This window comes from Rothia sp. LK2588 (genome assembly GCF_040946465.1).
Taxonomy (GTDB): domain Bacteria; phylum Actinomycetota; class Actinomycetes; order Actinomycetales; family Micrococcaceae; genus Rothia.
The window spans coordinates 287807-345477 of sequence record NZ_JAYWLS010000003.1; the positions used below are offsets into that span (position 1 = coordinate 287807).

The 57671-nt window shown below is 63.6% G+C and carries 49 protein-coding genes, 2 tRNA genes and 1 other RNA gene (2 of these 52 running past the window's edge); 24 read left to right on the plus strand and 28 right to left on the minus strand.

All coding sequences use genetic code 11. The annotated features are described in order from the left end of the window. Positions 1-631, plus strand: partial view of a phosphoribosylformylglycinamidine synthase subunit PurL gene (purL, locus tag VVR12_RS08335; RefSeq protein WP_368550735.1) — the 3' end only. Its footprint begins 1688 nt before the window's first position; the window shows 631 of its 2319 coding nt (coding positions 1689-2319); the start codon falls outside the window, past its left edge; its stop codon occupies positions 629-631. A 91-nt stretch (positions 632-722) separates the two neighbouring features. Here the strand turns inward: purL and VVR12_RS08340 are convergent, their stop codons facing one another. The 9 genes from VVR12_RS08340 to VVR12_RS08380 all read right to left on the minus strand — a co-directional run bounded on the left by VVR12_RS08340 (position 723) and on the right by VVR12_RS08380 (position 10829). Next, positions 723-944 (minus strand): helix-turn-helix domain-containing protein, encoded by a 222-nt coding sequence (locus VVR12_RS08340; RefSeq protein WP_368550736.1) that lies wholly within the window; start codon positions 942-944, stop codon positions 723-725. 105 nt (positions 945-1049) lie between these two features. After that, positions 1050-1955 (minus strand): 3-methyladenine DNA glycosylase, encoded by a 906-nt coding sequence (locus tag VVR12_RS08345; RefSeq protein WP_368550737.1) that lies wholly within the window; start codon positions 1953-1955, stop codon positions 1050-1052. Between the two features lie 28 nt (positions 1956-1983). Beyond that, positions 1984-3282: an aspartate kinase gene (locus tag VVR12_RS08350; RefSeq protein ID WP_368550738.1), complete on the minus strand. Its 1299-nt coding sequence runs from the start codon at positions 3280-3282 to the stop codon at positions 1984-1986. Between the two features lie 473 nt (positions 3283-3755). Continuing rightward, positions 3756-4925 carry an MFS transporter gene (locus tag VVR12_RS08355; RefSeq protein WP_368550739.1) on the minus strand — a complete coding sequence of 390 codons (1170 nt, stop codon included), beginning with the start codon at positions 4923-4925 and terminating at the stop codon, positions 3756-3758. Between the two features lie 25 nt (positions 4926-4950). Further along, positions 4951-5484, minus strand: a complete 534-nt coding sequence (locus tag VVR12_RS08360; RefSeq protein ID WP_368550740.1) for a DUF2087 domain-containing protein — start codon at positions 5482-5484, stop codon at positions 4951-4953. A 478-nt stretch (positions 5485-5962) separates the two neighbouring features. Continuing rightward, positions 5963-7213 (minus strand): recombination mediator RecR, encoded by a 1251-nt coding sequence (recR, locus tag VVR12_RS08365; protein WP_368550741.1) that lies wholly within the window; start codon positions 7211-7213, stop codon positions 5963-5965. A 32-nt stretch (positions 7214-7245) separates the two neighbouring features. Beyond that, positions 7246-10302, minus strand: coding sequence for a DNA polymerase III subunit gamma and tau (locus tag VVR12_RS08370; protein ID WP_368550742.1), 3057 nt, complete (start codon positions 10300-10302; stop codon positions 7246-7248). A 131-nt stretch (positions 10303-10433) separates the two neighbouring features. Then, positions 10434-10530, minus strand: an RNA gene (gene ffs, locus VVR12_RS08375) — signal recognition particle sRNA small type. Between the two features lie 211 nt (positions 10531-10741). Then, positions 10742-10829 (minus strand) — tRNA-Ser (locus VVR12_RS08380). Between the two features lie 574 nt (positions 10830-11403). On the opposite strand from VVR12_RS08380, the gene VVR12_RS08385 reads away from it, so the two are divergent. After that, positions 11404-12963: a DUF1800 family protein gene (locus VVR12_RS08385; RefSeq protein ID WP_368550743.1), complete on the plus strand. Its 1560-nt coding sequence runs from the start codon at positions 11404-11406 to the stop codon at positions 12961-12963. 48 nt (positions 12964-13011) lie between these two features. Further along, positions 13012-14409, plus strand: coding sequence for a DUF1501 domain-containing protein (locus VVR12_RS08390; RefSeq protein ID WP_368550744.1), 1398 nt, complete (start codon positions 13012-13014; stop codon positions 14407-14409). A 13-nt stretch (positions 14410-14422) separates the two neighbouring features. Here VVR12_RS08390 and VVR12_RS08395 read toward each other — a convergent pair whose 3' ends face one another. Next, entirely contained in the window at positions 14423-15094 is a 672-nt protein-coding gene (locus tag VVR12_RS08395; RefSeq protein ID WP_368550745.1) for a TetR/AcrR family transcriptional regulator, read from the minus strand. Between the two features lie 190 nt (positions 15095-15284). Between VVR12_RS08395 and VVR12_RS08400 the strand changes: the two genes are divergently transcribed. The 8 genes from VVR12_RS08400 (at position 15285) to VVR12_RS08435 (ending at position 22351) form a co-directional block, all read left to right on the plus strand. After that, on the plus strand, positions 15285-16031 hold the full coding sequence (locus VVR12_RS08400; protein WP_368550746.1) for a queuosine precursor transporter: 747 nt from the start codon (positions 15285-15287) through the stop codon (positions 16029-16031). Between the two features lie 125 nt (positions 16032-16156). Continuing rightward, on the plus strand, positions 16157-17593 hold the full coding sequence (locus VVR12_RS08405) for an amino acid permease (RefSeq protein ID WP_368550747.1): 1437 nt from the start codon (positions 16157-16159) through the stop codon (positions 17591-17593). Between the two features lie 21 nt (positions 17594-17614). After that, on the plus strand, positions 17615-19051 hold the full coding sequence (locus tag VVR12_RS08410) for an amino acid permease (protein WP_368550748.1): 1437 nt from the start codon (positions 17615-17617) through the stop codon (positions 19049-19051). 378 nt (positions 19052-19429) lie between these two features. Further along, positions 19430-19897, plus strand: coding sequence for a hypothetical protein (locus VVR12_RS08415; protein WP_368550749.1), 468 nt, complete (start codon positions 19430-19432; stop codon positions 19895-19897). A gap of 130 nt (positions 19898-20027) precedes the next feature. Next, a complete protein-coding gene (locus tag VVR12_RS08420; protein WP_368550750.1) occupies positions 20028-20480 on the plus strand; it encodes a GTP-binding protein in 453 nt (150 codons plus the stop codon). A 58-nt stretch (positions 20481-20538) separates the two neighbouring features. Further along, positions 20539-20661: a type B 50S ribosomal protein L36 gene (ykgO, locus tag VVR12_RS08425; protein ID WP_368550751.1), complete on the plus strand. Its 123-nt coding sequence runs from the start codon at positions 20539-20541 to the stop codon at positions 20659-20661. A 106-nt stretch (positions 20662-20767) separates the two neighbouring features. After that, positions 20768-21253, plus strand: coding sequence for an acyl-CoA thioesterase (locus VVR12_RS08430; RefSeq protein ID WP_368550752.1), 486 nt, complete (start codon positions 20768-20770; stop codon positions 21251-21253). 24 nt (positions 21254-21277) lie between these two features. After that, on the plus strand, positions 21278-22351 hold the full coding sequence (locus VVR12_RS08435; RefSeq protein ID WP_368550753.1) for an FUSC family protein: 1074 nt from the start codon (positions 21278-21280) through the stop codon (positions 22349-22351). A 70-nt stretch (positions 22352-22421) separates the two neighbouring features. Here VVR12_RS08435 and VVR12_RS08440 read toward each other — a convergent pair whose 3' ends face one another. The 6 genes from VVR12_RS08440 to VVR12_RS08465 all read right to left on the minus strand — a co-directional run bounded on the left by VVR12_RS08440 (position 22422) and on the right by VVR12_RS08465 (position 29490). Next, on the minus strand, positions 22422-22925 hold the full coding sequence (locus VVR12_RS08440; protein WP_368550754.1) for an SRPBCC domain-containing protein: 504 nt from the start codon (positions 22923-22925) through the stop codon (positions 22422-22424). 26 nt (positions 22926-22951) lie between these two features. Further along, complete coding sequence (gene tgt, locus VVR12_RS08445; RefSeq protein WP_368550813.1) at positions 22952-24424, minus strand: tRNA guanosine(34) transglycosylase Tgt; 1473 nt, start codon at positions 24422-24424, stop codon at positions 22952-22954. A gap of 247 nt (positions 24425-24671) precedes the next feature. Then, complete coding sequence (locus VVR12_RS08450) at positions 24672-26153, minus strand: SulP family inorganic anion transporter (protein ID WP_368550755.1); 1482 nt, start codon at positions 26151-26153, stop codon at positions 24672-24674. Between the two features lie 16 nt (positions 26154-26169). Next, positions 26170-27432 carry a glycoside hydrolase family 76 protein gene (locus tag VVR12_RS08455; protein WP_368550756.1) on the minus strand — a complete coding sequence of 421 codons (1263 nt, stop codon included), beginning with the start codon at positions 27430-27432 and terminating at the stop codon, positions 26170-26172. A 49-nt stretch (positions 27433-27481) separates the two neighbouring features. After that, positions 27482-28588 carry a pseudouridine synthase gene (locus VVR12_RS08460; protein WP_368550757.1) on the minus strand — a complete coding sequence of 369 codons (1107 nt, stop codon included), beginning with the start codon at positions 28586-28588 and terminating at the stop codon, positions 27482-27484. Between the two features lie 14 nt (positions 28589-28602). Continuing rightward, positions 28603-29490, minus strand: coding sequence for a DNA-formamidopyrimidine glycosylase family protein (locus VVR12_RS08465; RefSeq protein WP_368550758.1), 888 nt, complete (start codon positions 29488-29490; stop codon positions 28603-28605). A 296-nt stretch (positions 29491-29786) separates the two neighbouring features. Between VVR12_RS08465 and VVR12_RS08470 the strand changes: the two genes are divergently transcribed. Further along, positions 29787-29945: a hypothetical protein gene (locus VVR12_RS08470; protein WP_368550759.1), complete on the plus strand. Its 159-nt coding sequence runs from the start codon at positions 29787-29789 to the stop codon at positions 29943-29945. Between the two features lie 191 nt (positions 29946-30136). Here VVR12_RS08470 and VVR12_RS08475 read toward each other — a convergent pair whose 3' ends face one another. The 4 genes from VVR12_RS08475 to VVR12_RS08490 form a co-directional block, all read right to left on the minus strand. Then, positions 30137-35725 (minus strand): DEAD/DEAH box helicase, encoded by a 5589-nt coding sequence (locus VVR12_RS08475; protein WP_368550760.1) that lies wholly within the window; start codon positions 35723-35725, stop codon positions 30137-30139. 81 nt (positions 35726-35806) lie between these two features. Continuing rightward, a complete protein-coding gene (locus VVR12_RS08480; RefSeq protein WP_368550761.1) occupies positions 35807-36640 on the minus strand; it encodes a DUF4232 domain-containing protein in 834 nt (277 codons plus the stop codon). A gap of 2 nt (positions 36641-36642) precedes the next feature. Next, a complete protein-coding gene (locus tag VVR12_RS08485; protein WP_368550762.1) occupies positions 36643-36963 on the minus strand; it encodes a 2Fe-2S iron-sulfur cluster-binding protein in 321 nt (106 codons plus the stop codon). A gap of 141 nt (positions 36964-37104) precedes the next feature. After that, positions 37105-37180: transfer RNA gene (locus tag VVR12_RS08490), tRNA-Arg, on the minus strand. A 410-nt stretch (positions 37181-37590) separates the two neighbouring features. Here VVR12_RS08490 and VVR12_RS08495 point away from each other — a divergent pair. Together VVR12_RS08495 and VVR12_RS08500 are read left to right on the plus strand one after the other, a co-directional pair. After that, positions 37591-39465 (plus strand): phosphoenolpyruvate carboxykinase (GTP), encoded by a 1875-nt coding sequence (locus tag VVR12_RS08495; protein WP_368550763.1) that lies wholly within the window; start codon positions 37591-37593, stop codon positions 39463-39465. A gap of 223 nt (positions 39466-39688) precedes the next feature. Further along, positions 39689-41167 carry a sugar ABC transporter ATP-binding protein gene (locus VVR12_RS08500; RefSeq protein ID WP_368550764.1) on the plus strand — a complete coding sequence of 493 codons (1479 nt, stop codon included), beginning with the start codon at positions 39689-39691 and terminating at the stop codon, positions 41165-41167. 148 nt (positions 41168-41315) lie between these two features. Here VVR12_RS08500 and VVR12_RS08505 read toward each other — a convergent pair whose 3' ends face one another. Next, the gene (locus tag VVR12_RS08505; protein WP_368550765.1) at positions 41316-41684 is read right to left on the minus strand and encodes a hypothetical protein; all 369 of its coding nucleotides are present in this window, start codon (positions 41682-41684) and stop codon (positions 41316-41318) included. Between the two features lie 321 nt (positions 41685-42005). Here VVR12_RS08505 and VVR12_RS08510 point away from each other — a divergent pair, with 321 nt between their 5' ends. The 3 genes from VVR12_RS08510 to VVR12_RS08520 all read left to right on the plus strand — a co-directional run bounded on the left by VVR12_RS08510 (position 42006) and on the right by VVR12_RS08520 (position 44800). After that, on the plus strand, positions 42006-42479 hold the full coding sequence (locus VVR12_RS08510) for an Rrf2 family transcriptional regulator (protein ID WP_368550766.1): 474 nt from the start codon (positions 42006-42008) through the stop codon (positions 42477-42479). Positions 42480-42588: 109 nt separating this feature from the next. Beyond that, positions 42589-43779 carry a globin domain-containing protein gene (locus VVR12_RS08515; protein WP_368550767.1) on the plus strand — a complete coding sequence of 397 codons (1191 nt, stop codon included), beginning with the start codon at positions 42589-42591 and terminating at the stop codon, positions 43777-43779. A gap of 226 nt (positions 43780-44005) precedes the next feature. Next, a complete protein-coding gene (locus tag VVR12_RS08520; RefSeq protein ID WP_368550768.1) occupies positions 44006-44800 on the plus strand; it encodes a sulfite exporter TauE/SafE family protein in 795 nt (264 codons plus the stop codon). Positions 44801-44912: 112 nt separating this feature from the next. Here the strand turns inward: VVR12_RS08520 and VVR12_RS08525 are convergent, their stop codons facing one another. Together VVR12_RS08525 and VVR12_RS08530 are read right to left on the minus strand one after the other, a co-directional pair. Beyond that, entirely contained in the window at positions 44913-46226 is a 1314-nt protein-coding gene (locus tag VVR12_RS08525; RefSeq protein WP_368550770.1) for an MFS transporter, read from the minus strand. Then, positions 46223-46879, minus strand: coding sequence for a flavin reductase family protein (locus VVR12_RS08530; RefSeq protein ID WP_368550771.1), 657 nt, complete (start codon positions 46877-46879; stop codon positions 46223-46225). The genes VVR12_RS08525 and VVR12_RS08530 overlap by 4 nt, the downstream gene beginning before the upstream one ends. Positions 46880-47004: 125 nt before the next feature. On the opposite strand from VVR12_RS08530, the gene VVR12_RS08535 reads away from it, so the two are divergent. Next, positions 47005-47667, plus strand: coding sequence for a GntR family transcriptional regulator (locus tag VVR12_RS08535; RefSeq protein ID WP_368550773.1), 663 nt, complete (start codon positions 47005-47007; stop codon positions 47665-47667). A gap of 104 nt (positions 47668-47771) precedes the next feature. Here VVR12_RS08535 and VVR12_RS08540 read toward each other — a convergent pair whose 3' ends face one another. Continuing rightward, on the minus strand, positions 47772-49175 hold the full coding sequence (locus VVR12_RS08540; RefSeq protein WP_368550774.1) for a phosphomannomutase/phosphoglucomutase: 1404 nt from the start codon (positions 49173-49175) through the stop codon (positions 47772-47774). A gap of 124 nt (positions 49176-49299) precedes the next feature. On the opposite strand from VVR12_RS08540, the gene manA reads away from it, so the two are divergent. Continuing rightward, positions 49300-50481 (plus strand): mannose-6-phosphate isomerase, class I, encoded by a 1182-nt coding sequence (manA, locus tag VVR12_RS08545; protein ID WP_368550776.1) that lies wholly within the window; start codon positions 49300-49302, stop codon positions 50479-50481. 65 nt (positions 50482-50546) lie between these two features. Here the strand turns inward: manA and VVR12_RS08550 are convergent, their stop codons facing one another. Further along, complete coding sequence (locus VVR12_RS08550) at positions 50547-50774, minus strand: sulfurtransferase TusA family protein (protein WP_368550778.1); 228 nt, start codon at positions 50772-50774, stop codon at positions 50547-50549. Between the two features lie 21 nt (positions 50775-50795). Beyond that, on the minus strand, positions 50796-51866 hold the full coding sequence (locus tag VVR12_RS08555; RefSeq protein WP_368550780.1) for a YeeE/YedE family protein: 1071 nt from the start codon (positions 51864-51866) through the stop codon (positions 50796-50798). Between the two features lie 187 nt (positions 51867-52053). On the opposite strand from VVR12_RS08555, the gene VVR12_RS08560 reads away from it, so the two are divergent. Then, complete coding sequence (locus VVR12_RS08560; RefSeq protein ID WP_368550782.1) at positions 52054-52323, plus strand: ACT domain-containing protein; 270 nt, start codon at positions 52054-52056, stop codon at positions 52321-52323. Positions 52324-52331: 8 nt separating this feature from the next. Further along, on the plus strand, positions 52332-53696 hold the full coding sequence (locus VVR12_RS08565; RefSeq protein ID WP_368550784.1) for a PFL family protein: 1365 nt from the start codon (positions 52332-52334) through the stop codon (positions 53694-53696). Positions 53697-53811: 115 nt separating this feature from the next. Here the strand turns inward: VVR12_RS08565 and VVR12_RS08570 are convergent, their stop codons facing one another. Then, on the minus strand, positions 53812-54531 hold the full coding sequence (locus VVR12_RS08570) for a YitT family protein (protein WP_368550785.1): 720 nt from the start codon (positions 54529-54531) through the stop codon (positions 53812-53814). A gap of 380 nt (positions 54532-54911) precedes the next feature. Between VVR12_RS08570 and nrdD (VVR12_RS08575) the strand changes: the two genes are divergently transcribed. From nrdD (VVR12_RS08575) to nrdG, 3 genes are read left to right on the plus strand one after another with little or no spacing between them, the layout of a single operon-like run. Beyond that, the gene (nrdD, locus tag VVR12_RS08575) at positions 54912-56390 is read left to right on the plus strand and encodes an anaerobic ribonucleoside-triphosphate reductase (RefSeq protein ID WP_368550786.1); all 1479 of its coding nucleotides are present in this window, start codon (positions 54912-54914) and stop codon (positions 56388-56390) included. Next, positions 56363-56863 carry an anaerobic ribonucleoside-triphosphate reductase gene (nrdD, locus tag VVR12_RS08580; protein WP_368550788.1) on the plus strand — a complete coding sequence of 167 codons (501 nt, stop codon included), beginning with the start codon at positions 56363-56365 and terminating at the stop codon, positions 56861-56863. Before nrdD (VVR12_RS08575) ends, nrdD (VVR12_RS08580) begins: the two co-directional genes overlap by 28 nt. Continuing rightward, positions 56847-57494, plus strand: a complete 648-nt coding sequence (gene nrdG, locus VVR12_RS08585) for an anaerobic ribonucleoside-triphosphate reductase activating protein (RefSeq protein WP_368550790.1) — start codon at positions 56847-56849, stop codon at positions 57492-57494. Before nrdD (VVR12_RS08580) ends, nrdG begins: the two co-directional genes overlap by 17 nt. Here nrdG and VVR12_RS08590 read toward each other — a convergent pair. Next, positions 57491-57671 carry the end of a DNA polymerase III subunit delta' gene (locus VVR12_RS08590; protein WP_368550792.1) on the minus strand. The gene runs 959 nt beyond the window's last position, so 181 of the gene's 1140 nt are visible here — the last part of the coding sequence; its start codon lies off the right edge, out of view; its stop codon occupies positions 57491-57493. The two genes, nrdG and VVR12_RS08590, sit on opposite strands and share 4 nt — an antisense overlap.

The window sequence follows — 57671 nt, forward strand, 5'->3', positions numbered from 1 at the left end:
CCAGACCTCCGGCAAGGCCATCAACCCCACCCCGGTGGTCGCGATGCTCGGCGTGATGGACGACGTCACCCGCCGCACCCCGTCCGGTTGGCAGCCGACCCACGATGGTCAGGCGATCTACCTGCTCGGCACCACCGCCGACGAGTTGGACGGCTCCGAGTGGGCCCGCTACAAGGGTCACCTGGGCGGCCAGCCGCCGAAGGTGGATCTGGCCAAGGAGAAGGAACTGGCCGACATCCTGGTCAACATGAGCCGCGACGGCATGATCGACGCCGCCCACGACGTCTCCGCCGGTGGTCTGGCGGCCGCTCTCGCCGAGGCCTGCCTGCGCTTCAACGTCGGCGCCCGCGTGGGACTGGGCGAGGTCGCCGAGCGTGACGGCCTGGACATCTTCACCCTGCTCTTCTCGGAGTCGCTGGGTCGCGTGGTCGTTTCGGTGCCGCGTTCCGAGGAGGTCCGCTTCAAAGACATGTGCACCGCCCGCAACTTCCCCTACGCCCGCATCGGCGTGGTAGACGCGGCTTCCGGTGCGTTGGATATCCAGGGCGAGGCGTCCATCACGCTGGACACCCTGCGCGAGTCGTGGTCGGGCAAACTGGCCGCTCACTTCGGTGAGGTGGCCCAGGGCTAGCCCTTCCCCCGCTGATCCGCGAGTTCCCGATTTTTGTGCGAAATCCCTGCTGTGCGCAGGGAAATCGTGCAGAAATCGGGAACTCGGGTTTTTAAGAGTTAAATCCCTCGTGGAAGTCGGTCATCAGCCCGCGCGAGGTGGCCTTGCGGTTCTCCAAGCTCTCCTTCAGCGCCATGACGGACGCCCGGGTGAAGACGAACGGGGAACCGGCGGTTTCCAGCCCGCCCTCCTCGGCCCAGGAAAGCACCGTGTAATCGGAGACGCCCAGAAAGGCGGCGACTTCTGCCAGGGGCATGGTGTTGTTGTCAGTCATTGAAGCTCCTTCATCCTTGGTCTGATCGTCGAGTTCCCGATTTTTGTGCGAAATCCCGGCTACGCGCACGGAAAACGTGCAGAAATCGGGAATTCGCGGATCTTGTTAGAGGCAAGCGAGCAGGCGGCGGCGTACCTCCACCGACCGCTCGGCGAACGCCCGCTGCTGCCGCACGAACTCGGCCTTACCCTCCGGGTTTTCCACCTTAACGGGTTCGAAACCCCAGTTCCGCAGGTCGTACGGGGCCGCCTTCATATCCAGCTGCCGTACCTCCCAGGCCAGCTCGAAGGCATCCATCACCAGCTCGGAGGGCACCAGCGGCAACAGCTTGTACGCCCACTTGTAGACGTCCATGTTGGCGTGCATGCACGAGGGTTGCTCGAGGTGTCGTTGCTCCTCACGCGTCGGTTGGATCTCGTTCAGCGGCGCGGCCTGCGGCATAAAAAATCGGAAGGCGTCGAAGTGCGAACAGCGGATGCGGTTGTTCTCCACCACCGCGTCGGTGCCCGCCGCGCCCAGGCGCAGATCCAGGTACTCGTGGCGGATGTTGTTTTCCTCCGACTTATACGCCATCGCCCACTCGTGCAGGCCAAAACAGCCGAAGAACCCCGGCTTCTCGGCGGTGTTCGAGAGGATCTCGCGGGTGAAGTTCACCGCGGTCTCGCGCTTCTCCAGAAACGCGGCGACGTCTACCACCGCGGACACCGCCCGCAGCTTCTCGTCGCCCGCCCGCTCGGCGGGGAGGCCGGCGCTCAACAACTCGGCCTCGGTCGCGGGCCGGTAGAACTTGCGTTCGACCACCTCGGGTGCGTTCAACAGAATCACGCCCGCCCCGGGGTGCCAGCGCTTAAACTGCCCCGGCTTGAGGGTGTAGTAGGTGAACAGGAAGTCCTCGACCGGGTGCTTCTCGCCCCGGTTCCGCCGCTGCACGAACGGGTCGGCGAAGCGCGCCGCCCGCCGCTCGTGGGCGGCGGCCAGCTCGCGCCACTGTTCTGCCTCTAAAACTCGCATCCCACCATTCTATGGGTGCGGCGCCGGGTTAGCGGCCGGTGCCGCCGTAGACGGTGGCCTCGCCCTCGGCGTCCAGGCCGAAAGCGGTGTGGATGGCGCGCACGGCTTCATCCAGCTTGTCCAGCTCGGTGATGACCGAGATGCGGATCTCCGAGGTGGAGATCATCTGCACGTTCACGCCTGCGGAGGAGAGCGCGTCGAAGAACTTGAACGAGATGCCCGGGTTAGCCTTCATGCCCGCACCGACCAGGGACAGTTTGCCGATCTCGTCGGTGAAGGTGATGTCGGTGAAGCCGAGTTCTTCCTTCGCCAGCGAGATGGTGGCGACGGCCTTGTCGGTCTGATCCTGCGGCAGGGTGAAGGTGATGTCGGTGACGCCGGTGCGGTCGGTCGGCACGTTCTGCACGATCATGTCGATGTTGATGTTGGCCTCGTTCAGCAGGCCGAAGAGCTTGGCGGCGGAACCGGGAACGTCGGTCACACCCACCACGGTGACCTTAGCCTGGCTACGATCGTGCGCAACACCAGAAATGAGCGGCTGTTCCAAGGGGATCTCCTTACCATAAGTGGGTTTGAATTCTTCGGGATCGCTGGGGATAACGATCGTACCTTCCAGCTGCGAGAAGGACGAACGAACGTGAAGCTTCAGGTTGAAGCGACGGGCGTACTCCACCGAGCGAAGGTGAAGAATCTTCGACCCGTTGGCTGCCATCTCCAGCATCTCTTCACTGGTGATGGTATCGAGCTTGTGGGCGCTGGGCACCACGCGCGGGTCCGCGGTGAACACGCCGTCGACGTCTGAGTAAATCTCACAGACGTCCGCATTGAGGGCGGCGGCCAGCGCAACTGCGGTGGTGTCGGAACCACCGCGGCCCAGGGTGGTGATGTCGTGGGTTTGCCGGTTCATGCCCTGGAATCCGGCGACGATCGCCACGCAGCCTTCGTCGAGGGCTTCGCGAATGCGCTTGGGATCGACCTCCACGAGGCGGGCGGAGCCGTGCACGCCGTCGGTGATCATGCCGGCCTGCGAACCGGTGAACGACTTGGCCTCAACGCCCTCTTGGTCGTTGATGGCCATCGCCAGCACGGCCATCGAGATGCGCTCGCCGGCAGTCAGGAGCATGTCTAGCTCGCGGGAGGGGCCAGCTTGGGTGGTGACCTCGGCGGCGAGATCCAGGAGGTCGTCGGTGGTGTCGCCCATCGCGGAAACCACCACGACCACGTCGTTGCCGGCCCGGCGAGTGTCCGCAACGCGACGGGCAACGCGCTTGATGCCTTCGGCATCGGCAACGGAAGACCCACCGAACTTCTGGACAATTAGGCTCATCGAACTACTCCAGTTCTAACATCGTGGACACCCGGGGCAGGGTTCCCCGGTGGTTTCATGGTACGCGAGGGGGCGGGGTCGGAGCGAAACGCGTTCCATTAAGTGGTAATGCTACGTAGGTTACGGGTTTTTACGGGTGGGCAGTTTGGGCGGGGGTCTGTTGTGTAACGTTCCGTGGGGTTGTGGTTGTTTTTTGTGGTGTTTCTTCCTGGGGGGGGTCTTCCCGCGGCGGCCGGCCCGACAGTGATTCTTCGGTTCTGACCGTGAATTTGCGAACCAGTGGCCGTTCTGACCGCGAATTGTTCGAAATGACCGCCACTTTGCGGTTATTTCGCAGCTTTCACGGTCAGGAGCATCGAGGGGCGACCGCGAAAGTCCCTCCGCGACCATACATTTCTGGTCGTTAAGGGACTTTCGCGGTCGCAAACCCCGGGCCCCCGTACCTTAGCGGTCGCAAACCCCTGGCACTGCGCTCACCGGCGCGACCAGTCGTTCAAAAGCCACCGAGTCCAGAACCACAGAGCTACAAGAACCGCACCACTTCCACCCAATACTCCAAGGGCGCGCGGATGATCAGCTCCCCAGAGCGCACCCGCTACGTACCCTGTCATCAGACTGAGGTTCACGATCCATCTGAAAGCCGCCCAGGCGCGTCCTTGTGCATGACCTGGAACCCCCTTCATGATGGTTGAACAGACGCTAGCGTTGAAACATCCGTTGGCCGTACTGCCCAACAAGAACATGGCGACCAGTAAGTAGAACCCCGGTATGAAGACGTTGGTAGCACCAATCACGAGACCCATCGTGAGCGAAGAAAAAGACATCACCTGCAGGGGCGCCAGCCTAAATCTCCGACACAAAAAACCGCCCACGATGATCCCGGTTGCCCAACAAGCTGAGGTGATGCCGAAGCGTAGCGGGTCAAGACCGATGATGTTGACCAGTACAAAAACATTGGAAATATCGTCGAGGGAGGTCCCCAGAACAGTACCTATCAAAAGGAAAATACCGGACCATCCAAAAACCTCTTTGCGGTTGAGAATGTGCAGACCGTCGAAGAAACCCTTCGGTGCGGGCGACATGTCTGGGGAGAGCGCTTGCGGAGTGGAGACCAAAAAACCGGCACCAGCGAATAACACCAGAGTTAAGGCGTTGAACGACAACAATAACGACAACGCGTTGGCACCGATGCCGAGGCCGCCCAAAGCAACCCCCGCAATATCGGCGATACCCGCAATGCCCGTCAAGGTCCCCGCAGCGCGCTCGGAGTCAGTCGCGTAGTGCGTTACCAATTTGCGACTGGTCGTGCCTAAGAGGGCTGACATGGTGCTCACCAGCGCCGAAGCCCCCACAATAACCGGCCAGGTGGGCGCTAAAGCCATTACTCCATATGCTATCGCGCTCACTAGTAAAGACGTCGGCCACCACCAGGCTCGCGCAGTATGGTCAACGAGATGGCCGCCGACTAATCCCAGCAGGATCCCAGGAAGCAAATTTGCCATCAAAACCGAGGAAAGCGCCAGCGAAGAACCCGTTTGTGCAGCTAACAGGGTAAATCCAATGGCCGCCACGGACTGACCCAATGCCGAGAGGAAAATCCCCGCGAAGAGCAAGCGCCGGCTAATGGTAGATGAAAGTTTCATGGGGAGACTCTCTCTACAAGCGGCACTATGCCAGATCAGCCTTGGACGGCGCCTGCCTTACCGGCGCGAAATCGACCGGGGCGGCGCGTCCAGCGAGGTAGTCGGGCAGCCAGAGTTCCTCCCATTCGGGGGCCTCATTGTGCAGGACGGTCCCGGCGCGGCTCTCGAGTTGCGTCGCCAGCCAATAGTTGCCGCGGGCGTCCCGCTCGAGGTACCCGTACTCGACCAGCTCGCGGCGCAGGAACGCGAAGTCGCTCCACAGCGCACCCAGGATCTCGTTGACCTCGGGCTCGGTATAGGTGCGCCCGGGGATGAAGAAATTGACCAAAAAGAGCAGGGCGTGGGCGCGCGAACGACGCTTAGCGGGCCAGGTCGTGAATCGGGCGCCGTCGGAGAATCGCTGAACCACGGTGCGGTGCTCGGCCAGCGCTGACTCGGTGCGGGCGGCGAACTCCGCTCGGCGCTCGGCGATGAGGTCGGCCCGGGCGGAGGTAAAGTTCTGACCAGTTTCGGCCATGCGGGCGCGGATGAGGGCCTTGAAATTGCTGTGGGCAGTCATAAGTACGTCGACTTTCTCGCATCCTAGCCTGCGGTTTCGAAGTCGGAAACTTACGTGGAGCCTGTGCCGGCCCGTGTACCCGAGAAGTCTGTTCCCTTCCCGCCTGGCCCGGTTGCTAGGACGCCGGGGTCGCGGTAGGCGGTGGGTGCGCCTTGGATGCCATGATAGCAGGCGGGGCACCGGGTTCCGAGGTTGCGACCGTCGAAGTCCCTCCGCGACCGTACGTTTCCGGTCATTGAGGGACTTCTGCGGTTGCAAGCGCGCTTGGCGCGGACTCACTTAGTCGCGAGCGGTCGCCCCTCGAGGCTCCTGACCGCGAAAACTGCGAAATGACCGCAAAGTGGCGGTCATTTCGAACAATTCGCGGTCGGAACCCTTCCGTTTCAAAATTTCGCGGTCATGACCGGCGGAAGCACGGGGCGTTCTCTCGCAGCGGTTGGGCGGGAGTAGTTTACCCGCAGCCTAGACCGTAGCGGAGTTAGGTCCAGGGGTTCACGTAGCGGCGGCCCGGGATCGGCGGGACGTCCGGCTTCGGGGTGCGCAGCGGCGTCTGACGTAGCTCCTCGAGGCGCTGTTCGTAGGACGCCCGCCGCTCCGCGCGCTCGCGATCGGCGGCTTCATCGGCGGTTTCGTCGGCACGTTCGGATTCGAGGGTTTCATCGGTGGAGAAGTCGCCAGGTTCATCAGCGGCATCGTCGGCGGATTCACCGGTTAACCCGGCGGCCTCGACCTCCTCGGCGAGTTGCTCGTCGGCGGGCTCACCGGTCACGGTGGTCTCGGCGTCGGCCTTGGCATCGGTCTCCACGGCGGGGGCCTCAGCATCTTCACCCGAACCCGATTCAGTCTCAGAACCGACACCGGCCTGCGCCTCCAGCGTTTGCTCGATCAGCGGCTCGTTCAGGGTACCTTGTTCGGCCTCACCCGAGCCCGCTACACCCGAGCCCTCGGCACCCGAGCCAGAACCGGCGTCCGGGCTGTCGTCCAGATCGTCGAACATCGAACCCGTCCAGCGCTTCTTTGACTCGGCCACCTGCGCCTCATGCCGTTGTTGCTCGGCGGCGCGGGCCGACTCGTCCGCCTCGACGGCCTCCTCGAAATCCTCCGCCGGGTTCGACTCAACCCCGCGGTTGCCCTCCGAAATCACGCGGCGGCCCTCCAGCGCGCGTCCTAGGGTGATCTCGTCGGCGTATTCGAGGTCGCCGCCCACGGGCAGGCCCGAGGCCAGGCGCGAGACGCGGATTCCCAGCGGCACCAGCAGACGCGAAATGTAGGTTGCGGTTGCCTCACCCTCCAGGTTGGGGTCCATAGCCAGGATGATCTCGTTGATGCGTTCATCCGAGAGACGAGCTACCAGCTCGCGGATGCGCAACTGTTCCGGGCCCATGCCGGCCAGCGGGTTAATGGCTCCACCCAACACGTGGTAGCGGCCGGTGAACGCGCGGGTACGCTCGACCGCCACGACGTCCTTGGACTCCTCAACCACACACAGCGCCGAGGGGTCGCGGCGGTCGTCGCGGCAGATCGCGCAGAGCTTGGTCTCCGAGACGTTGCCGCAGACCTCGCAGAAACTCACGGTTTTCTTCACCGTGGCGATCGCCGAGGTCAGCTTCTCCATCTCCATCGAGTCGGCGTTCAGGATGTAGAACGCGATGCGCTGCGCAGACTTCGGCCCCACGCCCGGCAAACGACCGAGCTCGTCGATGAGGTTCTGAACCGCGGCATCGTACATGCGTTCCTCCTAAAAGTTTCGGGTGCACGGGCCTACTGTCCGTGCAGTTTCTCCTCGATCACCACACCGCCGAGAATCTTCTCGACCGCTCGCTGACCGATCAGCACCGCCGACTCCAACGCCTCGTCGTCGTCTGAGGCGGTGAACTCCTCCGGGGCCTGTCCCGCGGCCGGGCCGCGCTGATTCTGCTGGACGGCACGCTGACCACCCTCGATCTGCGCGGCGAAGCGCTCGCGGAAACCGCGGCGACCTCCCGGACGCTGCCCTGCGTTTCGCTCGTGGGCAGGGTTGGTCTCACCGGGGTTCGTCCCGCCAGAAACCTCAGCTCTGCCGGACGCCCCCTCGTGGCCGGGCGCCCCAGAGCCGGGCTGCTCACCCTGGGGTTCGCCAGGGGCCAGCGGTGCCCGGCCGAGCGGGGGAGTGCCGCCGGCAAGTGGTGGAACCCCTTCGCTCATCTCGTTGTACTGGGCCCCGCCGTTCGGGGCCTGGCTAAAATCCTGTGAACGCTCCTCGGTGGCGGAACCGCGCGGGTTTCCGGGGTCGGCCTCTACCTCCCCGGCGCTAGGGTCGGGGTCGGGAATGTTGGAATGCTCGGGGTCCGCGGGCTCCACCGACCCGTCGGCGATCCCCGTGTTGGGCGTGTAGCCCTCGGGAACGTGAGCCGCCTCGTCCTGATCGGCGGGCTGGTCGTTTGGGGCGTGCGGCACGTCGGCGGAATCAGGGCCGTTGGGCTGATTCGGCTCACCCTCGTTCGGGGGCGAGGACTGGCCGGAGCGGTCGGCGTCGGTCTCTTTGGCGTCCTCTGCGTCCGGAGCGGCCGAGATGTCGGGGCGACGCCAGCGTCCGGAGGAAGGGTGGTTCTCCCGCGCGGCTTCTTCCTCCGGGCTGTGGTGCCCGGCCTCTCCCTCGATCACGCGCAACTGCGGCCCGGTCTCGGGGTTGGGGTCGTCGTAGGGAGGTTCGTCCTGCGGGGGTTCCTCGGGTAGCGGGGCGTCGTCATTGGGGATCGAGGCGACCTCCCAATCGGTGACCGGGTTGTTCCAGTCTTCGGTGCTCCACTGCGGGGCTTCGTTGGTGCGCGGCTGGCCGTGGGCGCGCCATGCCTCCTCACCTCCCCGCGGGCCCTCGGCGATCGGGGCCGAAGCGCCGCCCTGCTGGGGCCGCTGAGAGGACTGTTGAGGAGCCTGTTGCGACTGTTCCGAAGAGGTCGGCTGCGGTCGCGACGCCGGTTGCTGCTCGTGGGGCGGCGTCTGCTTCGGCGCTCCCTGCGGGCCGCGCGACGGGTTGCCGCTCTTATCGACCTCGGCGTGAATGTCCACCTCGAGCTGGAGCACCTCGTGCAATGCGGTCTTCAACTCGGCGATGTGATCCTTCACCCGGCGCAGGGTCGTGATGTCGGCGCGGATATACAGCGCACCTCCCTCAAACTTCGAGGGGGTACACCGCGCGAACCACGTGCGCGCCTGCGGCGACTGCACATGGCCCACGACCTCTTGCCACGCGTTAGCCACCATCTGCACGGTGTTGTTCCCGCGCGGTCGGTTGCCCTGGCCGCCTTGGTTGCCTGGGCTGCCCTGGGAACCCGACGGGCTCTGCACCGGCCCGCGCGACCCCGTCTCTTGCGCCGGGGTCTGAGTGGCACCGGCCTGCTGCTCCCGGCGCAGATTTGCCAGGGGAGCGGTTTGAGGTTGTGCGGGCTCCGGGGCCTGGCCCGGGTGCTGGGGTTGCACCGCGCGATCAGGTTGAGTGCGATCCGGCTGGGTGCGGTCTGTCTGCGCACGGTCCTGCTGAGGAGCCACGCGGTCCTGAGGTTGGCTCGGTCGGGGTCGCCGGGACGGCCGCTCACCGGCGTCCTGCCCGGAACCGGCGGCAGAACCCTGCCCGCCGCTCACACCCTGACCGGCACCGGCAGCCGCGGGGAAGTCCCCGTTGGCCACTCGGCGCTCGAGCCGATCCAGGCGCGCGCCGACCCCGCCGATCGTCTTTTCGGACGCCGGGAGCAGGATGCGTGCGCACAGCAACTCGAGGTGTAGTTGCGGGGACGTCGCCCCGCTCATCTCGTTGAGCGCCGAGTTCGTGGTATCGGCCGCGCGGGAGAGCTCGGCGTGACCGAACATCTCGGCCTGCTCACGCAAGCGGGTGAGCTGATCTTGGCTCATGCCACGCAGAATCGCCTGGGCGGAATCCGGCACGGCCTGCACGATGATGAGGTCACGGAAACGTTCGAGCAGATCTTCCACGAAACGGCGTGGATCTTGCCCGGTCTGCACCACCCGGTCTACCGCGGCGAAAACCTCTGCAGCATTGCCTGAGGCGAAGGCCGAGACGACCTCGTCGAGCAGTTCCCCGTGGGTGAACCCCAACAGGGCCACGGCGAGATCATAGGTAATCCCGCGGTCATCGGACCCGGCCATGAGCTGATCGAGGATCGACAGCGAATCACGCACCGACCCGCCGCCGGCACGAACCACCAGCGGCAGCACGCCGTCTTCAACCTGCACGCCCTCTTCGTCGCAGAGCTTTTGCAGGTAGGCGAGCAGAGTCTCGGGCGGAACCAGACGGAACGGGTAGTGGTGGGTACGCGAACGGATCGTGCCGAGCACCTTGTTCGGCTCGGTCGTGGCGAAGATGAACTTGATGTGTTCCGGGGGTTCTTCGACGATCTTCAGTAGCGCGTTGAAACCCTCACGGGTGACCATGTGCGCCTCGTCGATGATGAAGATTTTGTAGCGGTCACGCACCGGGGCGAAGGTGGCGCGTTCGCGCAGGTCGCGGGCGTGGTCCACACCGCCGTGGGACGCGGCGTCCATCTCGATGACGTCCAGCGAGCCGCCGCCGTCGCGGGAGAGCTCCCGGCAGGAATCACACTTTCCACAGGGGGTGGGGGTGGGGCCTTCCACACAGTTCAGGCAACGCGCCAGGATGCGCGCGGAGGTGGTCTTGCCGCAACCGCGCGGGCCGGAGAACAGATAGGCATGGTTGACGCGATCGTTGGCGAGCGCAGTCATCAGCGGCTCGGTCACGTGCTCCTGGCCGATGACGTCGGCGAAGGATTCCGGGCGATAGCGACGATAAAGTGCGGTACTCACAGCTCAACCCTATACGTTCGTGTGGTGGATAAAGAATCTGTGTTCAGTCTACTGAGGGGGACTGACAATATAAGCCGATTTTTCTGCTGGCGAGAGGTTTAACGGGGTGTGTGTTGGGGGAATTTTGGGCATGAAAAGACCCCTTACGCACCCGTCAGAGCCCAGATACCCTTGCTGCCTTCCGGCCCTGGGGGAGTTCTCCAAGATAACGCCACGTAAGGGGCTTCTAAGAGTGTACCCGATTCGTTCGGGATGTGAAAACTGGGGGGTGGGTGCCGGGGTCTCCTCGCCGAGAGGCCGGTTCACTGCTGAGAGGCCGTCCTGCATACGGCCTTTCGACGCTGGGGCGGCCTTTCGGCGAAATATAGGCGGAGAAAACGTAGCGATCCCAGGGCACACAAAAACCCCGCATCATCTGTGCAGATGATGCGGGGTTTGATGGCGGAGGATGGGGGATTTGAACCCCCGAGGGCGTGAACCCAACACGCGTTCCAGGCGTGCGCCATAGGCCGCTAGGCGAATCCTCCAGGCGTTGCTTAGCTACACATAGTGTAACTTCACGAAAGCGAACGGATAAAAGCTTACCGAAGCTCGGCCCGCTTTGCAATCTGAGAACCGCACCCGCCCGGGTTAGGTGCACCACATGCCGGACGTGGGGGCAGGCGTTGGGTATAAGGCGCGCTCCGACCAGGTGCACCACATGCCGGATGTGGGGGGGGTAGGTACGCCACACGTTGGGCCAGATCCACCCACCCTGGCTACTTCTCCCAGACACCTGTCGGCCGTCGACCACCCCGACGGTCAGAATTGTCCGCCAACCGGCCCCCATACCGGGCCATCCCGTACCCATATATGTAGTGTTTGCCCAGGTCACATTGGTTTTGTTGTAAATTGAAAGACGCGCAACTCGTGAGAGTAGCCGCAGGGAAATTACTCGCAAATACCCGCTCCGCGGATCATATGACGCCTGGCACCCGGTGGCGACTCGGTCTCAACGCACGTAGTTGCACAGACCCCGCATCCGAGGCTGAAGCGTCCTGCCCGCTACGCCCCTTTAGAGCCGAATACGCCTACTCCCTAGTGCAAAGGCACACAGCAAGCATGGAATTCGTCTCAACTTACCTCTCCGGCCAGCCCTTGATCACCAGCAAGGCCTGGTTCTACGCGCGCAAGGTCAACGTGGCGGCCACCGCAGACTGGGCCCGCTACATCGAAAAGGTCGGCGTCAACACCTGGCTCGACCAGCAGCTCAACCCCGAATACCTCGCCGAACCCAGCGCCTATGAGACCGAACGGAAGGCGTTGTTCCCGAGCATGTTCATCGACGCCCCCGGCAACAAGACCCGCGACCGGCACTTCTGGGACACCTTTCAGCCCGGCGCGAAGAATCACCCCTACGACGTGAGCGTCTACGTGCTCGAGGCGGCCCTGCATCGCCTCTGGCGCTCCAACAAGCAGCTTCAGGGCACCATGGCCCTGTTCTGGGCAGACATGCTGGCCGCCACCATCGAAAAGGCCCCCGACGGTTACCACGACTACGTCTGCCTGCTTTTCGAGGGCGCACTGGGCAAGTACAAAGACTTGCTCTGGTGCATTACCACCAGCCAAACCATGGCGCTGTTCCTCGACAACAACACGAACACCCGCTTCGCACTCAACGAGAACATGGGTCGCGAACTGATGGAATTGCACGGTTGGGGCCCCGAAAAGGGTTACACCGAGCAAGACGTCGTGAATGTCTCCAAGCTGCTGACCGGCCTGCGCGGCAACACCAACGAAGAGTTCGCCGAGGCCCGTCCTGACCTGCACTACTTCGGCCCGCTGACCGTGGCCGGCCGCACCTTCCGCAACGGCGGCTCCACCCCCACCGCGATGTACCGCACCGCCCGCGAACTCACCGATTACATCGCCGGCGACCGCCTCACCGGTCTGCGCATCGCACGCCGTTTGATCCAGTACTTCGTCGGCCGAGACCAAAGCTACGAAGAGCTGGCGCAGAAGCTCGCGACCGTCTACGTCAACAACGACACCGACGTGCGTCCCATGCTCAAGCAGCTCTTGACCTCGCCGGAGTTCCTGGCCTCTGGTGGTAAGACGGTTCGCCGCCCGTGGACGGTGCTGTGCTCCATCATGGCGGCCGGCAACGTGAAGATGCGCGGCTGGCACAACCTCTCCGATACCTCCACCATCGCCGCGCCGCTGTATCGCATGTACCTCACACTGAAGTACAACACCGGTGGCGTGCCCTTCGACGCCCCCGCCACCAACGGTTACTCGCTGGACGCCCACGACTGGATCAACTCGGTCAGCTACGCGGCGCCCTCGCAGTTCAACCGCTACGCCAACTACGTCGACACCTGGGACGGCAACGCGGCCGATAGCTTCTCGCGCTGGGCCGAACCGATCGTCTGGAGCAAGCGGGTGGGCATCACCCTCGGATCCACCTCGATCGTGGACGCCGCAGGCAAGATCTTCCGTTACCTCACCGGATACGAACCCAACAACGCCGAGATCATCAACGCCATCGCCGCCTACGCCACCGTGCGCGACGAGGCTACGGTCATGACGGCTCGTCCTGCACAGGGTGCCGTGCGCAACGAGGAGCAGGTGCGCCGCATGGTCGACGCCACCCTGACCTGCCCGCACTTCCTCATCAGCTAACCCACGACCCACTGGCTCCACGACGTAGATTCGCAAAAGGACTTCCCCATGAAACCCCTGAAAACTCTTTTCCTCAAGGACGACGCCCTGCACCAGGTGCACCACCACTCCGGCGACGACCGCCGCAACTTTCTGGTGGACACCGAAACCGGTGAGACCGTCAAGTCGATCGACCAGGCCAACCGCATCGCGCTCGACCGCATGATGCGCAAGGCCGGTTCTCGAGACGTCAAGCGCCGCACCCTGCTGGCTGGCGGCGCGGGTGTACTCTCGCTGAGCTCGCTCATGCTCACCGAGGCGGCCGCCCCGCGCTACGCCTACGGCGCCGAGCCTCTCGGCGACGGCACCGTGCTGGTGATGATCTACCTGCGCGGCGGTGCCGACGGCCTCTCCCTGGTCACCCCGTACAACGACGACTACTACAACTCTCACCGCAAGAGCACCCGCAAGACCCTGGGTATGACCGGGACTTACAAGCTCAACAGCACCTTCATGCTGGCCCCCGAGATGGCCGGGTTGAAGAGCGCCTGGGTGGCTGGTGACCTCTCGATCGTGCACTCGGTGGGCATCGACAACAACACCCGCTCGCACTTCACCAACTACGCCATGGCCGACCGCTCGGCGCCGGTGCAGTACAAGACCGGGTGGTTGGCCCGCCTGCTGGACGTCACGGCCGACAACCGCTCGCAGTTCCGCGCCTTCTCACACGCCTCCCGACTGGCCGGCGCCTTCTACGGTGCCGATCAGGATCTGCTGGCGATCAACAGCTTCGACGACTTCAAGATCCGCAGCAACGCGCTCGACACCGCCACAATCAACGGCGTGGCCAACCGCGTGGCGAAGGCGGTCGGCGGCGAGCTCGGCAACACCGCGCGTCATACCCTCAACGGGATGAGCGAGGTGCGCGCCCTCGCCGCCGCCGGTTACACCCCGGCCAACGGCGCCAACTACGGATCCTCGGAGCTGGGCCGGTCGATGCGGGACATCGCGCAGATCATCAAGGCCAACAAGGGTGTGCAGGTGGTCACGGTCGACCACGGCGACTGGGACACCCACCGCGGCCAGCGCGAACGACTCAACGGTCTGGCCCGCGAACTCGGCGATGCTTTGGGCGCGTTCTACCAAGACATGGGCCCGGTGCGCATGCAGAAGGTCGTGGTGATGACGGTCTCCGAGTTCGGCCGCACCACCATCGAGAACGCCTCCCACGGAACCGACCACGGCGCGGGCAACTTCTCGTTCATCCTCTCGGGCAAGGCGACCGGAAAGATCGCCGGCGGCGCATGGAGCGGCCTGAAGAACTCGCAAGACAAGGACAACGCGATCCACACCGACTACCGCTCGCTGGCGGCCGAGGTAATGTCTAAGGGCCTCGGTGTGGACGCCGCCCGCATCGCGCAGGTGCTCCCCGGCTTCACGCCGCAGCCGGTGGGCGTGCTGAACTAGGCGCTCGCCCGGGTTAGGACGCCGCGCTCAGGCGCACCGGGTTGCCTGCGGCGTCCACCCGTACGGGATTGCCGGCGGCATCGAAGCGGGCACCCAGCCCCAACTGAATGAAACGAATCGTGGCGTCGATCTGTGCCTGGCGGGCCTCGGCAGACTCGGTGGCACCGGTGCGGTCAGCCGAAGAATTCAGCGAACCGTGCACGAGGTGCGCCAGCTGTCGCAGGTCGGCGCGCGGGATGAACCCCTGGCTCATGGCCTCGGCGAGGATGTTCGCCAGCACCTTTTGAAGCTCTGCAACGTGCTGACCGAGCTTGGCGTACGACTCGGGGGAGAGCACCGAGCGCATGGCCGGGCCGGGCGGCATGTGATGCAAGGAGAGTCGCTCAATCTCTAGGCGGATGTAGATCCCCAGCTTCTCGATGGGGTTGTGAATGCCGGTCAATCCTTCCTCGAGGTCGCCGAGGAACTTGTCGGTTTCGTCCATCGCGTAGGCGATCAGTAGCTCGCCCATGTCTGCGAAGTAGTTGTAGACAGCGGTGCGGCCGATACCGGCGTTCTTCGCCACGTCTGTCATGGTCAGCCCGGGCAGGCCCTTGGTGTAGAGCAAGCGGCCGAAGGAATCGAGGATGGCGCGCTTGGTGTTTTCGCGTTGGGCGGCGTTGGTGGCTGCAGAGATACGTGGCATGGTGACAGTTTAGCCCAAGATGTCACCACCCGGTGACGGATTCTTAGAATCTGTCAGCGTATTCACAGTGAGTAACTCCACTCCTCACAGGGGGTTGCGGTCGGGCTGAGTAGCTACGATAGAATCATCCACGACCTGGGTGGCAGACGGGTCGCACGTGAAACCATACAGAAGCTTGAGAGGCTGAACTATGTCCGCTACCCACCGTCGCAACGCCGCCCCCGACGTCCACGTTCAGGACGACCGCCGCCCGTCCCCGGCCTTCGCCACCGCGCCGCGCACCTACTTCGACCTCATGCTCGGCGCCACCGCCGTGATCCTGATCCTCTCTAACATCGGCGCCTCCAAGGGCGTTGAGTTCGGCCCGATCATCACCGATGGCGGGTTCTTTCTCTTTCCGCTGGCCTACATCATCGGCGACGTCATGAGCGAGATCTACGGGTTCGCCAAGGCGCGTCGCGCGATCATCTTTTCGTTCTCGCTGGCGCTCTTCGCCGCCATCTGCTTCTGGATCATCATCAAGCTTCCCGCTGCCAGCTTCTACGAGGGGCAGGCCGCCCTCGAGGTAACCCTGTCTCCGGTGCCGCTGATCGTGGCCGGTTCGCTGCTGGGATTCATCACCGGTCAGCTGCTCAACGCCTGGGTGATGGTGTGGATGAAGCGCCGCACCGCCGGCAAGTTGCTGGTCGGCCGCCTGGTCGGTTCGACGCTGGTGGGCGAGCTCGCCGACACCCTCATCTTCTGCGCGATCGCCGCTCCCATCATCGGCATCGAAACCCTGGGGCAGTTCGCCAACTACGCGCTGGTCGGTTATTTCTACAAGTGCTTGGTTGAAGTGTTGCTGATGCCGATTACCGTGCCGGTCATCGGGTGGTTCAAGCGCCACGAGCCGACCTATCGAGCGGCGGTTGAGGGGGAGCGGTCGCCTGCGCGCTAGGTCCCCTCATGTGAGGTGTCTATCATGTGAGACGCACAATGAAAGTCGATCACCGCTAAAGTGATACTTTCTACTAGCGGTATATACAGTACCCCTCGTTTATCTCACACAAAGGCCATCATCCAATGAGCAGTACTAAGACCGAGTCGCAGGGCGGGCTCACCCGTTCCCTTTCGCACGGCCAGATGACCATGATTGCCCTCGGCCTGGCCGTGGGCACCGGTCTCTTTCTCGGATCCGGCGGCGCTATTCAGATCGCCGGTCCCGCCGTCATCGTCTCGTATGCCATCGGCTCGCTGATCGCCGCCATCATCGGTGCCTGCGCCGGCGAGATGGCGGTGCGCTACCCGGTGCGCGGCGGGTTCGGCACCATTGCCGGACGCTTCCTCGGCCCCTACGCTGGATACGTCACCCGCTGGGCCTACTGGGCTACCACGGTGCCGCTGGTCGGCGCCGAGCTGGTGGCCGTGGGGCAGTACATGAGCTTTTGGTACCCGCAGGTCCCGCTGTGGGTGTGGGTGGTCATTTCAGGTGCGCTGATCGTCGGCCTGAACCTGACCAGCGTGCGTTCCTTCGGTGCGCTGGAGTTCCTGCTCTCCTCGATCAAGGTCACTGCCGTGATGGTGTTCATCGTCATCGGCCTGCTCTTCGTCTTCTTCGGCCTGCCCGGCCAGCCCGCCACCGGGTTGTCTAACCTGACCAACGACGGCGGCTTCATGCCCAATGGCCCCTCCTCGATCTGGTTGGCCCTCGCCATCGTCATGTTCTCCTTCGGCGGTATCGAACTGATCTCGGTCTCGGCCGCAGAGGCGAAAGAACCGGTGCGCGCCGTCCGCTCGGCGGCCCGCGCGATGATGTACCGCCTGGCCACCTTCTACGTGGGTGCGATGTTCGTGATTATGTGCATGTTGCCCTGGAAGCAGGCCGCCACCCTCAAGGGCGAGATCGCCACTAGCCCCTTCGTGATGGTCTTTTCGGCCCTGAACGTTCCGGCGATCGCCGCGATCACCAACTTCGTGGTGCTCACCGCCGCTCTCTCGGGCGCCAATGCGGCCCTCTACGCCGCAACCCGTCAGATGCATGCGCTGGCGCACGACGGCATGGCCCCGCGCGTATTCTCGCGTACCGGCGGCAACGGCATTCCGGTGCTGGCCCTGGTGATCTCGATGGTCGGCTCGGTGGCCGCGGTGATCTTGGCGATCACCGGAGTTGGCCATATCTTCCAGTACATGATGGCCCTGGTGACCTTCAACGTGCTGGTGGTGTGGGCACTTATCATGATTTCTTACATGGCCTACAAGAAGCGTGAGGGCGACGCCTCTCCCTTCCGCGTGCTGGGCGGCCGCCTGACCGCGGGTCTCGGCCTGGCCGGTGTGGTGGCCACCTTCGCCGCGATGGTCGCGCTGGGCGAGATGACCGTGCCCCTGCTGGTGGGCATCCTCTTCTTCGCGGTGATCAGCGTGATCTACGTGGTTGCCGTCCGCAAGACTCAGATCATCGACGACGCCGCATTCGATGAGGCACGCACCCAAACCGCCGAGTTGCCGGCCGTCAACAAATAACGCAGAAAAGAGTTCACACACATGAGCGGATCTGTTTCTCAACCGGGGCCCCGCACCGAGCGGGGCCTTGCCCGTACCCTCACCCACGGTCAGATGACCATGATCGTGCTCGGCTCGGCGCTGGGCACCGGCCTGTTTCTGGGTTCGGGTCAGGCGATCGCGGTGGCCGGCCCCGCCGTGATTATTTCCTACGCACTGGGTTCCTTGCTGGCTGCGATCATCGGTGGCACCACCGGCGAGATGGCCGTGCGCTATCCGGTACGCGGCGGCTTCGGCACCATCGCCGCCCGCTACCTGGGGCCCTTCGCCGGGTTCCTGACCCGCTGGGCCTACTGGACGGCGACCGTCGTCATCACCGGCATCGAGCTGGTGGCCGTGGCCACCTACCTGAAGTTCTGGTGGCCGCAGCTGCCCCTGTGGCTGGGCATCGTGGTGTTCGGCGCGTTGATCATCGGGCTGAACATCAAGAGTGTGAAGTACTTCGGCGTGATCGAGTTCTTCCTCTCCTCGGTGAAGGTCATCGCGCTGTCCCTGTTTATTCTGGTGGCTCTGTGCCTGATCTTCTTCGGGCTGCCGAACCATCCGGCGGCGGGCGTGAGCGCGCTGACCGACAACGGCTTTATGCCCACCGGCATTACCGGCGCGTGGTTGTCGATGTCGATCGTGATGTTCTCCTTCGGCGGCATCGAGATGCTCTCGGTCTCCGCGGCGGAGGCGAAAGATCCCGCCCGCTCGGTGCGAACGTCCGCCAAGGCCATGATGTGGCGCCTAGGCACCTTCTACGTGCTGGCCATGTTCGTGATTCTCGCGCTCGTGCCGTGGCAACAGGCGAGCCAGCTGGGGGACTCTGTGGAGGCATCCCCGTTTGTGCTGGTCTTCGCGCAACTGGGTATTCCCGCGATCGCGACGATCACCAACCTGGTGGTGCTGGTGGCCGCGCTCTCGGCGGCGAACGCGAACCTGTACGCGGGTACCCGCCTGATGCACTCGCTGGCGATGGACTCGATGGCGCCTACTGCGATGAGTAGGACGTCGGCCAGCGGCATTCCGGTGCGCGCCATGTGGTTCTCGACCTCGGGCGTGGTGCTGGCGATCGTGTTGGCGACGCTGGCTCCGAAGTCGGCCTTCGGCACCATGATGACGCTGACGATGGTGTGCGCCCTGACCGTGTGGGTGCTGATCCTGATGGCCTACATCGGATACCGCCGCGTGGAGGGTGCGACCTCCGACTTCCTGTTGCCCGGTGGCATGTGGACGGCCGGGCTGGGCGTGCTGATGCTACTGGCGGTGTGGGCTTCGCTGTTCGCGCGCACCGGCGGCACCCTGCCGGCGATTGCCGGGGTGACCTACTTCGTAGTGCTCTCGATGGTCTACTTCGGTGTGGTGAAAAGGACGCACGTGCCCGACGACGAGGCGTTCGCCGAGGCTCGCATGGCCTCGGGTGGGGGACACGAATAATCGTTATTGAGAATGATTTGCATTTGAGAATCGTTTTCAATAGACTGAACATATCGTTAGCGTGAAACCGCTCATGCTTTCAATGTCTGTGTGTTGAAGGGGTCGCCCGGCTGTTCTGGCCGGGCGACTCCTTTTTCTGCGGGGCGATCCGCTGAGGGGCTGCGTTTCGCGCGAGGGATCGCGTTTCCATGGGGCGATCCGCCGAGAGTCCGCCTTGCTGTCGAAAGGCCGCATGTAGGACGGCCTCTCGAAAGGGAAGCGGCCCATTTGGTGAGGGACGCGGCCTTTCGGCGTCAGGATCAGATGCAGGACCGCCCACCGCCCATCAATACCCACGCCGGTTTTACATGAGAATGATTCTCAGCTATGCTCTTGGGCATGCCTGTCTCCGTGATCTCCTCCCTGAGCCTTTTCGCCCGCGAGCGCGCCCTACACACCCTGCTCAACGCGCGCGGGGAGGGCCAACGTCCTGCCCAGGTACTCACGCTCGACGTGCTCGACCAGACCCGCGAGGGGGAGTTCCCCTTCAAGCTCACCCGCACCACCGCGACCACCACCTCGGTGTCCACCTTGCCCGTCGAGGCCGAGTGCGTGAGCTGCGCGACCGGTGCCCTGGTCGACGAAGCGCTGGAAAGTTTCGACGACGATTCCGAGCTGATCATCGCGTTGCCGACCGCGATCTCGGTGGCCGGCACCCTACAGTTCGCCGAGAACCGAGCATGCACCGTGCGCAACGTCGTGACCGCCCTCGACATCACTACTTTCGAAGACGACCTGTGGGCCCGCCGCGTCCTCGCAGACTCCGGCGTGACCCCCCGACCCCACCGACGAGCGAACCCCCGGTGAGTTTCTCGTCGGCGAGCTGGGCTGGGCCGACACCGCGGTAACCGCCGAAATCCCGCTGACCCACGCCACCGAGAGCGAGGTCGCCCGCGCCACCGAACTCCTCGAACACCTGGCCCCGCACCTGAAGATCGTGGCCGAACCCACCGTACCCTGCGGCTGCTTCGAATTCGAGGACGCCCGCACCCGCACGGTCTCCGGGCACCTCCCGCCGCACTTGAACCGCGCCCACACCGGGCAGGAGCACACCCCGGAGACCCCCACGGTGCACCGGGGCAGCAACTTCGCCACGGTACTGGTGCACGCCGACGGAGTGATCGACCAGGAACTGTTCTCGCAGGCGCTGCCGAAGATGGTGGAGGGCGCCTGCCGTGTGCGCGGCGTGGTCAGCCTCTCCGACTACAGCGGCGAACGCATCGCGATCGAGGGCATCGGCCCGGCCGTCTGGCTTGAGAACACCGGCCCGCTCGACGTCATCGAGGCCGCCCCAGGTACGAGCATCGCGATCACCGGTGACGACGTCGACGCCGCCGAGATCCAGCAGCTCCTGGAATCGTGCGTGCGCCCCAGCCCCGCGCACGCCTAGACCGTCCACCGCAAGTCAACCGCCGCGTCGTTCATGGGCGCGGCAGAAATGAGGAGAAATGAAGGTCCGCAACTCGTTGCGATCGATGAAGAAGATGCCCGGCGCGCAGGTGGTTCGCCGCCGCGGCCGCACCTACGTGATCAATAAGAAGAACCCCCGCTTCAAGGCTCGCCAGGGCTAGTTTCGAAGCAGATTACAGTGAGGCGCGTGATTGCCGGCTAACACCCGGTATCTCGCGCCTCACATCTGTCTGCGGGCCTCTTCTCGGCGGCGGTACAATCGCAATCATGGTGGAACCAACAACTTTTACGGTGCGCGTACCCCTGCGCTGGGGCGACATGGACGCCTACGGGCACGTCAATAACGTCACCATGTTCGCGATCCTCGAGGAGGCACGCGTGGCCGTCTTCGGACGCCCGCCCTCCTCCGGTGAAGACGCCCCGGCCGACCAGCCGCGACCGGCCATCGACCTGTTCGCCACTTTCGACCCAGGCGTGCAGGCGCTGGTCGCCGAGAACCACGCTAAGTACCGGGCGGTGCTGCCCTACCGGGGCGTGCCCGCGCGCGTGGAGGTGCGCATCGAGAAGGTGACCCCGGCGTCCTTGACGATCGGGTACGAGGTCTACGACGAGGCCACCGGCACCCACTGCGTGTCGGCCTCCACGCAACTGGCCTTCTTCGATACCCGGGCCGGCCGGCTCGTGCGGTTGAGCAAGACCCAGCGCGAGGCGCTCGCCGCCTACACCCAGAACCATCCCACCCCGAACCACTGAGAGCCCGACGAGACGAAGGACTGAATGGGATCTAGCGAGAACTCTCCCGTACAACGACTGCTCCATGTGCCGCCGCACGTGGTATATCGAGACACCCTGCCCGCCGTGCGCATCGCGATCTCCGTGGGGATCCCGCTGGTGATCCTGCTGGCGCTGGGGGAACCGAAGCTGACGATCTTCACCGCCTTTGGCGCCTTCTCCTCCATGTACGGCCGCATGCAGCCCCTGCGCGGACGCATGATTCAGCAGGGTGCCTCGGGTGCGTTGATGACGCTGTGCGTGGGAGTGGGGCTGGCCCTTTCGGCGGGACACGTGGCCGGCGCGGCGCTGGTGTTGTGCACCTCGGTGGTCTCGGCGCTGTGCGCGTACGTGGCGATGCTCCTGAATCTCAAGCCCTCGGGCCCGCTGTTCTACATCTTCGCCTCGGCGGCGATCGCCAGCGTTCCCTATAGCGGGCACGCGCTACGCGACGTGGCGCTGACGGCAGGATCGGCGGCACTATCGCTCGTGCTGGGTGTGATTTTGGGTGAGCTTTTCCGGGAAGGACGCGCCCACCACCCGGCACCGCGCACGCCGCTGGATCGCCGCACCATGCTTACACAAACCCTCACGAACTTTCTTACGGTCGCTGCCGCAGGTCTGGCAGGAAACCTCATGGGCCTCTCGCACGCCTACTGGGCGATGGTGGCCGCGGCCGCGGTGCTGGCCGGGCCGACGACCTCAGACCGGGTGATCCGCGGCGTCCACCGCGTGGTGGGAACCCTGCTGGGCGTGCTCGTGACCGCGTTCTTCGTCTCGATGAACCCCGACGCCTGGCACGTGGCCGTGCTAGTGGTCGTGGCCCAGCTGGTCACCGAGATCTTCGTGATGCGTAACTACGGCATCGCGGCCATCTTCATCACCCCGCTGGCGCTGTTGATGCTACACCTGGCGGCGCCGTTCTCCAGCTACGAGCTGTTGACCCTGCGCATGATCGAGACCGCGGTAGGCGTGGCTGTCGGTCTGCTCGGCGCGGTTGTCTCGCCGGGGCCCGAGCACCTGGGCAAAGACACCGTGGCGATCCCTGTGGTACGTGCCGCTCGGCACTGGCGGCAGTAGGCCCCGGCTCTCGTGACGGGGGCACCGCGCCGGCACGGCGCGCTGAGGCCGCGCCGGACGCCGTGCTCGGTTAGGCGTCCGGCTGTAACACCTTCTCAAGATTGGCAAACGACTGGTGCCAGGTCTCCCGGGCCTGCTCGTGCACGGTCTCCGGCAACGGACCCTGCTCGAGAACCAGCGTGGTGCCCTGGCCGACCCCGGCGTCGGTCACCACGGTGCCCGGGGTCAAGCGAACCCGCCAGCCGAGCATCTGATCGGAAGGCTGACCGGTGGGCCCGGCGATGGCCTCGGTGAACTCGATCAAGGTGTCGGTGAGCGACTCGAAGCGCAGATAGATCGGGGCGAGGAACTTCTCGCCCATCTCGTGGCGCATTAGCAGCTGGACGCGTCCGCCCACCTTGGGTTCGAAGATGAAGTTCTCCTCGCTGATCGTCCAGCCGTCGGGCGCGTACCAGCGCTTGAAAACCTCGGCCGATGTGAACGCGGCCAGCACCTCACCGGTGGTCGCGGCGAAATCGCGTTTGACGGTCAGCAGGTCTGACTTTGCGGTGGAATCTAGGGGGAAATCTGCCATGGTGTCCTCTCGCAGGGGTGGGTTCGTTAGGAGTCTTGCTCGGTAGCGTTCTGCTCAGCCAGGCGGGCCTCTTCCGCGCGACGCGCCTCGGCGGCGGCCTTCGCGCGGGCGTTGGCCTCTCGCCGGGCTTCGGCGGCGGCCCGACGTTCGGCGTCCTTGGCCGCCTTGCGCGCCTTCGCTTCTTCCTGAGCCTTCAGCTGAGCGGCCCTCTTCGCGTAGTACTTGCCGAGGAACTCGTCGCGGTACTCGAAGTAGTCGCCGCGGTCGATCGCCTGGCGGGCGTCGTCCACCATCTTCACGATGAAGCGCTCGTTATGGATCGAGGCCAGCGTGGCCGAGAGTCGCTCGTCGGCCTTGAACAGATGATGTACATAGGCGCGGGTGTAGTGCGTGCAGGTGTAACAGTCGCAACCCTCGAAAATCGGGGTGAAGTCGGTCTTGAAGCGGGTGTTCGTGAGGTTGAAGCGCCCATCCGGGGTGTAGACGGCGGCGTTGCGGGCCACGCGCGTGGGGGAGACGCAGTCGAAAGTGTCCACGCCGTTCTCGATACCCACGAAGATGTCATCCGGTTCGGAGATCCCCAGCAGGTGACGGGGCTTGTTCTCCGGTAGCTCCTCGGTGCACCAGCGCACGATCGTGCCCAGGTTCTCCTTCTCCAGCGCGCCGCCAATGCCGAAACCGTCGAACTCCATCGCGCCGAGATCCCGGCAGGCCTTGCGCCGCAGGTCTTCGTACTGCGCACCCTGGATCACACCGAACAGCGCCTGATAGGGCTTATCGGCGCGGGCGGCGGTCAGCCGCTGATGCTCGGCGATGCACCGCAACGCCCAGAGACGGGTGCGCTCCAGCGCCTCCTCCTGGTAAGGGCGCGAGTTGTAGAGGGTGGTCAGCTCGTCGAAGGCGAACATGACGTCGGCGCCGATCTGGTGCTGCACCTGCATAGACACCTCGGGGGTGAAGCGGTGCATGTCGCCGTTGATGTGCGACTTGAAGTTCACACCGTCGTCGTCGACGTGAGCCATGCGCTCCTTGCCGGCGGCCACGTCGTCGTCACCCAGCGGACGCCCATCGGCCCCGCGCGCACCGGCCACGGTTCCCATGTCGATGACTTTCTTGAACCCCGAGCCCAGGCTCATCACCTGAAAACCACCCGAGTCGGTGAAGGTGGGACCCGACCAGTTCATGAAGGCACCCAGGCCTCCGGCGGCGTCCAGCACCTCGGGGCCGGGCTGCAGGTAGAGGTGGTAGGCGTTGGCCAGCAGCGCCTGCGCGCCGAGTTCCTTCATCGCTTCGGGGAGCACGGCCTTGACGGTCGCCTTGGTGCCCACCGGGGTGAAGGCGGGGGTCTGGATGTCACCGTGCGGCGTGTGGATCACGCCGGTGCGGCCCTGGAACTGCCCGCCGTTGGCGGCCTCGCGCTCCGCCGCAGGACGCGCGGTGTCGGTGAGGCGGTTGTTCAACTCGAAGGAGAAGGTGGGGTTTGCAAAGTCTGTGTTCAGCACGGGACTAGTTTACTAGGTGGGCCGCTCCTGGCGTCCTGTCCTCTCGGCGCGGTTGCGACCGCGAAAGTCCCTGGGGCGCGGGGCTCAACCCTGGTTGCGGCCGCGGAAGTCCCCCGATGACCAGCAAAGTACGGTCGCCAAGGGATATTGACGGTCGTAAACCTCCGGCGGCGGGAAACCCGCGGTCGCAGGGGGGGGGATACTTTAGGGGTCGCAAACCTTTGCCGGCCGGGCAAACCTCGGCCTACAACCGCCCCGTCAACCGGCCGTGGAGCGCCCCCGAGACCGCGTTCAAACCGACCACGGTGGCCGTTTTGCCCAACCGGTGATACTTAGTGACCACCGAATCTAGGGCGGAAACCGTTGAAGCGTCCCACACATGGGAGTTGCTCATATCGATCACTACCTCGTCAGGATCCTCCGTGTACTCAAACAGGGTATAGAGGTCGTTAGACGAAGCGAAGAAAAGCTGACCGGTCACCGTATAGGTGGCGGTGCCATCGGCCACCTCCCGCGAGACCGTCACCAGGTGAGCGACCCGCCGGGCGAAGAGGACCATCGCCAGCAAAATGCCCGCACCCACACCGAGCGCGAGGTTGTGGGAGAAAACCGTCACCACAACGGTAGCTATCATTACTGCGGTCTCCGAGCGAGGCATGGCCCGTAGCGTACCTGGAGATACCGAGTGCCAATCGAAGGTTATCAGCGACACGAAGACCATGATCGAAACCAGCGCCGCCATCGGGATCATCGCCACGATGTCACCCAGCGCCAGCGACAGCACCAGAATGAAGAATCCGGCGAAGAAAGTGGAGATGCGGGTACGGGCGCGGGCCCCGTTGACGTTGATCATGGTCTGCCCGATCATGGCGCATCCACCCATGCCCCCGAACACGCCGGTCGCCAGGTTCGCCACGCCTAAGCCCCAGGATTCGCGTGTTTTGTTGGAGTGGGTGTCGGTGATGTCGTCCACGAGCTTAGCGGTCATCAGCGACTCCACCAGTCCCACGAACGCCACTCCCAGCGCGTAGGGCAGGATCACCTGAAGCGTTCCCCACGTCAACGGCACGGAGGGGAAGAACAAGGCGGGTAAGGACGACGGCAACTGGCCGAAATCACCCACAGTGGGAACGCGCGCCCCGGCGAGCACCGTGAAGAGCGTCAGCATTACGATCACCACCAGAGGGGCCGGGATGGCCGCGGAGAGCTTGGGGAGGCCGAAGACCAACGCGACTCCCACGAAAACCATTGGGTACACCAACCAGGGCACACCGATCAGCTGGGGCAGCTGGGATGAAAAGATCAGGATCGCCAAGGCGTTGACGAATCCGACCATCACCTGGCGCGGGATAAAGCGCATGAGCTTGGCGACCCCGAGCACGGCGAAGGCGATCTGCAGGACGCCGGCCAGTAGCACTGTGGGAACAAGGAAGTCTGTGCCGTGGCTGGCCACCAGGGGCGCGATCACCAAAGCGGTGGAGCCGGCTGCCCCCGAGATCATGGCGGGGCGGCCTCCGGTGAAAGCGATGACCATCGCCAGAATCACGGAGGTGAAAAGGCCGGTTTGCGGATCAATCCCTGCCACCACAGCGAATGCTAAGGCTTCGGGGATGAGGGCGAGGGAGGTGACTAACCCCGCCAGGATCTCGGTCATGAGCAGGCGGGGTGACCACAGGGTACGCGCCACAGATTGGCGCTGCATTACGGTCAGTGAAGAGTGGTTCATAAATCCTTCGTCAATCTCAGGACGCCGCAGCGATCACCCGCGCCGAAGCCTCCAGCAGCATCCAGGCCTGCAACTGCGAAGAAAGTTCAACGGGCGCACCGGCACGCAGGGTCTCCGAGGAATGCTTCATCACGTCCGGGGAGAACAGCACCGCAGCCTCACCGCGGATCTCGTTGACGTCGATGCCGGCCTCGTTGAGCGGCAGGTCGGGATCGAACTCGCGGCGTCCTTCCCAGAGCACCTCGGCGGTGTAAACCACCAGGTCGGCCGCGCGGGTGCGCACCGAGTCTTCCACCGCGTCCGAGAGCGCGACCTGCGCTAGGTAGCGGCCGAGGATGCCGGTGAACAGGCCGCCGTCGCCGTTGCCGTGCATCTTCAACACGGGCAGGCTCTCCGCCGGGGAGATCTCGAACTCCTGGCCGAAGTGCGCCTCGATGCCGTCGACGATCCGCTCGATGCGCTCGGCGGCGTCGAAGGCCAGCGGGCCCCCGGCCTCGGCGATCTCCAACAGCGCCGAGAGTACGGGCCCCTGGTTGTAGCTGAAGAAGGAACGCTCGACCTCGTACTCACCCTCGCCGCGCAGGCGCACGCCGTCGAGGAAGACGTTGGACTCGGCGTCCCAGAGGTGGCGGTCGAGCCAGTCCAGCAGCTGCCCGGCGCGTTCAGGCTGATGCCCCCGCACGAAGGCCAGAGCCGCCGGGGCCGCCGCCGGGGTGTTCTTGAAGTCGTGCTGGGTTGACCAGAAGATGCCGCCGTCGTCGTCGAGCCCGCGAGCCAGCGCCGGGTAGAGCGCTTGCCCGACCTGTTGCGCCAGCAGATCACCGCGGCCAAAGAGCAACTGGGAGAGCGCGTTGAGGCGTCCGGCGGCCAGGGTCAACCAGGCCATGTCGTCGTAGTAGGAGTTGACGAACACCCCGAGGTTACGCACGCGAATACCGAGCAGGAGGGCATGGGCGCGTTCGTACCAGGCGGTGGCGGATTGCGAGTCGTGGCTGGTGTGGGCGCGGTAGGCGGCGTCGATCGCGCAGTCCACAAAGTGCGCCTGCCACCAGTAGTGCCACTCGCCTAAACGCTTGGACCACGTGCGGATCTCAGGGATCTGCACGGCCCCGAGCAGGGTACCGGGCACACCGAGGGCTCGCCGCCCGAACAGGCGCACCACGGTGGAGCCGGCGGCTTCGGCGCGCGCGGCGATTTCGGCGGCGTGTTCGTTGCGGAGCTGATCGAGGTGGACGTCGCTGCTCGCGTCCCGGTGGGCGCGTCGGGTGGGTCGTCTCATGGTGTCCTTCGGGTGGGGTCTTTCTCACCCTTATTCTATCGGGCCAGGGTTACCCGCAACGGTCTTCGGCGGCCTTGACCAGCGCCAATTCGCGGCGGCTGTCGATGCGGATTGCTTCCCCGGCCACGGGGTGCTCGAAGGCCAGCGACCGCGCGAGTAACTGTAGCGGCAACGCCGGTTCGTCGTCGGCGTGGGGGAGCACCTCGGGGTAGAGGACGTCCCCGGCCAGGGGCGCGCCCAACAGGTGCATATGCGCGCGTAGCTGGTGGGTTTTGCCGGTGTGGGGGCTGAGCTCGTAGTGCCCCCATTCGCTAGAGGCGGCCGGCATCGGCAACGCGGGGTTCGCCGGCCCGGTCGCTGGAAAGGCTCCGGTGGGAACCACCAAGCGCTTTACGAGCCGGACGCCGGTGAGGGCATTGACCTGGACCCCCGCCGCCTCGGCCTCGGCCGGGCTGAGCTGTGTGACCTGCAGTGTGCCGTGGCGTTTATTGAGCCGGCTGGCTACCTCTAGGGTGTGCCCGGGTGTTAATCCGGGAACGAGAGGGGCCACCGCCTCGTAGGTTTTATCGATGTGGCGGTTCTGAAAGAGCAGCTGAAAGGGCTTGCGGGCCGCGACGGTCTTGGCGAACACCACCACCCCGGCGGTGTGCCGGTCGAGGCGGTGAACCGGGATGAGCAGCGGATTGTCCTCCCGCACGCGGAGCTTGGCCAGGGCGGTGTTGACCACGAACGACCCGTTGGGGGTGGTGGGTAGAAAGTGGGGTTTGTCGACGGCGATGACCCAGTCGTCCTCGTAGAGCACCGGCATGTCGAAGGGGACCGCCCGTTCGTGCCCGAGCTGGCGGTAGTACCAGATGAGCTGCCCGTCCAGGGGATCGTCGGGTCGCACGTCGGCGCCGTCCTCGGTTTTCACCTCGCGGGCGGCGAAACGGGCGGCGATCGCCGCGTGGTCGTGGGGGTAGAAGCGGTTGACGAGGTAGTCCTGCACGGTGTGCGCGCCAAAGGTCTCGGTAGGACGCGGGGGTTGCGCGGCGGCCGCAGCTTCGGCGGACTCGCCGGCGCGGGGTAGCAACAACGCCACGGGGTCGATGCCTTCGCGCTGGGGGAGGGGCTTGGGCTGGTGGGCGCGGATGGCGCGGGTGACTCGTCGTGGCATGGGACTATTATCCGCTAGTCGTAGCGCACCTGGCACACGGGGCAGCGGTAACTGAGCCGGGCGACGTCGTCTTCGCGGGCGATGATGTGGGGGTTCTCACCGAAGCGTTGCTCGTTGGTTCCGTGGTCGCTGAGTTCTTCGCGCACGATCTGGGTGCCGCAACGGTAACAGGCCCCGCGGCGGCGTCCGTAGCACCAGAGCGGTTCGGCCTCGGTGCGGGTCACCCGCAACGCCCGGGTTTTGTTGGCGGTCAACAGCAGGTGCGCGATCTCGACGATGCGCGGCAGGTCGGGCACGGCGCCGACGGTGGAGCGGGGGTCGACGCCGGCGAGAAAGAGCGTCTCGGCGCGAAAGATCGTGCCGATCCCGGCGAGGTTGCGCTGATCCAGCAGGGCGGGGCCGATCATCCGTTCGGGGCGGGCGGCGATGTTCGCTACGGCCCGGTCGAGGTCCCAGTCGGGGCCGAGCAGGTCGGGGCCGAGGTGAGCGGTCAGCTCTGCCTCGTGATCGCGGGGGACGACGTTGAGCAGGCCGAGATTGAACCCGACGGCACTGACGGGGGTGGAGCCGGCGAGCACCGTGCCATCTTCGGAGAGTCGGGCGTTGGCGTCGATGACGGCGCGAGCGGCGGTGCGTGGGCGTTTCCAGGGCTGGGGGCTACCGTCTGGGTTGGTGCCGTAGAGGTGCCAGATGCCCTCCATTTTCAGGTGGGAGTGAATCGAGTGGTCGCCTATACGGATGATGAGGTGTTTACCGCGGGCCAGGGCTCCGTGGATGGGTTGCCCGGACAGGTCGAGTTCGGCGACGGCGGGAAAGCGGAAGCTGGTGCGGTGGGCCGTACGGCCGGCGAGTCCGCGATGAAGGTTGCGTGCTTGCCGCCAGACGGTGTCTCCTTCGGGCATGTTTTCTCCTGCTGAGGGGCTTATGTTACGAGGTCTTGCTGTAATGTTACGCGGCGTGTTGGGAAGGGGCGTAAATCACAGTCTTGCTGCATTTGTGGGCTGACTTGGGGTTAATGTTTGGTTGGCAAAAGGGGGGAGGTTCTTCTGGGAAACCCCTGAAATATTCAACAAATATTGAGGGCCTTGTTGACTTTCATTATGTTTCGGTTGATTGTACTGTTACTTTTGTCAGCCGTTTTAGTGACTATGTCCCCCATGTAGTCATCATCAATCCCCACGGAGAAGGAAGCTCCCCCATGTCGACCCTGATCATCAACATCCTCGCGTTCATCCTCGTAGCTTTCGCGATCATGTCAGTTGCCGCTGTTGTTGTACAGCTGATGCGCGCTGTACAGGAATTCCGAGACGGTTACGCAGAGACAGGCGACGTCGTAGCGTATCGCTCCGTCGCATAACAGAATCGCGTTCATCTCAGATCAGCATCGACTAGTCTTCGACTGACATCCCCCAGTATCGGCTCCTTCCCCCATGCAGGAGCCGATACTTTTTTAAGTTCCGCGAGTTCCCGATTTTTGCGCGAATTCCCTACTGTGCGCAGATACAACGTGCAAAAATCGGGAATTCGCGGATCGGGGCCGGGCATGGGTCAGTAATCCCGCCGCATCCGCAACCCCTTCGGGGTTGTGTAGAACCCCGCGTCTAACAGACCCTGGCGGAGGGCCGTCACCGGGTGCTCCCCATCGAGCGACTGCAGAATCTCGATCCCATTGACCTTCTCGATCATGATCTTCTCGGCCGCCCCGCGCCGCACCAGCTCACCCACCAGGGGAGCGGCGGCCGCGGCGTCCTCGGGATCGTCGCTAAACAGCAACACGGTGCGCCCGCCGCGTTCCAGGTACAACCCCAGGCGTCCGTCGATGAGCACCACCACCGCGCCGGCCTTGCGCCCGGGCTTGTGCTTGCTCAGTTCCTCCTCGCGCTGCCCCAACGCGGACGGCGTAGGCCAAGGCAACGTGGAACCGTAAGGATTCGCCGGGTCGGTGGCCGCCAAGAGCACCAGCATTCGCGTGACCGTGGTGGACCCACCGGTGTTCTCTTCGGCGGCAGTGCCTTCGCGCAGGCGATCCACGGTATTGGCGGTGGAGAACTGGGCCGCGCCCAGCTCCTCGATGAAGTAACCGCGCCGCGCCACGCCCTTCTCCTCGGCGGCGGAGAGCACCTTATAGATGGCCGAGAATCCGCCGGGGGTGTCTTCGGCGGCCACCGCACCGCGGGTCAGCACGCCGTAGCGGTCCAATAACAATTCGGCGCGGGCTGCTGCGGCAATCGTCGGGTCGAGCTGTTCGGTGTGCACCTGCGACCAGCGTCCGGCGTCGGTGGGTGAGGTGAGGTCGGGGGCCGAACCGAACCCGGACGATACGCCCAACCCGGCCGCACCGGCCCCCGTCAACCGCGAACCCCGCAGGCGTGCAGCGCCACGGCGTACCGCGGCGCGCGGAGCCGGTGCGGGCTTCTTCAACTGGTGCGCGGATTTTCCACCGGCCAGCTGCGCACGTACCGGGGCGAAGGTGTCGTTGGTGACCAACCCCGCCCAGGCGAGTTGCCACAGCGCCTCGGAGATATCTCCGGAGGTGAAGGTGCGCCCGGCCATGGGCGACCCGGCCGCGTTCAGAGCCGCCTCGGTGTAGCGGTCGATCGCCGCCCGGATTTGCGGGAAGAACAGGCCGCCACCGCCCAGTGACTCGTATACGGCCTGCGCCAGCGGGGAGAGCTCGGCGAGCGCGTCGGCGCGTTCTGCGTCGGTGGGCAGTGTGAGTGCTGCAGACTCGGTCAGGTGCAGGGTCACCCAGCCGTCGCCGCTGAGCTCGCCGTCGCCGCACCAGAGCACGTCCCCGGCGCTCATCGCGCGGTCCAGGAGCGCGGGCGTGTAGTCGCTGACTCGCGAGCGCAACACCAGCGACTCCACGGCCGAGGCCGGAATCCGGACGCCGGCGATCTGGTCCACGGCCGTGAGCAGGCCGTCGTAACCGTGCAGGGTGGCGGAGTCGTCGGGTTTCACGCGCACCCGCGAGCCGCCGGCGGGCGCGCCGAAGGTACCCGGGGCGAAGGTTTCGCTGGTGAGCTGCCAGGTCTGCACGTGTTGCCAGGCGGGCAGGAACTTGCCGTAGATGTGCCCGGCCACCGGTTCCACGTCGGCCCGGAGCGCGGCCAGGGAGCGGGCGCGCAGGGCGCGGAGCACGCCGGCGTCCACCCATTCGGCGCCGGGCGCCCCGACCTGCCCGGTGCGGGCCAGCGCCAGTTCGGAGCGAACCTCTTCGGGGAGGAATTCCCCGGAGATCACGCGGCGTTCGGTGGCCATGGCGCGCAGGGTGGATTCGACGACGGCGCTGCCCAGTCCCAACGCGGTGGCGGCCTGGTCGGTGGTGAAGGGGGCGTGGGTGCGCGCGTAGCGACCGATGAGGTCGTGCAGGGGCTGCGGCACGGGTTCGAGGAAGGCCAGGGGCACGCCCATCGGCAGGGGGATGCCGAGGCCGTCGCGCAGACGGGCGGAGTCTTCGATGGCGGCGAAGTGCTCGCGGCCGTGGAGCTGGAAGCTCAGCGCCCGGTTGGCGTCCACGAGGTCGCGGGCGAGTTCTGCGGCGGTGGCGGGCGAGACCGTCTCGGCGGTTTCGGCCGTGGGGGAGGCGGCGTCGCCGTCGGGTTCAATCTGCTGCTTCGGGGTGTCCGCCGGGCGCAGGCGAGCCGCCAGGCCCTCGGCGGTCAGCGGACCCAGCAAGCGCAACAGGTCGGCGGCACCCTCCACGCCCTGGTAGCGGTACCCCGCGGCGGTGTGCTGGAGCCGGGCCTCGGTGGAGCGGATGACGTCTGCATCCAGCAGCTCGCGTAGCTCGTCGCGGCCCAGCAGCTCAGACAGCAGGGCCGGGTCGAGGGAGAGCGCGGCGGCGCGGCGTTCGGCCAGCGGCGAGTCGCCTTCGTAGAGGAACTGCGCCACGTACCCGAAGAGCAGGGTGCGGGCGAAAGGAGAGGGCGACTCGGTTTCTATCTCAGAGACGGTGATCTCGCGGGCGTCGATCTTTTGATGGATCTCCACGAGCGCGGGCAGGTCGTAGACGTCTTGCAGGCACTCGCGCACGGTCTCGAGGATGATCGGGAACGAGGTGAACTTGCGGGCGACGTCCAGCAACTGCGCCGAGCGCTGGCGTTGCTGCCACAGGGGGGTACGGCGGCCGGGGTCGCGGCGGGGCAATAAGAGCGCACGCGCCGCGTTTTCGCGGAACCGGCTGGCGAACAACGCCGAGGAACCTACGCGCTCGGTGACGATATCGACGAGCTCGTCGGCGTCGAAGAAGAAGAGGGACGCCCCCGGCGGCTCGGCCTCGACGGAGGGGATGCGTAGCACGATGCCGTCGTCGGCGGCCATCGCCGAGGCATTGACCCCGAAGAGGTCTTCGGCGCGTTGGCCCACCGCTAGTGCCCAGGGCGCGTGCACGGGCATACCTAGTGGCGAGTGCAGTACCACGCGCCAGTCCCCGATCTCGTCGCGGAAGCGCTCGACGATAAATCGGGTATCGGAGGGCACGTGGCCGGTGGCCTGGACCTGCTCGGCCACGTAGGCCTCGAGGTTGTCGGCGGCCCAGGTATCCAACCCGATCTCGGTCAGCCCAGCGCGGGCGGCGGCGGAATCCTGGGCGAGGTCGGCTGCCAGTTGGCGGGTGAAGGAGCCGATGGCGCGGCCCAAATCGACCGGACGCCCCGGCCCCTCACCGTGCCAGAACGGCAACTTGCCGGGCACGCCCGGTGCCGGAGTGACGCTGACCCGGTCGTGGCTGATGTCTTCGATGCGCCAGGAGCTGGCACCGAGCGCGATCACGTCGCCGGTGCGGGACTCGTAGACCATCTCTTCGTCGAGCTCGCCCACGCGCTTGGGGGCCTTAGACTCTTCGGACCCGACGATGTACACGGGGAACAACCCGCGGTCGGGAATGGTGCCGCCGGAGGTCACAGCCACGCGTTGCGCGCCGGGGCGGCCCTCCAGGGTGGCGGCGTCGCGATCCCAGATCACGCGCGGGCGCAACTCGGCGAACTCGTCGGAGGGGTACTTGCCGCTGATGAGGTCGAGGGTGGCCTCGAAGGCGCTGCGCGGCAGAGACGCGAAGGGTGCCGTGTTGCGCAGGGCCTCGAACCAGGCCTCGACGTCGATGGGCCCCAGCGCGCAGGCGGCCACCGTCTGCTGGGCGAGGATGTCCAGGGGGTTCTGCGGGATTTCGATCGGTTCGATCTGCCCGGCGAGCATGCGCTGCACAGTCACGGTGGAGGTCAGCAGATCGCCGCGGTGCTTGGGGTAGAGGTAACCGCGCGAAATCTCGCCCACCTGGTGACCGGCGCGGCCCACACGTTGCAGACCCGAGGCGACCGACGGTGGGGCCTGAACCATGATGACCAGGTCCACCGCACCCATGTCGATGCCCAGCTCCAGGGAGGAGGTCGAGACCACGCACTTGAGCTGGCCTGATTTCAGGGCCTCTTCGATCAGTCCGCGCTGGTCTTTGGAGACCGAACCGTGGTGGGCCCTGGCCAGAATCGGTGCCATCTGCTGGGTCTTCTCATTCCCACCGGAGGCACCCCCGCGACCCTGATCGGTCGCGGCGAGCCGTTCGTCGTCCCGCTCGATTTTCACCCCCGGGGTGGCCGAGAGCGCCGAGGCGAGCGCAGCCGAGAGCGAGACCGGCTGGCCGTCACTGGCGGCGGTGGTGGCGGCGTCCTGCGCGGAGGCTTGCTCGGCGGTGGCGCGCGCCTGCACGCGGTCGGCGTAGATCTCGTTCAGGCGCGCGGTCAGTTTCTCCGAGAGCCCGCGCGAGTTGGTGAACACGATCGTGGAACGATTGGCCTCGACCAGGTCGACGATGCGCTCCTCTACGTGCGGCCAGATCGAGGCCTGGTAACCGCTGGTGTCGGTGGGCGCTACCACGGCCTGCTCAGCGGGGGTCACCTCGGCGGGGTCGAACTCCTCGATCGTCAGGTCAGAGACCAGATCTTCGACGTTCATGGTGCGCGGGGCCTTATCCTGCGGGTGCACGCCGATCGCCGCGGCCAACGGGTCGGGGTCTACGGCGGGTTTCTCCTCAACCGCACCGGGCCGGTTGTCATCCCCCTGCTCCGCTGCGGGTTCGGCACGCGGCGGGGTGGGCGGGTCGATGCCTAAGGCCGCCGCCATGGACGCCCCCGCCGGCAGGGTGCGTCCGATCCGGTCTGCCGGCTCGGCGGCGGATTCATCGGGAACCTCCGCCAGTGAGTCGTGTTCAACCGCGCCGTCATCGAAGGTGTCGTACCCGGTCTCGAAGGCGTGAACGCGCTCGCGGGCCTGCTCGGCTAGCTTGTCGACGAAGGCACCATCGACTTTCGTTCCGCCGTCCGCTGTGCCGGCTTGCGGCCCATAGTTGTCACCCTCGCCGTAGGAGTTGGGTCCACCGAGGGCGGTCATATCGGGTACGGGAACCGAGACCGTCAGCTCCCATTCCTTCTGCGAGGCCGGCTGCACGATTTCCACCGGGGCCGCCCCACCCAAGAACCGGGCGACGGTTTCCACCGGTTCCACGGTGGCCGACAGTCCGATGCGCTGGGCGGGTTTCTCCAGGATCTGGTCGAGGCGTTCCAGGGTCACGGCCAGGTGCGCCCCGCGCTTGGTGCCGGCGACGGCGTGCACCTCGTCGAGGATCACGGTGTGCACGTTCTTCAGCGTTGACCGTGCTTTCGAGGTCAGCATCAGGTAGAGCGACTCGGGGGTGGTGATGAGGATGTCTGGCGGGGATGAGATCAGCTGGCGTCGTTCTTTGGCCGGGGTATCGCCGGAACGCACACCCACCGAGACCTCGGGCGGGGTCACACCCATACGCTTGGCCGTTTGGCCGATGCCGATCAGCGGGGCACGCAAGTTACGTTCGACGTCCACACCGAGCGCCTTCAGTGGCGAGATGTAGAGCACCTTGGTTCCCGTGGTCTCAGCGTTTGCGTGCAGGTGCAGCTGATCGAGGGCCCACAGGAACGCCGCCAGCGTTTTACCGGAGCCTGTGGGGGCGACGATCAGGGCGTGCTTGCCCCCGGCGATCGCGTTCCACGCCCCCGCCTGCGCGAGGGTGGGGGTCTCGAACGCGCCGGTGAACCAGGTTCGGGTGGGCGCAGAGAATTGTTCGAGTGCCGCTGTGGTATCGGGGGTCGGCGTGCCGGGTGAAGTCATGTGCCCCATTATCGCAGTTAATACAGTACGACCCGCAGAGTCGCCACCGGGTGGCTCTGCGGGTCGTGGCCGTGGATGAAGTTAGGGGGTTGCCCCGATCTGGCCGACGCTCAACTGAGAGACGGCGTTGCTGGAGCACGCCTCGGCGGGCATGTTCAGCACCAGCGAGTCGGAGGTTCCGGGGATGGTGACGCGGTAACCGGCTGAGGTCTGTGCCTGGCAAGTTTGAGCGTCGTAGAGACCGGCGCGGGTCTCGCGGAGGATGGCCTTGGCCGACTGTCCCGCGGGTACTACCTTGGACGACCCGATCCACTCGGTGGCCTTGGTGGCCGCCGACCCGATCTGGTTGCCGTCCGCGTCCACATAGTTCACGCCGGGGTAGCCGGACAGGGCGCACGGGGCGTTGCCGGTGTTGGTGAACTCGAGGTTCAGGTAGCGGGATCCAGCCGCGCCGCCGCCGGGGCTCACCTCGGCCGCGACCCGCACATTGTTGTAATTACATGCGGGGGTGTTGGCCGCTTCGGGTGATGACGCCTCGGGAATCGCCTGGACGGGAGTCTCGCTGGGCTGCGGTTGGTTCGGAGAGGCCTCGGGCACCGCCGATACCGGGGTCTCGCTCGGCTGGGCCGCCGCCGAGGCAGTGTCGGTAGGCGCCGCAGAGGTGGGCTCATCGCTGGGTTCAACCGTCACCACGGAGGCTCGCGGGCTGGGGGTTGCGCTGTGGGTTGAGTGCGAAACCGAGGGCTTCGGACTCGGGGTGGCCGTCACCGCGGTGGGTGCGGAGCTCGCCGCCGAGGACGCCGGTGCCGGCGCGGTATTGGTTTCTTCCGTGGTAGACCCGCAGGCGCTCAGTGCCAAGAGTGCCACGCAGGCCAGGGAGGGGATTCCCGTGCGGGTGGAAGGTGAAAGTTTCATGGTTACATACCGGGTTTGAGAGTGATGGTCGCGCCGTCCATACCTTCGGAGTATTCGGTCTGGCAGGAGAGGCGGGAGTACTCGTTGGCGATATCGTCGACCATGTCCAGCAGATCTTCCTCTGCCTCGGTGCGTTCGCCGGAGGCGGGGAAGTGCTCGGGATCGATGAAGGCGTGGCAGGTTGCGCACGACGCGTTGCCACCGCAGGTAGCTAGCACCGGGAACTGGTTGGCGAGCAGTGCATCGAGCAGGCTCTGGTCTTCTTCCCAGGTGGCGGCGCGCTCTTCGCCGTTTTCGTCGATGACGTTGATGTTGATGCTCACGAGAAGGTTCTCCTTGGTTGCTTGCGGTTTAGTTTAATTTTAGTGCCCGCGGGGTGGTTTTGCAGGAGGCTGACCCCCGTGGAGCCTAGCCTGTCTGAATTTTGATAACAAAAAACCCGCTTCCGAAGAAGCGGGTTTGTGTGGTGCGCCCGAAGGGATTCGAACCCCCAACCTTCTGATCCGTAGTCAGATGCTCTATCCGTTGAGCTACAGGCGCATGTTCTGTTCGGCCGGTCATGCCTGCCTCAGCAACAGGTAATACTTTACACGCAGGTAAACCCCTTGCCAAATCGAAAAGGCGTGACACTCATCTCACCCACCGCCGGCGTCCTGATCTGCCCCGTTATTACGCGCCATTCGGCCCCATTTTGGCCAGCGTTGAGGGCCGATAGTGTCGCGCAATGCAGTCGAGAAAGGGGCGGTGGTCGAAAAACAGTAGCTGAACGGTTACTGTTAATGGCGTATCACGATGAGGTGAGCAACCCCAGGTTCTACTCAAGCGTTGCCTTCTCTTATAAGGGCAGGTAACGCTTTTCGTTTTCTTGGCGAGTGAGAAGGCGAGGATCAGGTGGTTGTTTCGGCACAAAAAAGTGTCGAAATGAAGCAAACATAAAGGGGAATCGTCAGATGACTGACCATTCGAAGGGCACTGTTTCGAACCTGTCAGAGCAGGTGCAGCAGCAGCTTGAGCAGGCACCGACCAGCTACCAGGAGTTGCTGGAGTGGGTCCGCAGCGTCGCGGAACTGACCGAGCCTGCAAACGTCTACTGGGTAGACGGATCAGAAGAAGAATACGACCGCCTTGCCGGTGAGCTGGTTGAGGCCGGTACGTTCAAGAAGCTTTCCGACCACGAGTTCCCGAACTCCTACGTTGCTTTCTCCGACCCGGACGACGTTGCCCGCGTCGAGGAGCGCACGTTCATCTGCTCCAAGACCGAGGCTGCGGCCGGCCCCACCAATAACTGGCGCGACCCGGAAGAAATGAAGCAGACCCTCACCGAGCTGTACCGCGGCTCGATGCGGGGACGCACCATGTACGTGATCCCGTTCGTCATGGGTTCGCTGGACGCCACCGAGCCCAAGTACGGCGTGGAGATCACCGACTCCGCCTACGTGGTGTGCTCGATGCGCATCATGGCCACCATCGGTTCCGACGTGCTGAAGAAGATGAGCGACAATGAGTCGTTCTTCGTCAAGGCGTTGCACTCGGTGGGTGCCCCGCTGGCCGAGGGTGAGCAGGACGTCCCCTGGCCCTGCAACCCCGAAAAGTACATCGTGCACTTCCCCGAAGAGCGCGCGATCTGGTCCTACGGATCCGGTTACGGCGGCAATGCTCTGCTCGGCAAGAAGTGCTACGCACTGCGCATCGCCTCGGCAATCGGTCATGACAACGGCTGGATGGCCGAGCACATGCTCATCCTCAAGGTAACCAACCCCGAAGGCAAGACCCACTACATGTCGGCTGCCTTCCCCTCGGCTTGCGGCAAGACCAACTTCGCGCTGATGAGCCCCACCATCGAAGGCTGGAAGACCGAGATGGTCGGCGACGACATCGCCTGGATCAACTTCGACGAATCCGGCAAACCCTTCGTGGTCAACCCCGAAGCCGGCATGTTCGGCGTGGCACCGGGAACCGGTTGGTCCACCAACCCCAACGCGATGCGCGCCATCGCCCGCGGCAACACCATCTTCACCAACGTCGCGCTGACCGACGACGGTTCCGTGTGGTGGGAAGGCAAGACCGACGAGGTACCCGATCACCTCATCGACTGGCAGGGCAACGACTGGACCCCCGAGTCCGGCCGCCCCGCCGCACACCCCAACTCCCGCTTCTGCACTCCCATCGAGCAGGCAGACATGCTGGCACCGGAATTCCACGAACCCGATGGAGTGCCGCTGTCGGCCATGATCTTCGGTGGTCGCCGTAAGACCACCATCCCCTTGGTCTCTCAGGCCGAATCCTGGGAGCAGGGCGTCTTCCGCGGTGTAACCCTCTCCTCGGAGACCACCGCAGCCGCCAAGGGCGCCGTGGGCGTGGTGCGCCGCGACCCGATGGCGATGTTGCCCTTCATCGGCTACAACGCCTCCGACTACTTCCGCCACTGGCTGGACCTCGGTGAGAAGCACGGCGAGGCTAACATGCCCTCGATCTTCTACGTGAACTGGTTCCGTCGCACCGCCGACGGTGGCTTCGCGTGGCCCGGCTTCGGCGAAAACTCCCGCGTGGTCAAGTGGATCTTCGACCGCCTGGAGGGCAACGCGTCCGGCGAGCAGACCATCTTCGGCACCGTGCCGACCGTTGACGACCTCGACCTGACCGGTCTGGACGTCGAGCGCTCGGACGTCGAAGACGCCCTGGCTGTGCGCGTCGAAGAGTTCGAAGAAGAGCTGGCCGGCATCGACGAGTGGCTCAAGAAGTTCGGCGACGACCTGCCCGAGCGCCTGCACCAGCAGCGGGACGACCTCGCTCAGCGCATCGAGGCGGCACGGTCGGCCAAGTAACTTTCCGTTACTGAGCTCCTAGCCAACGGGAAAGGGCGGTGATGTCCCAGGACATCACCGCCCTTTCTCTGCGTTCAGAGGGTATCCCTGCAATATAATGTCTGGTAGTTATGAGCATTTTGCACACAGAATGCTCCAGGGCACGGTTTACCCCCACAGTTAAGCTACTCGCGCTACTGGCCTCAGCCCCAACAACACCGCACACTGAAGGGAAAGTCTGCAGATGGAGAAGCTGCTCAGCGTCAAGGGACTCACCAAAAGCCACGAACACCTACGAGCCGTCAAGGGCGTAGACCTCGAGATCGGTCGCGGTGAAATCGTCGGCCTGTTGGGGGAGAACGGCGCCGGCAAATCCACGCTCATCTCGCTGCTGGGCGGCTGGGACACCCCCGATGCAGGCACCATGACCCTCGCGGGTGAATCGTACAAGCCTGCCAGTGCGGAAGAGGCACTCGCCGCCGGCGTGGGTTCCATTCGTCAGAAGTTCAAGATTCACCCCGAGCTGACCGTCGCGCAGGCGATCTTCCGGTCGGGCACCCGCAATCTCACCGACGAAGAGCAGGTTGAACGCGCCGGGCAGTTGCTGGGCCAGGCCGGTGTTGAGGTCGATCCCAACGCGCGGATGGGCGATCTCGTCCGCGCCGAGCAGGCCCTCGTGGAGGTCGTGCGTATGGAGGCCGAAGAGACCCAGCTGGTGTTGATGGACGAGGTTGCCGCGACCTTCAACGACTACGAGATCTTCCAGTTCCACGAGATCACCCGCCGCCTCGTCGCCGAGGGGCGCTCGGTGCTGTACATCACCCACCGCCTCGACGAGATCCGCTCCCTGGCCGACCGTGCCGTGATCCTAGACGAGGGCGTGATCTCCTTCGAAATCACCCCGGGCCGTATGACCTCCCAGGAGATCGCCTTTAAGATGTTCAACCGCGAGATCCCCATGGGTCAGCGTCCTGAGGAGTTCATGGGCGCCAGCGAGAAGCTGGCCGTCGAGAAGCTCAGTAGCGAAGACGGTTTTCTCAAAGACATTTCCTTCGCTGTGGGCAGCGGCGAGGTATTCGGCCTGACCGGTCTGCGCCGCTCCGGCATCAACGAGGTGGCCTCCGCCCTGGTCGGTATCACCGACATGCACTGCGAGGAACTCCGCATCGACGGCAAGAAGGTTGCCATCGACAGCCCGGAAGATTCGGTCAAATACGGCATCGGTTATCTCTCCGACAACGACGACGAGCTCGGCCTGGCCAACGAGCGGTCCATCGCCAAGACCCTCATGGAGTCTACCGGCATTCAGGCTAACGCCCAGGGCTTCCTCCACGAGGTCTCGGCGTTGCGCGAGGTGGCCGAACAGATTCAGAAGCTGCACATCAAGACCACTAACATCCAGGGTGAGGTTGGCAAGCTATCCGGCGGTGATCAGCAGAAGGTGGCCCTGGCCCGTTGGATCAGCGCTGAATGTGAGATTCTGATTCTCAACCACCCCACCCGCGGCATCGACGTCAGCGCCAAGGCTGAGATCTACAAGATGCTCAAAGAGCTCACCGATAAGGGCACCTCGATCATCATCATCGGTTCCGACATGACCGAGCTGATCGAGCTCTGCAACCGCATCGGCGTGATGCGCCACGGCGAGTTGGTCAGCGTTCAGAACAACACCGAGGCCACGGAAGACACCCTCATGGAAGCCGCTATCGGCGACATGGTCTAGGCAAAAAGATAAACGAAAGCCCGGTCAAACGGTGGGCGAGGGGACATCCCTTCGTTGCCGTTCGACCGGGCTTTTCGTTGAAGTTAAGGACGCGGCGCGTGCGCATCGACGAAACGAGCGGCGCGCCTGCCTTCGCCAGGATCCCCCCTTAGAGGGAGATGCGCTGTGCGATGGTGTTCAGCTTGTGGCGAGCCAGTGCCAGGTTAGCGGTGTTGCGGTCGAGCACCAGGTACACGAACAGGCCCGAGGTGTCGGAGGTGTTCAGCACGTTGATCAGGTGGTACTGGCGGTCCAAGGTGATCATGATGTCTTCGATGGTGCCGTCCAGGCCGAGGTCGGCCATAGTCTTCAGCTTGGCGCGTACCACGTTGGAGTTGCCAGCGGCCGCAACGGTCAGGTCGAAACCGGGATTGCCGCCAGAAGCCAGCGCCATACCCGAGGAGATGTCGACGAGGGCGGCACCGTTAGCGCCTTCGATGGAGAGAAGTTCCTGGATGGAAGTATCAAGAGTGGACACGTCGGATCCTTTGCATTGAAGTGATGTTGATTATGGTTGCAAACCCACTCCGCAACAGGGCGTCTATCCGCGGCCATCTAGTGCGAAAATCTCACGGCGCGAGCAGACATAACGTGCGGAGGCTTGCTCTATTTTACCCACACATCGGCGAGATCTCGGTGGTTTTAGCAGCCATTGTGTGGCGTTCTGAGGCAAGTGCGGCCTGATCAGCGATTTTGAGAGAGTGGCACATCTTACGCTCCAGTGAACAGCGGGGGAACTATGATTAACCTGTGGGGCGTAGGATGTACGCAAAGGTGCAGTCGGAGAAAGGAACGTGCTATGCGACTGACAGCTTTCTCCGATGTTTCGTTACGCATCATGATGTTGCTGGCGGGAGCGTCCGAGTCCAAAATGTCCACGCAGACCATTGCTCAGGGCGTGGGCACCCCCTATAACCATGTCGCCAAGTCGGTGGCTTTTCTCGCTCACCACGGCTGGGTGACCGCTTCCCGTGGGCGCTCCGGTGGCGTCATGCTCTCTGAGGCCGGTTGCCGGGTGACGGTGGGGCAACTGTTGCGCGCCACCGAGGGGGAGACCCCGATTGTGGAGTGCGAAAGCGATGAGGCACGTTGCCCGCTGAACTCTTCCTGCCGACTCCGCTCGTACTTGAGCCGCGCCCGCGAAGCTTTCTTCGCAGTGCTTGACCCCATCGTCATCACCGATTTGCCCCACGAGAAGCAGCTGGGGCCGGTGATGGTGGAGCTGGGGCTGGGGCCGCTGGCCACCCGATCTACTGAACAATTCGTCGGATAATGTAGTTTTTCGCCGTAGCGACGGGGCGATTTTTTCTGAAGCATTTATCTTGCATTTCTTATGCTAGATTTGAAGTGTTTGATAACACCCTGTCACTAAGGAGTCGGAAATGCTTTCCGAAAAGTCGCGCCCCATCGTCGAGGCCACCCTTCCCGTGATTGCCGAGCGCATCCCGCACATCACCCCTGATTTCTACAAGCGCATGTTCAGCGCGCGTCCGGACCTGATGGACGGTATGTTCTCTCGCTCCTCGCAGCTGGAAGGCACCCAGCCCAAGGCCCTGGCCGGTTCCATCGCCGTCTTCGCCTCCTACATCGTCAACAACCCCGACAAATACCCCGACGAGGTGCTCTCCCGCGTGGCCCACAAGCACGCTTCCCTGGGCCTTCAAGAGGACGAGTACCCCACCGTTTACAAGTATCTGTTTGAAGCCATTGCCGCCGACCTGGGCGAGGCCTGCACCGAAGAAGTTGCAGAAGCCTGGACCGAGGTTTACTGGCTGATGGCCAACGCCCTCATCAAGATCGAAAAGAGCCTGTACGCTTCCCAGGCGAACGACGTCATCCGCGCACCCTTCAAGCTGATCTCCCGGAAGGAAACCGGTGAAGGCGTGGTCGACCTGACCTTCGAAGCTGCCGACGACACCCCGCTCACCGAGGCCAAGGCCGGCCAGTACATCTCGCTGTTCACCAAGGCCAAGGACGGTCTGCTGCAGCCCCGCCAGTACACCCTCCTGCCCGCCGAACCCAACCAGCGCCGCGTGGCCATCAAGCTCGACCCCAACGGTGAGATGACCTCGATCCACCACGCCCTGACCGAGGGCGACGTCGTCGAACTCTCGAACCCCTACGGTGACATCACCCTCGGTGGTTTCGGCGATGACGGCTCCGGCCCGCTTTGGCTCTTCTCCGCAGGCATCGGTGTGACCCCGATGATCGCCTTCCTCTCCGAAATGGTCGCCACCGACTCCCGCCGCGAAGTCGTGGTCGTTCACGCAGACCGCCGTCAAGACTCTTGGCCCCTCCGCGAAGAGATGCAGGAACTCGTCGGCAAGCTGGCCAACGGCAAGCTAATCTCCTTCGCCGAGGACGGCTCGGGCGACCACACCGGCCGCGTCGACGTCTCGAAGCTCGACGTGCCCTCCAACGCCTCGGTCTACATGTGCGGCCCGCTGCCCTTCATGCAGGGCGTGCGCTCCCAGCTGATCGACGCCGGTGTTCCCGGTGTGCAGATCCAGTACGAGATCTTCGGCCCCGACCAGTGGATGCTGCGCGATACGGCGCGCGCCGAAAACAAGTAGTCCCTTCCGGCACCCGTGGGGACGCTCGGCGACTGATTCCCTCCTCGCGCAGAGCGCTCGTCAGTCCATACGTCGCCTGCGCGTCCCCACGGGTGCCGCACTCATTCTCGAAGCCCCTGACCGGTCAGCTCTTGCTGGTCGTTCAGGGGCTTCTGTGGTGATGGTTAGACTGGTCGTATCCAACGTCCGCCCCAACTAGCCAGAACGTGAGGTGCCGAGCCTCGTCATGACCATCGACGCCCTCCTGCCGCTGATCGCCATCTTCTGCGCCGGTCTCGGCGCCGGGTTCATCAACGTCATCGTCGGATCCGGAACGCTCATCACCTTCCCCGTCTTGCTGATGTTTGGCTACCCGGCGCTGACCGCCAACATGTCTTCGAACCTGGGCCTGATCGCCGGCAACTTCTCGGGGGTCTACGGATACCGCCGAGAGATCGCCCACCTGAAACCGCTGGTGAAGAAACTGCTACCGGCGTCCTTGCTGGGCGGTGTGACGGGCGCATTGCTGTTGCTGGTTCTGCCCTCGTCCGTGTTCGATTTCGCGGTGCCCATCCTGATCCTGCTCGGCATCATCATGGTGGTGATCTCCCCGATGGTGCAGAAGCGCACCGCCGCCAAGCTCAAGGTGGCTGGGGGAGCGGGGCACCACGATTCCCTGGCGATGGCGCGCCCCGCACTGACCTTCCTGACTGTCGCCGCCCTCGGCCTCTACGGAGGCTACTTCGGCGCCGCCCAGGGCGTGCTCATGGTTGGCTCGCTGGGCATGTTGCTCGCGGTCTCGCTGCAATCGCTCAACGCCCTGAAGAACGCCCTGGTGGCCGGGGTCAACGTGGTCTCGGCCATCATCTTCGTGCTCTTCACCGGAGACCTCATCGACTGGACGGTCGTCCTCCTGCTCGCCGCCGGCGCGGCCCTCGGCGGATTGCTCGGCGCCAAGGTAGGACGCTCCCTCCCGCCCAGCGTGCTGCGGGCGGTCATCGTGGTGATCGGTACGATCGCACTGATCAACATGGTGGTATAAAGAACGGCTGGCGGAGAATTAACATCCCCGCCAGCCGACACATTATTCAGGCGATCTATAGACTGAACGCACTCCCGGTGCTCGCAGGAGCGCTACAGAAACCTCTGGATTGTTATCGCGTCAACGAACTATCCCGGGTCTCCCGCATCACCAAACCGGTCACGAGAGTGAAAGCGGCGATGATGATCATGTAGATAATGAACCAATCTGCATGCCCGTTCTCCGTCAACCACGCATTCAGGTACGGGGCCGTGCCGCCGAAGAGGGCAGTGGACAGTGACAGCGTTCCCGATACGCCGGCGGCCCGTACATGGGTGGGAAGAGCCTCAGCCCACACCGCCCCATTGACGCCAAAGAGGAGGGCCAGGCCAGTCAAGGAGATGAGCATTGCCATGAGAAGCGTCCCGAAGCTGCCGTCCACCAGGTGGTAGACCGGCCAGGTGATCACCACAAAAATGGCGCCAAACGCGATGACAAGCGGCTTGCGGCCCACCTTATCGCCGAGTACACCGGCGATCAGGATCAACCCCAAGAAGACTACCTGCGCAATCAATCCGGCGGTCAGCGAGCTCGCGGCGTCTTGACCGAGTGCAACTCGGGAGTACGTGGGGAGATAGATCAACCAGGTGTAGAACATCAATGACCCACCGGCGGAGACACCGAAGATCACAAAGAGGCCACGCATATAAGAGAAGAGCCCACCTCGGCGCTTGATCTTACCGGTGGCAGGATCTGTAGCGGTCTCAGGAACAGTCTCCAGATTCTCGGTGAAGGCCTCGGTTTCTACCAAATTCCTGCGAAGGAAGAGCGCGTAGAGACCCAGAATTGCACCCACACCGAAAGCTACCCTCCATCCCCAGGAGTTCAGTTGTTCCTCAGAAAGCAGGGCATTCATCAACAGACCCATCAGAGTTGCCAGAATCGTGCCGATAACCACTGACACCCAGGAGGTGCTCCCGAAAAAAGCACGGCGGCCCTTAGGCGCTCGCTCCACCAAGTATGTGATGGAGGTTCCCATTTCTCCACCGTGCGCCAGCCCTTGAGCTAAACGAGTGACCACGAGAATGATCGAGGCGAAGATCCCGATCGTCTCATAGGTGGGGGTGAGCGCAATGACAAGGCTGCCCAAAGCGGTCAGCACCATCGCGACGAATAGCGCCTGTCGGCGTCCCACCCGGTCCGCAAAGTTACCGAAGAGATAACCACCCACGGGGCGGGCCACGAAACCTACGGCGAAGACTGCCAAGGTAGAGAGAAAAGCTGAGGTGGGATTGTGCGGATTGAAGAACTGCACCGCGAAATACGGGGCAAAAATGGTGTAGATGTTCCAGTCGTACCACTCGAGCGCGTTGCCGAAGTTCACCGCAACCAGGTCGCGGAGGCTCCGTGACTTGCCCGGTGTCGTCCCTATGCGTGCGGTGCTCATTTAGGTGTGCCCTCCAACCCCAGCTTGGCGTCCGCGTCTGCCCCGGGCACACGCATCTCGAAGGTTTCCCGCACGACCGTGTAGTCAAAGTAACCCATACGGGCGATGGGTTGGATGCGGGGAATATCGAGACGTCCATCTGAGGTCAGGAAATCCTCATCGATGTGGATTTTTTCTACCCGGGCAAAGACTATGTCGATTGACCCAACATTGGAGTCACCCATCAAACGATGGGTTGAAAGGTAACGACACTCAAACTTGACCGGGGATTCCTTGACCATCGGAATGGGGTGATTATCGGCGTATTCTTTGGTGACGTCCAAGTGGTCCCATTCACTCTCAGACGTCGGTAAGGCCATCGCAGACTTATTGACCTCTTCGCGGAGATCCCAGGTCGCCATATTCCAGACGAACCAACCGGTACGTTCAGCATTGAGGACGGTATCTTTGCGGCGTCCGTCGGGGTAATGGTTAGCCGAGAACATGACCATGGGAGGGTCAAAGGTGAGATTTTGCCATTGGCTATAGGGAGCAATGTTTTCCAGGCCGTCTTCATTAACGCTAGAAAGCCAACCAATGGGGCGGGGAACGGTGCTGCTCTTGAAAGGTGAATAAGGCAGACCCGAAGATTCGGTGCAGGGGTTGAACTTCACAATTCCTCCAATATGTGATTCGGAGCACGTAGTAGCTACGAGGATATTGTGTATATCTGCAATATTCAAGACATATACATTAAATATTTAAAGTGTGAAGTGAACCGGTCATACACAATGGAGCTATGACAAAAGCTGAAGAAGCCTACAACCACCTGGCGCATCTCATCGAGCGAGGGGAACTCAGCCCCGGAACCTCCTACACCGAATCAGCGCTCATCAAATTGTCTGGTTATGGACGAACCCCACTGCGTGAGGCGGTGCAACGTCTCATGCGAGACCACCTCGTAGCCAACGGCACAGGAGCCGGAATAGTGGTTCCGACTATGAGCGTTGACGACCAGTTGGGAAGGCTAGAAATAAGACGCTCCATGGAGGCGCTCGCCGTGGTGTTAGCTTCAAAGCGTGGAACCGACGAGGAATTGGCCGGCCTCGTCTCGTTGAAGGAAAAGCTAGAGAAGCAAACGGAACCCCGAGGTTATCTCGAGGTGCTCAGGCAAACTCAAGAAGTCATGTGTGTTGCGGCCCATAACGACTACCTCGCCGACGTTATGAGACCACTCCATGTGCTATCGCGGCGTTTCTGGGGAGTTAATCTCCACGATGTTCCTGCAGAAATCGAACAGGGGAAGGCTTTACATCGGGCGATTTTACAGGCTGTGGAGAACCGCGACAGCGCGCTGGCCCAAGAGGCATCCATCAAGCTCAACGACTTCCTGGTGGAATCCGCCCTAGCCGTTGCTCGTCGACGTTCCCGGGAAGGACATATTCGACCTCTCGAAATCTAGACCATCTTCCAGGAGTAGGTAGCGCACATACAACAGGAGGCTGTCCCCAGAAAAGGGACAGCCTCCTGTCGTGAGCGACGCTCGGCGCGTCGGAGCCTCAAGCGCTATGCGGCACGAACGATCTGTAGGATCTCGTCGCGCACGCGCTCCATGGTGGCCATATCCGGTGCCTCCAGGTTCAGGCGCAGGAAAGGCTCGGTGTTAGAGGGGCGCAGGTTGGCCCACCAACCCTCGGTCTTCGACTCGAAGGTCACGCCGTCCATGTCGGAGGTCTCCACCGAATCGCCGAAGTGCTCCCGCACGCGGGCGATGGTGCCGTCCTTGTCCTCAACCTGCGAGTTGATCTCGCCGGAGGGAACGTAGGGCTGGTACTTCGCACCGATCTCCGAGAGCTTTTCTTCCGAGGAGCCCAGCACGGCCAGCACATGCATCGCGGCCAGCATGCCGGTGTCGGCGTTGAAGAAGTCCTTGAAGTAGTAGTGAGCGGAGTGCTCGCCACCGAAAACGCCACCCTCTGAGGCCATGACGGCCTTGATGAAGGAGTGACCCACACGGGTCTTCACGGCGCGACCACCCAGCTTTTCCACCAGCTCGGGAACGGCCTTGGAGGTAATCAGGTTATAGATCACTACGGGCTCGGAGTTGCCCTCGGCCTGGGCGCGCTTGATCTCGCGCTCGGCCACGATCGCGGTGATGGCGGAAGGCGAAACAGGCTCACCCTTCTCGTCGATCACGAAGCAGCGGTCGGCGTCGCCGTCGAAAGCCAAACCGATGTCAGCGCCGTGCTCGATCACGGCACGCTGCAGGTCGATCAGGTTGGCAGGCTCCAGCGGGTTGGCCGGGTGGTTCGGGAAGGTGCCGTCCAGCTCGAAGAACAGGGGCACGATCTCCAGAGGAAGTTCAGGCAGGATCGAACCGCCGAGCACAGCGGGGGTGGTCATACCGCCCATGCCGTTACCGGCGTCCACCACAACCTTCAGCGGGCGAATCTGCGAGAGATCCACCAGCTCACGGAGGTACTCGCCGTAGGCCTTCAGCACGTCCTTCTCAGAGACGGTGCCGGTGGTCTCCACGGCGGGGATGTCGCCCTCATCGAGGTACTTCTGGGCCAGGTCACGCACGTCGAACAGACCGGTTTCCGAAGAAATCGGAACCGCGCCGGCCTTGGCCATCTTCATGCCGTTGTACTCAGCCGGGTTGTGTGAGGCAGTGAAGGTCACGCCGGCGGCGTTCTCAACACCGCACGCGAAGTAAAGCTCGTCGGTGGAGATCAAGCCGATCTTAATGACGTTCGCACCGCGCGCGGTGGCACCCTCGGCGAAAGCATCGACAAACGAAGAACCGGAGGGGCGCATATCGGAGCCAACCAGCACGTTCTGCCCAGCCAGCCCGAGAACGTCCACGAAGGCGGCCGCAGTGGCGCGCACGGTCTCTTCAGTGATAGTTTCGCCTACGATGCCGCGGACATCGTAAGCCTTAAAAGATTCCTTGAGATCAATAGTATTCACACGCCTTATTTTAGCCGTCAGGTGCGAAAAATTCCGTGAGGGCCGTTTGTATGCTGTTAAACACTGAGTGAAAGGCCCCCTAAGATAGGGACAATCTATTTTGGGGTGTGGTTGGATATGACCTATGGGTGAAATTTATCGTTTGAGCAATAAGGTGCAGAATTACGACTGGGGATCGTGCACCATGCTGGCCGGAATGCGCGGCGAGTCTGCACCCTCGGCGCAACCCGAGGCTGAGGTCTGGGTCGGCGCTCACCCCTCCGCACCCTGCATTGTGCACCTGCCCACCGGCGACATGCCGTTGAACGAGTGGGTAGCCCACGCACCCGAGGACGTCCTCCCCACGGGCTGGGAGAAGGATTTCTTCCCCTTCCTGTTCAAGATCCTGGCGATCGACGCCCCGCTCTCCATCCAGGTTCACCCCTCCGACGAACAGGCCCAGACCGGGTTCGCCGCCGAGAACAACGCCGGCGTGAAACTTGATGACCCCGCTCGTAACTACAAAGACCCGCACTCCAAGCCCGAGACGCTCATCGCGCTGACCGAGGTGCAGGCGCTGACTGGCGTGCGACCGGCCGACGAGCTGCAACGCATCGCCGAGCGGTTGGGGCTGACCTGGCTGAGCGAGCTGCTCCCGGCGTCCTCGGATAAGCAGTTACTCGAGTCCGTGTTACGCCTCGACAATGCGGCGGCCGAACAGGCGGTGCGTCAAACGGTCGAGCGTGCGGCCCTCACCGCACAGGAACCCGGTCTCGATGAATGCCTACAGAAGCTGACCGGCGTGATCGCAGAGGTCGATCAGAAGCACCCGGGCGACCGCGGGTTATTGGTGGCCACCGTGATGAACCTCGTTCACCTCAAACCAGGGGACTCCGCTCACACTCCCGACGGTCAGGTGCATGCCTACGTATCCGGGTGCGCGGTGGAGATCATGAACCCCTCCGACAACGTGATGCGCGCGGGGCTGACCTCCAAACACATCGACATCGACGAGCTCATCTCGATCCTCGCCGACTCCCAACCGGCTCCGCAGATTGAGGGCCCGACCCCGGCGGAGGGGCCGCTGGGTCGCTACCGTATGTGGGACCACCGGTTGAGCGTGACCCGCGTGCGTGCCACCGGTGGACCGATTGAGCTGACCCTGGCGGGGACGTCCGCGGTGCTGGCCACCAAAGGTGAGCTGAACATACAAGCGGGTCAGCAGAGCTTCGAACTGAAACCCACTGAATCACTACTCCACGTTGGTTCCGAGACCGCGGTGACGGTCACTGGAACCGGCGAAGCCTTCATCGCCGCCTACGTCTAGTACTGCGGCCCCGACAGAAGCGCCCCCGACCCGCAGGCCGGGGGCGCTTTGATGTGGCGTGAAATCTAAGCCTTAATCACGGTGATAGACCATTCTGCGGGACCTCGCTTCACGAAGTCCTTGGTGCCGTAGCCGTTCTCGGCGGCCCAGCGAGGAATCGACTCCGTACCCTGAGTGCAGTCGAAGTTGATCACCAGTTCATCTCCGGCAGCCAACTCTTCCATCGCGGTCTTAGCCTCTTGAACGGGGAAGGGGCACACCAGACCGTCCGTTTCTAAAACACGAGTAGCCATGACAATTCCTTTCGTTGACGTTTAAGCGGTTTGCAGATTCTTAGCGGGGGTGGCAGCGGTACGACGTGCGCGGCGCGGGATGACAAAGAGGTAAGCCGCAGCGCCGGTTCCGAGGATCATGGCGACCAAAGCTACCCAACCCTGCCAGGAAAAGAGAGCGGTTTCTACCAGGCCGTTGCCGATCGAGCATCCTCCGGCCCAGGCCGCACCCCAACCCATCAGGGCGCCACCGACACCGGAGCGCATGATGGTCTTTGCGTCGGGAACACGCACCTTAAACTCACCGGAGGCCTTGGCGGCGATGTACGAACCCAGAAGGATTCCACCGACCAACAGCACACCCCAGTCGACGAACTTGGCGTCACCGGTACCCAGGTACTGTACCGCGTTAGCGCTGGGGGTGGTGATGCCCAGCCCACCCTGGCGTCCTGTCGCCCAGCTGGCGGGGAAGGCGAGCATCGCGATGATGCCCACCACCACAGCGGTGGCGTAGGGATTCCAAGACTTCTCCGTCAACAGGTGCGCCAAGCCCTTTTTCTCGGCCGGTAGCTGCGCCATGGGTAGCTTCGGCTTCGAAAGATTGCGATAGGCCCAGAAACCAGCGATCAGGGCAAGAGCAACTACCGGAACCCACATCGAGACACCCAACGTCTCATAGATCGTCGCGTTTTCCGTGACGCCGTAATGGCGCATAAAACCCGTAGTCTCCGCCAGCGCTCCGTACTTGAAGATGCTGGCGAACAGTGCGTAGAAAATTAGCGCGAACCACGAGCCGACAAGACCTTCGCCGGCCCGGTAGTAGGTACCGGTGGCGCATCCACCGGCCAACACGATCCCGAAACCGAAAACGAAAGCACCGATCACGGTGCCCACAGGTGCGAACTGACTGACGGCCTCCGAAACCTGAATTACCCCTGCGGCATTGAGCGCGGCGACTCCCACGGCTTGAACGGCGATAGCCACGATGAACGCACCTAACCACCAGGTACTCTTCGCTACCCAAATATCTCGAAAAGCACCGGTGACACAGAACCTGCCACGTTGCATGACAAACCCCAGTAACAACCCAACCAACAAACCCGAAATAAGCATGCAGTCAAAGTACTCTCAGGTCACTGGGCGGTTCAAAGTATCTGTCAAATAACGCAACAAAGTAATTTTCTTTCAAGTGTGATTCCTATCGCTGGTGACGTAGTGTTTAAGACAGCTGCCGCGTTGAGGGCTCCCTTCGCGCATCACACACTGCAGACTCGTACAACCACCAGCACAAGGAACCGGCATGAAGATTATCCTGACCGTTACCGGCCACGACCACGTAGGCATCGTGAGCGCGGTGACCTCCGAACTCACCCGCCGCAACGTGAATATCGTCAACATCTCGCAGACGCTCATGGAAGAACACTTCACGATGATCCTCAAGGGCGAATTCGACGATTCCCAGCAGACCATCCAAGATCTGCAGACGGCCTTCGAGCCGGTGGCGGCCGAGCAGAAGGTTCGCATCCGCATTCAGTCGGAGGCCATCTTCGACGCCATGCACACCATCTAGGAGGCGTAGTGGTATTCGAAAACTCCGCCAACATCCTCGAAACGTTGCAGATGATCGACGAAGACCGCCTCGACATCCGCACCGTGACCATGGGCATCTCCCTGCTCGACTGCGCTGACTCCAACGGCGAGGTGGCCCGTCAAAAAATCTACGACAAGATCACTTCCCGCGCTGCACGCCTGGTGGAGGTCGCCGAAGGCATCGAAGCCGAACTGGGCATCCCCATCATCAACAAGCGCATCTCCGTCACGCCCATCTCGTTGGTGGCCGGTGCCAGCGACGATGAGGACTACGTCGAATACGCCAAAACCTTAGATGCGGCCGCCAAAGCGGTAGGGGTGAACTTCATCGGTGGATTCACCGCGCTCGTCGACAAGGGAGCCACCCCCGCAGACCTGAAACTGATGAACTCGATCCCGCGGGCCCTCAACGAAACCGACGTCGTGTGCTCCTCGGTCAACATCGGATCCTCCCGTGCCGGAATCAACATGAGCGCGGTCGCCCGCATGGGTGAGGTTATCCGCGAAACCGCCGAACTCTCCGCCGACGCCCACGGCTTCGGATGCGCCAAACTCGTGGTGTTCGCCAACGCCGTCTCCGACAACCCGTTCATGGCCGGCGCCTTCCACGGTGTGCAAGAGGCCGACACCGTGGTCTCGGTGGGCGTCTCAGGCCCGGGCGTGGTCAAGCGCGCGTTGGAATCGGTGCGCGGGGAGTCCTTCGACGCCTGCGCCGAGGCCATCAAGAAGGCGGCCTTCAAGATCACCCGCGTGGGTCAGCTCGTGGGCAACCTCGCCGCCGAACGCCTGGGGGTTGAGTTCGGCATCGTCGACCTCTCGCTCGCGCCGACCGCCGAGGTCGGTGACTCGGTCGCGCACGTCCTGGAGGAACTGGGACTGGAAACCGTTGGTACGCACGGCACCGTCGCCGCGCTCGCACTGCTCAACGACGCGGTGAAGAAGGGCGGTCTGATGGCCTGCTCGCACGTGGGTGGACTCTCGGGATCGTTCATCCCGATCTCAGAAGACATTGGCATGATCGAGGCCGCCGCCGCGCAGAAGATTACGCTGGACAAGCTCGAGGCCATGACCGCGATCTGCTCGGTGGGCCTGGACATGGTGGCGATTCCCGGGGAGACCCCGGCGGCAACCATCGCCGCCATGATCGCCGACGAAGCCGCCATCGGCGTCATGAACCACAAAACCACGGCGGTTCGCGTGATCCCGGCGATCGGGTTGCAGGTGGGGGAGGTCGTGGAGTTCGGCGGTCTGCTCGGACGCGCCCCCGTGATGCCCATACACGAGGCCTCGGCTGAACGGTTCGCGGCTCGCGGTGGACGCATCCCCTCGCCGGTGCACGGTTTCCGAAACTAGGCGCGGCCCCGGGTTTGTACCCCGAAAATCACCCAGTATGTCAAAAAGAACATACTGGGTGATTTTGTGGGTACGGAATCGGGAAGGCCGGGCGTGTCCGGGGCGTTCTAACCGGTCAGTCCAGTTCATCTCCCCGGTTACTCGCCGCTGGTCCGGAACCTTGCCGCGTGCCGGCGTCCGGTTCGGCGGGAGGTAACAGCGGAACCGTAACCCGCGGCAGAAAGAACCCCACGCAGGGTCCGGCCAACAGGGAGAGGGCGATGGTGCCGGGGCCAAACTCGCCACCGGCCGCGATGCCGATGACCACCACAGTCACCTCGAGTGCGGTGCGAACGACGGTCGCCGAGAGGCCCGTGATGCGCATGAGGCCCGTCATCAACCCGTCGCGGGGGCCGGAGCCGAATTGTGCACCGATGTAGAGCGCATCGAAAAAACCGAAGAGTATCAGGCCCACGATCACGTAGACGATCTGCAGGGGTAGGCCGGTGGGATCGGGGATGATGCGTAACGAGAGGTCACCGAAGATGCCGATGAGAAAGGCGTTGGCGATCGTGCCCAGCCCCGGCATCTCCCGTAAGGGAATCCAGAGCAGAAGCACGATCATCGAGGTGACGATCGTGATCAGGCCGTAGCTCAGCCCGAATTGCTTCATGAGACCCAGTGTGAGCACGTCCCAGCTCATCGCGCCCAGGCCTGCCTTGATGAAGATGGCTACCGAGAAACCGAAACCGGCCAGTCCGATAAAGAGCTGCGGCAAACGTAGTGCCAGTTTTCCGGCCCGCAACTGATTAATCGGGTTCATGTTCAACAGCGCCGGTGGGGGTTTTCTAGCCATGTGAGCCATGCTATCGCGAGCCGTTCTGTACCCCGAAAATCACCCAGTATGTCAAAAAGAGCATACTGGGTGATTTTCGGGGTACGGAACCGGGAGCGCCGGGCGTGTCCGGGCTACTCCAGCTGACCCCACCGGCACAGGTGCATCCGTTAAGTCTTGCGCACTCACCTACCCGGTTTCACCCCGCTATGTCCCACCTGACTGCCGGAAAACCAGAAAGTTAATCCAGAAACTTTCGGGGCCCACTGTTCGCCCGCAAGACCAACTTAGGGTTTTTCCGACCCATATCATTTCGATCCGCTTCGTGACATTTTGTCGTCATGACCTCAATTTCGGCGGGTCTACCATATCTAGTGTCTCCCACAGAAAGAAGCCACTAGATGTTGTTGTTTGAAGAGAAACAGACCCCTTCTGCACTGGAGCAACTGCAGTCCGGAGCCGCCACCGCCCTACACGAGAATGCCAACAAAGATGCCACCGTTTTCAACACCCAGCGCGACCTCACCGCCGGGGCCGTCGCTAAGGACTATGCTCTCGAACACCTACTCCCGCGCGCGGTCGCCGAGGCCCACCAATCCGGTGATATCCACTTTCACGATCTCGACTATTCGCCCTACGCCCCCATGACCAATTGTTGTCTGATCGACATCGCCGGCATGCTGGCCGAGGGGTTCACCATTGGCAACGCCAACGTCGAATCCCCGAAGTCAATTCAGACCGCGGCGGCGCAGGTCTCCCAGATCATCGCCAACGTCGCCAGCTCCCAGTACGGCGGCTGCTCGGTGGACCGCATCGACGAGGTGCTGGCCCCCTACGCCGAGTTGAACTACGCCAAACACCTGCAGGACGCCCGCCGCTGGGTTCGTCCCGAACAGCACGAGGAATACGCCGCGCAGAAGACGGCCAAGGACGTCTACGACTCCATGCAATCCCTGGAATACGAAGTCAACACCCTGTACTCCTCCAATGGCCAGACCCCGTTCGTGACCTTCGGCTTCGGCCTGGGCACAGGACCCTGGGAGCGGGAGATCCAACGCGCGATCCTCAACGTGCGCATCCGCGGTATCGGCAAAGACGCCACGACCGCCATCTTCCCCAAACTGGTCTTCGGCCTGCGCCGGGGCACCAACCTCAACCCCGAAGACCCCAACTACGACGTCAAACAACTGGCCCTAGAGTGCGCCGCGAAGCGCATGTACCCCGACGTGCTCAACTTTGAGAAAATTGTTGAAATTACAGGTTCGTACAAGGCTCCGATGGGGTGCCGGTCGTTCTTGCAAAGTTGGCAAGACGAAGCTGGCCACGAGGTCGCTGCCGGCCGCATGAACCTCGGGGTGGTTACGGTGAACCTGCCCCGCATCGCCCTGGAAACCGCGCCGGCAACCGGCCCGGCGGCGTCCGGAACCGAGCGGGAACAGGCGCTGTTTCGCTTCTGGGACTTACTCGATGACCGTCTCGAGGTCGCTCGCCAGGCCCTGTACTACCGCGTGCAACGGTGCACCGAGGCGCGGCCTGAGAATGCGCCGATCCTCTACCAGCACGGAGCGTTCGGCCTGCGAGCCGAGCGCGGTGACCGCGTCGACGAGTTCTTCGCCAACGGACGCGCCACCGTCTCCCTGGGATACATCGGCCTCTACGAGGTGGCGACTGCCTTCTTCGGACCGGCCTGGGAGAGCGACCCGCAGGCCAAGGCCTTCACCCTGGAGATTCTCGCCCGTCTCAAGTCGCACTGCCACACCTGGTATGAAGAGACCCCAACATCAACCCCAGCGGAGCTTCACCATCAGCGCACTGCCACACCTGGTATGAAGAGACCGGTTATTGGTTCTCGGTGTACTCCACACCCTCCGAGTCGTTGACCGACCGCTTCTGCCGCCTCGATCGGCAGCGCTTCGGTGCGATCGAGAACATCACCGACAAGGACTATTACACCAACTCCTACCACTACGACGTCCGCAAGAAAGTGACCCCTTTCCAGAAGCTGGATTTCGAAAAGGACTACCCGTTCTACGCCTCGGGCGGCTTTATTCACTACTGTGAGTACCCGAAAATGACGCACAACCTGCAGGCGCTAGAGGCCGTGTGGGATTACGCCTACGACCGCGTGGGATACCTGGGTACCAACGCCGCCATCGATCGCTGTTTCGAGTGCGGTTTCGAGGGCGAGTTCAACCCCACCGCTGCGGGGTTCTGTTGCCCCGATTGCGGCAATACCGACCCCGAGACCTGTGACGTCGTCAAGCGCACCTGCGGTTACCTGGGCAACCCGATGAAGCGCCCGATGGTGCACGGCCGCCACGAAGAGATCGCCTCCCGTGTCAATCACATCTGATCGCGGCACCCCGATCCAGGACGGCCCCCGCCGGCTTCCTCCGCGTTCGGGCAACTGGAACACGGGGCGGCTCAGCCGCGGGTTCGTGGCCGACTACAAACCCTTCACCTTCGTTGACGGGCCGGGCGTGCGGTGTTCGCTCTATGTTTCGGGGTGCCCCTTTGAGTGCGTGGGGTGCTATAACAAGGCAGCGCAGTCATTCCGCTACGGCCGGCCCTATTCCCACGAGCTGGAAGAAGAGATCCTGGCTGACCTCGCCCAACCATATGTCGCGGGGTTGAGCCTGCTGGGTGGCGAACCCTTCTTGAACACGGGGGTGTGTCTGTCGCTTGCTCGGAGGGTACGCGAAGAGCTACCGGGAAAGACCGTGTGGGCGTGGACAGGCTTCACCTGGGAGCAACTACAGGCCTCGATCCGCGCGGGAAACAGCGATCAGCTGGAGCTGTTGCGTCTGACCGACGTGCTCGTTGACGGGCCGTTCGTTCAGTCCCGGTACGACTCTCACCTGGCTTTTCGCGGCTCCAGCAACCAGCGCCTACTCAACGTGGGCGCATCGCTGGCGGCCGGGCGTCCTATCGAATGGCGAGAAAGCGAGCCGGGCGGGCACACCGCCGGGGGAGCGGGGCGCTAAAGCAGCGAGGTCATCATCGCCTCGAAGGCCAACCGCGCGCTGGCGTTCGTGGAGAGGCGACGGCGGGTCAACGAGACCGTGTCCAAACGTTGCAGGGTCTTCTCCGGGGTGTTCTCCCGGGCGTATTCACTCAGCTCCTGCGCCAGGTGGGAGTTGATCAGCGCCGAACCGGTACCC

Excerpts from the sequence above, each read along its gene's own strand:
- VVR12_RS08340 (WP_368550736.1), bottom strand. The coding sequence starts at position 944 with ATGACTGACAACAACACCATGCCCCTGGCAGAAGTCGCCGCCTTTCTG.
- VVR12_RS08345 (WP_368550737.1), bottom strand. The coding sequence starts at position 1,955 with ATGCGAGTTTTAGAGGCAGAACAGTGGCGCGAGCTGGCCGCCGCCCAC.
- VVR12_RS08350 (WP_368550738.1), bottom strand. The coding sequence starts at position 3,282 with ATGAGCCTAATTGTCCAGAAGTTCGGTGGGTCTTCCGTTGCCGATGCC.
- VVR12_RS08355 (WP_368550739.1), bottom strand. The coding sequence starts at position 4,925 with ATGAAACTTTCATCTACCATTAGCCGGCGCTTGCTCTTCGCGGGGATT.
- VVR12_RS08360 (WP_368550740.1), bottom strand. The coding sequence starts at position 5,484 with ATGACTGCCCACAGCAATTTCAAGGCCCTCATCCGCGCCCGCATGGCC.
- recR (WP_368550741.1), bottom strand. The coding sequence starts at position 7,213 with ATGTACGATGCCGCGGTTCAGAACCTCATCGACGAGCTCGGTCGTTTG.
- VVR12_RS08385 (WP_368550743.1), top strand. The coding sequence starts at position 11,404 with ATGGAATTCGTCTCAACTTACCTCTCCGGCCAGCCCTTGATCACCAGC.
- VVR12_RS08390 (WP_368550744.1), top strand. The coding sequence starts at position 13,012 with ATGAAACCCCTGAAAACTCTTTTCCTCAAGGACGACGCCCTGCACCAG.
- VVR12_RS08395 (WP_368550745.1), bottom strand. The coding sequence starts at position 15,094 with ATGCCACGTATCTCTGCAGCCACCAACGCCGCCCAACGCGAAAACACC.
- VVR12_RS08400 (WP_368550746.1), top strand. The coding sequence starts at position 15,285 with ATGTCCGCTACCCACCGTCGCAACGCCGCCCCCGACGTCCACGTTCAG.
- VVR12_RS08405 (WP_368550747.1), top strand. The coding sequence starts at position 16,157 with ATGAGCAGTACTAAGACCGAGTCGCAGGGCGGGCTCACCCGTTCCCTT.
- VVR12_RS08410 (WP_368550748.1), top strand. The coding sequence starts at position 17,615 with ATGAGCGGATCTGTTTCTCAACCGGGGCCCCGCACCGAGCGGGGCCTT.
- VVR12_RS08415 (WP_368550749.1), top strand. The coding sequence starts at position 19,430 with ATGCCTGTCTCCGTGATCTCCTCCCTGAGCCTTTTCGCCCGCGAGCGC.
- ykgO (WP_368550751.1), top strand. The coding sequence starts at position 20,539 with ATGAAGGTCCGCAACTCGTTGCGATCGATGAAGAAGATGCCCGGCGCG.
- VVR12_RS08430 (WP_368550752.1), top strand. The coding sequence starts at position 20,768 with ATGGTGGAACCAACAACTTTTACGGTGCGCGTACCCCTGCGCTGGGGC.
- VVR12_RS08435 (WP_368550753.1), top strand. The coding sequence starts at position 21,278 with ATGGGATCTAGCGAGAACTCTCCCGTACAACGACTGCTCCATGTGCCG.
- VVR12_RS08440 (WP_368550754.1), bottom strand. The coding sequence starts at position 22,925 with ATGGCAGATTTCCCCCTAGATTCCACCGCAAAGTCAGACCTGCTGACC.
- VVR12_RS08450 (WP_368550755.1), bottom strand. The coding sequence starts at position 26,153 with ATGAACCACTCTTCACTGACCGTAATGCAGCGCCAATCTGTGGCGCGT.
- VVR12_RS08455 (WP_368550756.1), bottom strand. The coding sequence starts at position 27,432 with ATGAGACGACCCACCCGACGCGCCCACCGGGACGCGAGCAGCGACGTC.
- VVR12_RS08460 (WP_368550757.1), bottom strand. The coding sequence starts at position 28,588 with ATGCCACGACGAGTCACCCGCGCCATCCGCGCCCACCAGCCCAAGCCC.
- VVR12_RS08465 (WP_368550758.1), bottom strand. The coding sequence starts at position 29,490 with ATGCCCGAAGGAGACACCGTCTGGCGGCAAGCACGCAACCTTCATCGC.
- VVR12_RS08470 (WP_368550759.1), top strand. The coding sequence starts at position 29,787 with ATGTCGACCCTGATCATCAACATCCTCGCGTTCATCCTCGTAGCTTTC.
- VVR12_RS08475 (WP_368550760.1), bottom strand. The coding sequence starts at position 35,725 with ATGACTTCACCCGGCACGCCGACCCCCGATACCACAGCGGCACTCGAA.
- VVR12_RS08480 (WP_368550761.1), bottom strand. The coding sequence starts at position 36,640 with ATGAAACTTTCACCTTCCACCCGCACGGGAATCCCCTCCCTGGCCTGC.
- VVR12_RS08495 (WP_368550763.1), top strand. The coding sequence starts at position 37,591 with ATGACTGACCATTCGAAGGGCACTGTTTCGAACCTGTCAGAGCAGGTG.
- VVR12_RS08500 (WP_368550764.1), top strand. The coding sequence starts at position 39,689 with ATGGAGAAGCTGCTCAGCGTCAAGGGACTCACCAAAAGCCACGAACAC.
- VVR12_RS08510 (WP_368550766.1), top strand. The coding sequence starts at position 42,006 with ATGCGACTGACAGCTTTCTCCGATGTTTCGTTACGCATCATGATGTTG.
- VVR12_RS08515 (WP_368550767.1), top strand. The coding sequence starts at position 42,589 with ATGCTTTCCGAAAAGTCGCGCCCCATCGTCGAGGCCACCCTTCCCGTG.
- VVR12_RS08520 (WP_368550768.1), top strand. The coding sequence starts at position 44,006 with ATGACCATCGACGCCCTCCTGCCGCTGATCGCCATCTTCTGCGCCGGT.
- VVR12_RS08525 (WP_368550770.1), bottom strand. The coding sequence starts at position 46,226 with ATGAGCACCGCACGCATAGGGACGACACCGGGCAAGTCACGGAGCCTC.
- VVR12_RS08535 (WP_368550773.1), top strand. The coding sequence starts at position 47,005 with ATGACAAAAGCTGAAGAAGCCTACAACCACCTGGCGCATCTCATCGAG.
- manA (WP_368550776.1), top strand. The coding sequence starts at position 49,300 with ATGGGTGAAATTTATCGTTTGAGCAATAAGGTGCAGAATTACGACTGG.
- VVR12_RS08550 (WP_368550778.1), bottom strand. The coding sequence starts at position 50,774 with ATGGCTACTCGTGTTTTAGAAACGGACGGTCTGGTGTGCCCCTTCCCC.
- VVR12_RS08555 (WP_368550780.1), bottom strand. The coding sequence starts at position 51,866 with ATGCTTATTTCGGGTTTGTTGGTTGGGTTGTTACTGGGGTTTGTCATG.
- VVR12_RS08560 (WP_368550782.1), top strand. The coding sequence starts at position 52,054 with ATGAAGATTATCCTGACCGTTACCGGCCACGACCACGTAGGCATCGTG.
- VVR12_RS08570 (WP_368550785.1), bottom strand. The coding sequence starts at position 54,531 with ATGGCTAGAAAACCCCCACCGGCGCTGTTGAACATGAACCCGATTAAT.
- nrdD (WP_368550786.1), top strand. The coding sequence starts at position 54,912 with ATGTTGTTGTTTGAAGAGAAACAGACCCCTTCTGCACTGGAGCAACTG.